Raw genomic sequence first — 54988 nt, 5'->3', positions numbered from 1 at the left:
CGGGACAGTGGCGTGCATTGCCCGCAGGTCCCCGCAGCAGGCGGCCGCTGCCACATTAGCTGGCGTTATCTAGTTCCAGTGCCACCGCACAGATCGGCAGGCATAAGCTGATACCAGAACGTCTCTTCCATCACCGGGGAGGTCATCATGGACACTGAAACCGCAGATGTGATCGGTCATGATGTCACCACCATCACCTGCGTGTGCGGCAACACCGTCAGCAAGGACGGGTTGATTCAGGCCAACTCACAAGGCGTCCCCGTCTACATCGGAGACAACACCCCGGTCCCCGCCGAGCTGGCGGAATGGCCTGCGGATGAGGATCTTTACACCCTGTGTCCCTCATGCGGCCGCGTGTACCGTGACTCGGTCGTCGAAGAGACAGGAACGGCGCCAGTTGCTTTCCGGGTCGACGTCACCGCTGGCCCAATTGCCGAGGCCATCCGAGTCCACTGGAACCTCAGCGCCCAGGAATGAACCTGTTGAGCGGACGACGGCGGGGCCTCCCGCCGTCGTCCGATCCGGCCTTTCAGGGTCACGTCGGAGGGCGGCGCAAGCCAAAAAAGTCGGCACATCTTCCGAACCCTTCATTGGACGGGGAGGCGCCGCATGATAGGCGCATGACTGAAATCGCATCAGCCGACGAATCCGCTGTTGCCAAGGCTCAGCGCGAGCTCGAAGCAGCCGGCGTCCGCACCGTGATCGGCACGGTGGTGAATGCGTTGGGCATCACGCTGGCCAAGAGCGTTCCGTTAGCCGGCTCAAACCCTTCCAGCAATCCGGGATGGGCGCTGCCCCCGTCTGGCATGCCTTCACGATCGACGGCGGGACAGCGTTCACGGACAGCATCACCACCGTTGGCGACATGCGCCTCAAGATCGATATCGCTGGACTCCGCGTCCTGCCGGGTGGGCGGGCGTGGGCGCCGGGCAGCCTTTTCGAACAGGCCGGAGCCGCGTCTCCGGCCTGTTCCCGCGGACTTCTGGCGGTACGCAAAATTGTGTAACCTCAGGATTTGAAGACTTCCTTCGCTACCGTGATGGCTGACATGGCTTTGGGCCAGCCGGCGTAGAAGGCCAGGTGGATGATGGCCTCCTTGAGTTCTGTCTCGGTCAGGCCGTTGGCCTTGGCCCGGACGAGGTGCCCGCGGAGCTGTTCCGTGCTGCCGCTGGTGATCAGACTGGCGACCGTGACCAGGCTGCGGTCCCGCGGGGAGAGCTCGCTCCGTTCCCAGATATCGCCGAAGAGCACGTTGTCGGTGAGGTCCACGAGCTTGGGTGCGAAGTCGCCGATAAGTTGCTGGGCACGGGTCTGGTTTGAATCGCTAATGATGGAGTCCTTTTCGTGGAGGTGTGTGAAGCAGGTTGGGACTGGAGGAGGGGAGATCACGCTGCCGGGCGTGACCGGCTCTAGAGGAGCCCGGTGCAGCGCAGCCAAGCCTGAACACGGCAGACAACGGGCCCGGGGACGGGGACAACGGGGTCCGTCGGAGCGACGGCTAGGGTCACCCGGACGGAACGCGGGTCAGTTGTACCGGCGTCCACCCAGCCAGCTGACCATGGCGGGGTCGCGGTGGTCGAAGAAGAGGCTCGCGCCGGTATCCAGTGTGGCGATCTTGCCCATCTGCCCGTCGGAGAGCTCGAAGTTGAAGACATCGAGGTTCTGGGCCATCCGCTCCGGCCGGACTGACTTGGGGATGACGACAACCTCGCGCTGGATGAGCCAGCGGAGCACGACCTGGGCCACAGATTTGCCGTGATGCTCGGCGATGGCGCCGAGGACCGGATCGCTGAAAAGATTGTTCTTTCCCTCGGCGAATGGCCCCCAGGACTCGATCTGAACGCCGCGTTCGCGCATCAGCTCCTGATCGGCGGCACGCTGGTGGAAGGGGTGGGTCTCGATCTGGTTGACGGCCGGGACGATCTCGTTGTGGTCGATGAGGTCGACCAGCCGGTCGGGGTGGAAGTTGGACACACCGATCGTACGGGCCAGGCCTTCTTTGTGGAGGTCCTGCATTGCCCGCCACTCGCTGTAATAGTCCCCGAGCGGTTGGTGGATCAGGTACAGGTCGAGGTGGTCCAGGCCCAGCCGGCGGAGGGAGTTTTCGAAGGCGCGCCTGGTGTCGTTTTGAACGCTGCCGGTAGGGGCGTGCTGGATCCAGAGCTTGGTGGTGACGAAGAGCTCCTCGCGGGCGATGCCGCTCGCCTTGATCGCCGCGCCGACGGCCTCTTCGTTGCCGTAGGAGGCCGCAGTGTCGAGGTGGCGGTAGCCGGCAGCGAGGGCGGCTTCGACGGCGGCCGGGGTTACGCCGTCGGGGATCTGGAAGACGCCGAAGCCGAGGATCGGCATCTGGACGCCGTTGTTGAGGGTGACGGTATTCATGGGTTTCCTTCAGGTGTCTGCGGTTATCGGCGGGCTTGGGCGTGGGCGGTTTCGTAGTCGATGTCGCTGACCGGCTCGAGCCAGGTGGCGCTCTGCCCGTGGTCGTGCTCGATCAGGGCCAGGTGGCACATCACGTTGTCCCGGGCAGCGCCGTGCCAGTGTTCCTCGCCCGGCGGGGTGTGGACCGTGTCCCCCGGGCGCATGAGGATGACGGCGCCGTCGCGGCTGGCGACAAACCCGATCCCATCGGTGCAGTGCAGGGTCTGGCCGAGCGGGTGCGAGTGCCAGTTGGTGCGGGCCCCGGGGGTGAAGCGCACCATCGCGGCCGCGAGCCTAGAGGGAGCCTCGCCGTTGTGAAGCGCATTGAGGTAGACGTCTCCGGTGAACCTCTCCATTGGCGCCTTCGCCGTGGCAGCGGGCGGTATGAGTTGCAAGCTGGCCTCCTTAGAGCGGGCATCATTCGATGTTGGTGTGTCGGATTCTGTGGTTCTGGCACGGCCGTTAGGGCCGTGGGGCAACGAGTGGATTCATTCAAGAAAACCAGCCATTTCCTGCGCGCGGGAGTGCCTGCCGTGCGGTGTACTGGCAGTTCCTGTTAGGCCGGGCCCGGCCGCCGTAGCGTAGAGGCCATGGAGAACAGCAAAGACGTCCGCGAGTTCCTTATGAGCCGGCGGGCGCGCATAACTCCTGCCCAGGCCGGGCTGCCCGCCTATGGCGGGACGAGGAGGGTGGCCGGCCTCAAGCGCGAGGAGGTGGCCATGCTGACCGGCGTCAGCACCGAATACTATGCCCGGCTCGAACGGGGAAACCTGCGGGGAGTCTCCGAGAGCGTCCTCGAATCCCTCGCCGCGGCGCTCCAGCTCGATGAGGCTGAACGGGCCCACCTGCTCGACCTGGCCAGGGCCGCCGCGCCGTCGGGGGATTCGGAAAAGCGCCGGGTGCGGGCTGAAGTGCGGCCCAGCGTGGGGCGGATACTGGCCGGGATGACAGGCACGCCCGCCTATGTCCGCAATTCACGCATGGACATCGTGGCCGCCAACAGCCTCTGCTTCGCCCTCTACGGGGGCATCCTCAGCCCCGACACCCTGCCGTGAACCTTGCACGGTTCATGTTCGTCGACCCACGATCCCAGGACTTCTTTGTCGAATGGAACACCCTCGCAGATGACCTCGCCGCCGCGCTCCGCACCGAAGCAGGCCGCAATCCGCGCGACAGGGCCTTGAACAGCCTGATTGGTGATCTCGCCACCGGAAGCACGGAATTCTCGACACGCTGGGCACGGCACAACGTCCGCTTCCACCGCTCAGCCCGCAAGACACTGCACAACCCGCTCGTCGGCGACATCGAACTCACAGGCGATTCACTCGAAATCCCCGGAGAGGGCCTGACCCTCATCGCTTACACGGCCGAACCCGGATCCCACGCCCAGGAACAGCTCGACTTCCTCACCAGCTGGAGTACAACCGGAAAGCGCCCGGCCGAACCGGCTCCAGCCAACTCGCACACAGCAACAGCCCCGCCACCCGAAGGCGAGTCGCGGGACCGACTATGAGCGCCAAATAACGCGCCACACAACTATGCAGTTCACAGGATTCAGCTGCCAAGCCGCAATCGCAGTTCGTTGAGCGTCAGCCAGATTCACACCAAACGGGCGACGGCGGGACTCCCCGCCGTCGCCCGCCGGCGTTTGGTGCCGCTCCACTACAGTGCAGACCAGCCGCCGGCAGCTCAGGCACCTCCGAGCGTTGCGAGGAGGTTTTTCAGGGCAGTCTGTTCAGTCGCCGGCTTGGGGGTGGGCGCGCGGACAGCGGACAGGACGGGATCGATCTGCTTGTCGATGTAGGTCCACGCGGCGCAGTCGGCAGCGTTCAGCGCAGATTGGTTGTCATCCCAGGCGGTCTCGAGATCGGTAACCCGGGCCGCGGCTGCGGTCTGGTCGCCCTTCTTGACGAAGGCGAGGGTGTCGGAAGTGATGGTTCGGAACTCGGCCATGTTCGGGGCAGGGAAGTTTGCTTGCGCCGCCGCTTGGGCCTCAGGCTGGGTCGGCGCGGCGGAACCGGCCTGACAGGTCGCTGCAGGGCCTTCGTCGGCGAGGGCGCTCTTGTGCGGGAGGCTGCTGGTGTAGGCGAGGAGCATGACCGTGGCGACCGCGACACCTGCCAGGATTCCCAACGCGGTCCGACGACGTCCGGGGGTCACTGGAGGCGCTGCCGTGCCCGATGCGCGTTCGACTGTGTCGGTTTTGCTGATTGAGAGATATACGACCGTGGCGAGGATGGCCAAGAGGAAGATGATGCTCGTGGTGAGCGTGCCCAAGCCCAGGCCGCCCTCGGGGGCTGTGAGACTGAGCCAGTCGCCGATATTCGCGCCCAGGGGACGGGTGAGGATGTAGGCAATCCAGAAGGCGAGTACCGGGTTGGCGCCGAAACGCCAGAGGGGGGTGACGATGCCGATGAGGATGAGGGGCAGCAGAATTGAGGCGCCAGGTCCCCATCCGGTGAGATCGAGGGTCCAGTCGCCCAGGGCCGTGCCGAGGGCGAAGGTCACGAGAACAGCGAGCCAGTAGAAGGCTTCGCGGGGCCTGATGGTGATGCTGTGGATGGAGAGGGTCCGTTCTTTGACGAACCAGATGGTGAAGACCACAGCAAGCATCGCGGAGAACACGCCGGCGCTGATCCAGAGCGGTACGCCTGCCTGGTCTGTGAGCAGGTCGGTGTACAGCGTTCCGGTAATACTCAGCAGAACCACCGTGAGCCAGTACGCGCCCGTGCGGTAGCCTCGGAGCCTCATCTGCACGGCAAGTACGACGGCGGTCACGCCGGTGAAGATGACAGCTGTTTCAACGAGACCTACTCCGAGGGCTACGTTGATGAAGTCGGCGAAGCTCTCGCCGACCGTGGTGCAGAGGACTTTGATGATCCAGAACCAGATCGTGATCTCGGGAACCTTGCTCAGCAGCTTGGTTGGGGGCGGCGACGTCATCTCTCGGGTGCTCATGAACTGCACCCTTCCATTCGATGCTCCGGTGAAACTGCGAAAAAAGGTGTCCTGTCTGAGAATTCTCACAGACACGTCGATGGACACCGTGGCGCCAACGCGATGCCCGTTTCGGCGAGAATAGCTCCATGGCTGAACCTTGTGACCGTCCCGTACGAGTGCTGATCGTCGAAGACGACACTGAACTTGGGCCTCTCGTCGCCCGCGGCCTCGGCGTCGAAGGTTACGAAGCGCGCTGGATCGAAGACGGCCTGGCAGCCCTGATCGCGGCACAGGAAACGGACTACGGCGTCGCAATACTCGATGTGATGCTGCCGGGGATGTCCGGATTCGAACTCTGCCGCCGATTGCGCGAGGCGTCTCCCGCCCTCATCATCCTGATGCTCACGGCCCGGGACGACGTCAGCGACCGCGTGAGAGGGCTGGACGCCGGTGCCGATGACTACCTCATCAAACCCTTCGCGTTCAACGAGCTCGCAGCCCGCCTGCGGGCACTCCGTCGCCGGGAGAGTCTGGCGCTCAGTCCCCGGATCGAAGTAGGTGGGCTGATCATCGACAGCCACAACCACCTCGTGCGAGCCGGCGGGAAGGTGGTTCCGCTGAGCCCCAAGGAATTCGCGCTGTTGCGATTTTTGGCCCAACACGCCGACCAGACGGTGCCACGGGAGAGGATCTTGCTGGAGATCTGGGGAACGCTTCAGCACGCAGATTCGAATATCGTCGATCAGTACATCAGCTACCTCCGCCGCAAACTCGATCCCCTCACGACCGGGGTGAGCCTGCGCACCGAACGAGGAATCGGTTTCCAGCTTGCGCGGGACCTGTGAAGGCGCTTTCCAGGCTCTCCATCCGTGCCCGGATCACGATGGGCACGCTGCTGCTGGCCGCCCTGTTCTTCGGTACCGTTGGCCTCGTCGTGCGGCAGCAGGTCGAGGGCATTATGCAAAACGCTGCTTTCGAAGTACTCCAAAGCGACGCCACCCAGTTCGAGACGGCCATTGAGCAGGAGCCGAACGAACCTCGTGACAATCCCGGCGAAGGTCAACTCGTCGCAGTCATCGATCCTGCCGGAACCAGCCAGATTTCGACGCTGCCGGCCGCAATCACCTCGAATATGGCTCTTATCAACCGAGCCAGCACGGGCCCGCAGCAGCTCGTCGCGGGTGAGGCCACCTACTTGGTCGCGGTCGAAACCGTCGAGACCGGCGCCGGAAACTGGACCATCATCTCAGCCCGCAACCAGCAGGAATCTGATCTCGTCCTCACCAACCTCACAACGGGGGTGAGCTTCGGCCTCGGCGCCCTTACGCTTCTGTTCGGCGCTGCCTCGTGGCTTCTGACAGGAGCTGCGCTCCGCCCGGTCACGCGACTGCGCCGGAGCGCGGAAGCGATCGTCGCGGCGGGCGCCGAAGACTTGCTGCCCGTGGGGCCAGCACGGGATGAGATCACCGGCCTCGCTACGACCCTAAACCGTCTCATCGAGACCCTCCGGGCTTCGGCCTCCCGGGAACGGCAGCTGGTCTCGGACGCCAGCCACGAACTACGCACACCACTGGCCGTTCTGCAGGCGCACCTTGAGCTGCTCCGGGACGGCGACCGCAGAAGCATTGACTCCGATATCCTCGGCGCCCAGCGGGCAACCACCCGGCTCTCCGAACTTGTTGAATGCCTGCTGGAACTCTCCCGCCTGGATGCCGGATGCCCGGCAACGCCGGCCACCGTCTTTGGCGCCCTCGTCCATGAGGCCGGGGAAGCCATCGACCGGGCGCGGCTCCGCGCCACGGGCGAGGACGTCGAGATCGAACTGATCACACCCGACCACACAGACCGCGCCGTACCGACGCCGATGCCGGCTCTCCTCTATGGGCGGGTGCTCGATAACCTGCTCTCGAACGCCCTCAGCGCTGTCGGCGGGAAAGGAAAGATCACCGCCATCATCACGCAGGAACCCTCCCACATCATCACCGTCATCACCGACACCGGCCCTGGCATCGACCCGGTCTTCCTTCCCCACGCCTTCGACCGCTTCTCGCGGGAAGAGAACGTGCGCGGCACAGCGAACGGCTCGGGATTGGGTTTGGCAATCGTCGCGGCCGCCGCGGAATCGGTCAACGGCACCGTCACACTCGAGAATGCAGCGACTTCCGGCCTTATCGTGAGACTCTCGATCCCCGTCCCCCAAGAACGCCCCGCGCAGTAGGTTCACACCAAGCGGACGACGGCGGGGACTTCCCGCCGGCGTCCGTCTGCGTTGGGCCCCGCTCCCTAAAGTGCGGACCAGCCGGCGTCGGAGGCCAGGATGGCGCCGTTGACGTTGGTGCCGTCGTCGCTGAGCAGGAAAGTGATGGACGCGGCGAGCTGTGCCGCGGTGGCGGGCGTGAGGACGGTGGCCTGCATCAGCGGCGAGGAAGCCCTGGCCCCCCTCACCGAAGCGGTGAAACTCCGCCGGGAGCTGGCCGAAACCAACCCAGCAGCCTGGAACCCCACCCTCGCCATGGCCCTGAACAACCTCTCCAACCGCCTCGCCGAAGCCGGACACAAAGACCAAGCCCTGGCCCCCATCACCGAAGCGACTGACCTCTACCGAGAGCTGGCCGCAACCAACCCAGCAGCCTGGAACCCCAACCTCGCCATGGCCCTGAAAAACCTCTCCACCAATCTCACTGAGGTCGGACGCCACAAGGAGGCCCTGGCCGTCCAAGATGAAATGCCAGGTTGAATCATTCCTCCGCATGTGAATGAGGCGCAACGTGGTCTGTCCCACTAACGGTCGATATTGAAGAACTGCTAAGGACTCGTCCAGCCCCCAGAACGCAAAAGTTCCAGTACCGGTCTCCGTGTCTCAATCGCGGTCTCGTCCGTAAACGCCGATAACAGCGCACATGTGAACCGCCGGGTGATGACCCGTCCTGTCGCACCATGGATCGTCTAGTCGTGCGTCCGGTCTAGCGGCCAAGCGGATCCGCGTCGCTAAACCTCCGCCACCGGAGCCGCGAACTGGGCCGCATACAGCGCGGCATACGCGCCGCCCGCGGCCAGCAGCTGAGCATGGTTTCCCTGCTCCACGATCTGCCCGGCCTCCATCACCAGGATGAGGTCGGCGTCGCGGATGGTGGAGAGGCGGTGCGCGATCACGAAGCTCGTCCGGTCACTCCGCAGAGCACTCATCGCTTTCTGCACGAGCACCTCGGTGCGGGTGTCCACCGAACTGGTGGCCTCGTCCAGGATCAGGACGGACGGACGGGCCAGGAAGGCGCGGGCAATCGTCAGCAGCTGTTTCTCGCCGGCCGACACATTGGAGCCCTCGTCGTCGAGCACCGTGTCGTAGCCCTCCGGCAGGGAGCGGACGAAACGGTCCACGTACGTCGCCCTGGCGGCCTCGAGGATCTCCGTCTCCGTGGCGGAAGGCCGGCCGTACGCGATGTTGTCCCGGATGGACCCGCCGAACAGCCACGTATCCTGCAGCACCATGCCCATCCGCGAGCGCAGCTCGTTGCGGGTCATCGCGGTGACGTCCACGCTATCGAGCGTGATCCGCCCGGCGTCGATCTCGTAGAAGCGCATCATCAGGTTCACCAGCGTGGTCTTGCCCGCCCCGGTGGGTCCAACGATCGCCACGGTCTGCCCCGGCTCCGCGACGAGACTCAGGGAAGCGATCAGCGGCTTGTCCGGTGAATAGGAAAACGAGACGTTCTCGAACACCAGCCGCCCCCGGCCGCCCGAAGGCGCCACGGAAGGAACAGGATCCGCGCTCTGCTCCTCGGTGTCCAGCAGCTCGAACACCCGCTCCGCCGACGCCACCCCGGACTGCAGCAGGTTGGCCATCGAGCCCAGCTGGGCCAGCGGCTGGGTGAACTGCCGCGAGTACTGGATGAACGCCTGCACGTCGCCAAGCTGCATCGCCCCGGAGGCCACCTGCAGCCCGCCCACAACGGCGATCCCCACATAGACGAGGTTCCCGATGAACGTCATGGCCGGCATGATCAGCCCGGAAATGAACTGCGCGCCGAAACTGGCCTGATACAGCTCGGCGTTCTTCTGCCGGAACCGCTCCTCCACCTCGCGCTGCCGGCCGAACACCTTCACCAGTGCGTGCCCGGTGTAGGTCTCCTCGATCTGCCCGTTGAGCTCGCCGGTGTGCTTCCACTGCGCCACGAACAGCTTCTGCGAGCGCTTGGCGATCATGGCCGTGGTCACCAGCGTCAGCGGAATGGTCACCAGCGCAATCAGCGCCAGCGTGGGCGAGAGGATGACCATCATCAGCAGCACCCCCGCCACGGTCAGCACCGAGGTGACCGCCTGGCTGATCGACTGCTGCAGGCTCTGTGAGATGTTGTCGACGTCGTTCGTCACCCGGCTGAGCAGCTCGCCTCGCTGGATCGAATCGAAGTAGCGCAGCGGCAGCCTATTGATCTTCGCCTCGATCCGCTCGCGCAGCCGAAACACCGTGCGCTGCACGACGCCGTTGAGCAGGTACGCCTGCATCCAGCCGAACGCAGAGGCCAGCACATACAGCGCCAGCGCCCACAGCAGCACATTGGCCAGGGCGGTCAAGTCGATCCCGGTGCCGGGCGTCAGCGCCATGGCGCTGAGCATGTCCGCCTTCTGGTTCTCCCCCGCGGCGCGCAGCTGCGCGATCAGCTGGGACTGGCTCACCCCGGCCGGCAGCTGCTTGGACACGACGCCGGCGAAGATCAGGTTGGTGCCCTCGCCCAGCAGCCGCGGCCCGATCACCGAGAACGCCACACTCACGACGGCGAGCGCCAGGACCAGCACCAGCCACAGCCGCTCGGGGCGCAGCTGGCCCAGCAGCCGCCTGGCCGAGGGGCCGAAGGTCATCGCCTTCTCCGCCGGGATGTTCATCCCTGCGAAGGGTCCCCCGCGGCCGGGCCCGCCGGCAGGGCGCGGAATGCGTTCGACGGCGGGCGCCGCGCCGGGTGCCCCGCCGGGCCCGGAGCCGCCGGGCCCGGAAGCAGCCGGCGCCGGCGTTGCCTTGTCCGTGGTGCTCATGCGGCCTCCTCCGCCGCGAGCTGCGAGTTCACAATCTCCTGGTACGTCGGCGAGGTCTCCAAAAGCTCAAGGTGCGTGCCCTGTCCGACAATCCGGCCGTCGTCGAGCACCAGGATCTGCTCGGCGTCGATGATGCTGGAGACCCGCTGGGCGATGATCACCAGGGTGGCGCCGGCGGTGTGCTGCTTGAGGGCCTGGCGGAGCCGGGCGTCCGTGGCGGTGTCCAGCGAGGAGAACGAGTCGTCGAAAATGTAGAGCTCGGGCTGTTTCACCAGCGCCCGGGCAATCGCGATCCGCTGCCGCTGCCCGCCGGAGACGTTGGTGCCGCCCTGCGAAATCGCCGCATCCAGCCCGCCCTCCATCTCCTCCACGAAGTCCTCCGCCTGCGCAATCCGCAGCGCCCGCCAGATTTCCTCCTCGGTGGCGTCCGGTTTGCCGTAGAGCAGGTTGCTGCGGACGGTGCCGGAGAACAGGTACGGCTTCTGCGGGACCAGGCCGATGTGCCCCCAGAGCAGGTCCGGGTGCAGCTCCCGGACGTCGACGCCGTCGATCCGCACCGAGCCGGCCGTCGCATCGAAGAGCCGCGGCATGAGGTTCACCAGGGTGGTCTTGCCGGAGCCGGTGGCGCCGATGATCGCCGTCGTCTGCCCCGCGCGGGCGGTGAAGCTGATCCCGCTCAGCACCGGAGCCTCGGCACCCGGGTAGGCGAAGCCGACGCCGCGCATCTGAAGCTCGCCGCGGCCGGTGCTGCCGGAAAAGCTGACCGGGTGCTCCGGCGGCCGGACGCTGGATTCGGTCCCGAGCACCTCGCCGATCCGGTCCGCGGAGACCGCCGCGCGCGGGATCATGATCGCCATGAAGGTGGCCATCATGACGGACATCAGGATCTGCATGAGGTAGCTGAGGAACGCGATCAGGGTGCCCACCTGCATGGAGCCGTCCTCGATCCGGAAGGAGCCGAACCAGATCACGGCCACGCTGGAGACGTTGAGCACCAGCATCACGGTGGGGAACGCGAGCGCCATCAGCCGCCCGGCGCGCAGGGCCGTGTCCGTGACGTCCTCGTTGGCCTTTCCGAAGCGGGCGGTCTCGATGTCCTCCCGCACGAAGGCGCGGATCACGCGGATGCCGGTGAGCTGCTCGCGGAGCACCCGGTTGACGGTGTCGATCCGGGTCTGCATCAGCCGGAACAGCGGGACCATCCGGGTGATGATCAGCCCGATCCCGACCAGCAGCACGGGCACGCTCACCGCGATCAGCCAGGACAGCTGCACGTCCTGCCGGATGGCCATGATCACCCCGCCGATGCTGAGCATGGGCGCCGCGACCATCATCGTAGCGGACATCAGCACCAGCTGCTGGACCTGCTGGACGTCGTTTGTGGAGCGGGTGATCAGGCTCGGGGCGCCGAAGCGGGTGACCTCCTGCTCGGAGAACTCGGCCACCCGGCTGAAGATCGAGCCGCGCAGATCCCGGCCCAGGCCCATCGCGGCCTTCGCCCCGAAGTACACGGCGGCGATGCTGCAGGCGATCTGCAGCAGCGTGATCAGCAGCATCACGCCGCCGGTGCCCAGGATGTAGTCCGTGTTGCCCTTCGCGACGCCCTCATCGATGATGTCCGCGTTCAGGGTGGGCAGGTACAGCGAGGCGATGGACTGCGCCAGCTGGAAGACGACGACGGCGAGCAGCAGCCGCCGCTGCGGCCGCAGGTATTCAACGAGCAGTTTCCAGAGCATCCGTACTCCCAGCCACGTGTCACACGAAGTGATTCGAACGCCAGTTTACGTCCGCTTGGGGGCCGCGGCTGGGAGCGGTTGCTGGGAGTTTGCCCATAGCTAATGTTCGGTTTTGACCCTTGACGTTCTCAATTGGTCGATTATGCTCGAACTACAGCCAGCAAAGGATGACGTGGACAGCACCAAGACCACCAACACCGCCGCCATGGACTACATCACCGCGCGCCTCGGCTCCGAGGGGTCCCCGATGCTGGCGTTCGGCGGGGACTACAACCCGGAACAGTGGCCCGAGGAAACCTGGGCTGAAGATGTCCGGCTGATGCGCGAGGCCGGCGTCAACCTGGTCAGCGTCGGGATCTTCAGCTGGTCGCTGCTGGAACCGTCCGAGGGCGCCTATGAATTCGGCTGGCTGGACCGGGTCCTGGACCTGCTGCACGCCAACGGCATCCGGGTGGACCTGGCCAACGCCACGGCCTCGCCGCCGCCGTGGTTCAGCCACAAGTACCCGCAGTCCCTTCCGGTGACAGCCGACGGCGTGCGGCACAGCTACGGTTCCCGGCAGGCCTTTGCCGCCTCCAGCCCCGAGTACCGGCGCGCCGCCGCGGCCTTGACCGAGCGGATCGCCGCCCGGTACGCGGACCATCCCGCCGTCGTGATGTGGCATGTCCACAACGAGTACGGCTGCCACAACCAGCCGGACTACTCGGACGGCGCCGCCGCGGGCTTCCGGTCCTGGCTGGAACGGCGCTACGGAACCCTCGATGGCCTGAACGCCGCCTGGGGCACGGCATTCTGGTCCCAGCGGTACTCGGCGTGGGAGGAGATCCTGCCGCCGCGGACCTCCGGAACCTGGGTCAACCCCACCCAGCAGCTGGATTTCGCCCGGTATTCCTCTGATGAACTGCTGGAGTGCTACAAGGCCGAGGCAGCGATCATCCGCTCGCATTCCCGGCATCCGGTCACCACCAACTTCATGGGCTTCAACATGGGCCTGCACCGGCCGGTGGACTACTGGCGCTGGGCGGAACAGATGGACGTGGTCTCCAACGACCACTATCTGATCGCCAAAGACCCACGGAACTTCCAGGAACTGGCGGCAACGGCAGACCTCACCCGCGGCTGGGCGCAAGGCAAACCGTGGCTGCTCATGGAACACTCCACCTCCGCCGTCAATTGGCAACCCCGCAACATCGCCAAGGCGCCCGGCGAAATGCTGCGCAACTCGCTCCAGCATGTCGCCCGCGGCGCGGACGGCGCACTCTTCTTCCAATGGAGGGCATCCCGGGCCGGCGCGGAGAAGTTCCACTCCGGGATGCTCCCCCATGCCGGCACTGACACCAAGGCGTGGCGGGAGGTCGTCCGGCTGGGGCAAGCGCTGCGCAGCCTGGCCGAGGTCACCGGTTCGGTAGTGACCGGCGCGTCCGGCAGCGTCGACGTCGCCATCATCCACGACACCGACGCCCGCTGGGCGTCGGAACTGGATTCGCACCCGAGCGTGGATGCCTCCAACATCGCGGAAACCCGGCGCTGGCACGATGCCTTCTACCGTGCCGGAATCCCGACGGACTTCCGCCAAAGCACCGATGACCTCTCCGGCTACCGGCTCGTGGTGGCCCCCATGCAGTACCTCGTGACGGACGCCGGAGCAGCCAATCTGGACGGTTATGTGAGGTCCGGCGGCCACCTGGTGGTCACGTATTTTTCCGGTATCGTCGACGAGAACGACCACATCAGGCCCGGCAGCTACCCCGGGGCGTTCAGTGAACTGCTGGGCGTACAGATGGAAGAGTTCTTCCCCCTGCGCGCCGGCGAATCCGTGCCGCTGAGCAGTTTCGGCACGGGTTCCTGCTGGAGCGAGCTGGGCAGGGCAAACACCGCCGAGGTGCTCGCCGCAGTGACCGGGGGGCCGGCCGCCGGCTCCCCCGCCGTGACCCGGAATCACGCCGGAAATGGCCGGGCCTATTACGTCGCCACGACGCTGGCGCCGGAGGGCCTCAGCGAACTTCTGGCCGTCATGTGCGCCGACGCGGCGGTGCTCCCCCTTGTCCCGGACCTCCCGGCCGGCGTCGAAGTTGCCCGGCGCAGCAAGGACGGCACGGACTGGACGTTCTGCATCAACCATGGGACGGACCACGTGCGGTTGCCGCTGGCGGGTGTAGAAGTCATCAGCGGTAAGGAGCTCGACGGCGGTCTCCTCCTGGAAGCCGGCGCCGTCGCCGTCGTCCGTTCCCGCACCACTCATTCAGCACGCCAGTAATTCAGCACGCCAGTAATTCAAGACGCCAGTAAGGACAAGACATGCTTGCCGCAGCCCGCCACTCAGCCATCGTCGCGGAGGTCCAGCGCGAGCGGATCGTCCGCGTTGCGGACCTCGCCCGGCTGCTGGGCGTGTCCCTCATGACCGTCCGGCGGGACATCGAGGCCCTGGACGCGGCCGGCGCCGTGGAAAAAATCCACGGCGGGGCCAAGCTCCCCGGCGGCGCCAGCACCCACGAGCCCGGCTTCGAACTCAAGGCCACCCAGCTGCAGGAGGAAAAAACCGCCATCGCGCACGAGGCCGCCACCCAGGTACGCGAGGGCATGGCCGTGGGGCTCAGCGCCGGCACCACCACCTGGGCCCTCGCCCAACTGCTGGCCGCCGGACCCCGGATCACCGTGGTCACCAACTCGGTACGGATCGCCGACGTCTTCCACCAGAGCCCCTCCCCCTCCACCGTGATCCTCACCGGCGGCGAACGCACCCCCTCCGACGCCCTGGTCGGGCCGCTCGCCACGGCCGCCCTCAAACAACTGCACCTGGATGTGCTGTTCCTCGGCGTCCACGGCATCGACGCCGACGCCGGATTCACCACCCCGAACCTGCTCGAAGCCGAAACGGACCGCGCCTTCGTCGCGGCAGCCCGCCGGGTAGTGGTCCTCGCAGACCACACCAAGTGGGGCATCCTGGGCATCAGCACCATCGCCGGCCTGGAAGAGGCCGACGAACTCATCAGCGACGACCAACTCCCCGGCGAAGCCCGCCGCATCCTCAGCGAACGCGTCGGCCGGCTGCGGCTGGCCACCACCGGTACCGCCGAGGCGGCCGGCCCCGCCCGCACAGACGCCACCAGCGCCGCTGCCGGCTGAGCGGCCCAGCACCATCCGAACCCGACGCCACCGCAAAATGCTTACGGCAAGGGGTAGCGCCAGCACCGATGCAGGGGCAGGATAGGGCTACCGGGTCCCACGCAAATGACGGACTCCGGAAAAACTCGCGCACGGACACTTGCGGTGTCCGCTCAACGCCCGGAGTCCGGGCGCGTCGAGGCGGCTGGGGCCTCCCGATTACCTCCCAGCTCACGTGCAGGAGACGCCGCAGTTTTGGAGTAGGCCTGAAGTCCCGGAATAGTGCCAGGTGGAGCTGCTACCTGACGGCGGCGACCGGCGCCTGCCCGCCCTGGCGCACGTGGCACCGCTGGGCGAGGTGGTGGTGCACCGGGCCCACAAGCGTGCCGTGGTCAGGGCCGGCGACCGCTATTTCAAGATCTTCCGGCCCAGGCAGTCCGACGAGGCCGCTGGCCGGCACGCGATGATGAACGCGCTCCTGGGTGCCGGGGATTTCCTTACCCCGGACGTAGTTTCCTACACCACGGGCTGCCTCATCCTCACCGGCCTCCCGGGCCGCTCGCTGTTCGTGCTGGGAAACGACCCCGCGGCCAGCGACACCGCGTTCGAAGTGGCCTGGCAGAAATGGTCCCGGGGCTGGGTCCGGCAACAATCCCTGGCGGGGGCCCCCGCGTACCGTCGGACCCTCGAGGCGCTCCCGCCCCGCACGGCCGCCGTCGAACTGGAGAACCTGCAGCGGATCGTGGACTTGTGGCTGTTGCATGCCAAGGACGTTCCGGCAGCCCAGGCCCAGTGCACCGCCGTCCGCGCGGCCGCCGGGCAGATCGGCCAGCAGTTACTCGGGAGCGAACCGGATCCCCTGGCGTGGTCCCACGGCGACCTCCACGACAAGCAGATCTTCACCGGGGAATCCGAGGCTCCCCTGGGGCTGCTGGATTTCGACGAGGCCGGCCGGGCCGAGGCCGCCGCCGACCTCGCAAACCTTGCCGCGCACCTGCAGCTGCGCCTCTTCCAGCGGCGCCTGACCGCCCAGCGTTACCAAACGGCCCGCCGCCAGGTTCTGGAGGCTGCCGGGGAACTGCGGGTCACACCAGCGCGCTTCGACGCTTACGCCAACGCGACCCGCCTGCGGCTGGGATGCCTCTATTCCTTCCGGCCCCAGTGGGCCACCGTGGCCGAGGAGTTCCTCAGCCACCCCGCGGAATATGCAGAGCCTCTATCCGCCGCCGGATTGCGCGCCCGGGCTTAGCGGCCGAAATCCTGGCGGGCCCGCGAAATCCGCCAACCGGGAACACCGTCCCGGCCGGAGGCGTTGGCCCCTTTAGTGGCACCCACGTTGGGACGCTCCTGCACGTACTGACCGCACGTACCGACTGCACCGTACCGAGAGGACTGCTGACATGGCTCACATCAAGGTTGGAACAGAGAACAGCACCGACGTCGAGCTCTACTACGAGGACCACGGGGCCGGGCAGGCGGTGGTTTTGATCCACGGCTACCCGCTGGACGGCTCCTCCTGGGAGAAGCAGACCACGGCGCTGCTGGGCGCGGGCTACCGCGTCATCACCTATGACCGGCGCGGCTTCGGAAAGTCCAGCAAACCCACCGAGGGCTACGACTTCGACACGTTCGCCGCGGATCTGAACACACTCCTGACCACGCTGGACCTGAACGGCGCCGTGCTGGTGGGCTTCTCGATGGGCACGGGCGAGGTGGGCCGCTACCTCGGCACCTACGGTTCCGAAAGGGTGGCAAAGGCCGTGTTCCTCGGCTCGCTGGAGCCGTACCTGCTGCAGGCCGAGGACAACCCCGACGGCGTCCCCCAGTCCGTCTTCGACAGCCTCACGGAAGCGGTGACCACGGACCGCTATGCCTTCTTCACCGAGTTCTTCAAAAACTTCTACAACAGCGAGACATTCCTCGGCACGCCGCGGCTCAGCGAGGAGGTCATGCGCGCCGGCTGGAACCTCGCGACGTCCGGCGGCGCCACCGCGTCGGTAGCAGCCCAGCCCACCTGGCTGACCGACTTCCGCCAGGACATCCCCAGGATCGACGTCCCGGCGCTGATTGTCCACGGCACGGCGGACAACATCCTGCCGATCGACAACACAGGCCGGCGCTTCGCCGAGGCCCTGCCGAGCGCCGAATACACAGAGATCGACGGCGCCCCGCACGGCATGCTGTGGACGCATGCGGCCGAGGTCAACGAGGTGCTGCTGCGGTTCCTCGCGAAGTAGGCGCTGCCAGCCCAGCAGGGCCGGCTCGCGGCGGGCCGGCCCCCACAAGGGGCACTTTGACACGAAACGCCGGGCCGACGTCGTCCATTTCGACGCCGGACCGCGGCAAAGTGCCCCCGGACCGCCTGGCCCGCAGGGCATGGATCACGAGGGCGTAGGCTTTGCCGTCCTTGGCGGGGATGCCGACTCGGCCATAACGGGTCATCTCGCTTGAATACAAGGAATCGATGGCAACGGCGCTCACCTGGCACACCCGCCTCGCCCCCAACAAGGGGCACTTTGACACGAAACGCCGGGCCGACGTCGGACTGCCGGACCCCTGATGGCTCCAAAGCCGCCCCGGACCGTCCGGCGAACCCGCACCGGCACGGCCGGAATACAGCAATTGCCGCCGGTGTTATGCACCTCAGACCCTATTTCTATCGCCCGAAGGATTCCCATGAGCCCGAACCTGACCGTCAAGCTCCAGCCCGGCACCCCGGCCCCCGCTTTCACCCTGCCGGACGCCGCCGGCAAGCCGGTGTCCCTCGCCGATTACCGCGGCAAAAATGTCATTGTGTACTTCTACCCGAAGGCCGCAACCCCCGGCTGCACCACCGAGGCGTGCGATTTCCGCGACAGCCTCTCGTCGCTGCAAGGCTCCGGCTACGAGGTCCTCGGGATCTCCCCCGATGGCCCCGAGGCCCTGGCGCACTTCACCGGCGACTTCGCCCTCACCTTCCCGCTCCTGGCGGACGAGGACCATGCCGTGGCGCTGGCCTACGGCGCCTGGGGAGAGAAGCTGGTCAACGGCGAGATCACCGAGGGCCTGGTGCGCTCCACGGTGGTGCTCGATCCCGAGGGCAAGGTGAAGCTGGCCCAGTACCAGCTCAAGGCCCAGGGCCACGTGGCGGCGCTCAGGGAAGAACTTGGCGTCTGATCCCTCGCCATTGACCGGGGAGGCTCGGCAGGCTCGGTCCAAAAACCCCGCGGCGTCCGCCCGGCGTCCGCCAGGCGCGTACCCCGGCTAAACCCTCGTTCCCGCCACAATCGTGGCGGTGGACCGGAGCCTGATGGTACCGCCGTGCTCGTAGCGGCCCAGCATCTGGAAGACGTCCGAGCGGATCAGTTCCCGGGCTTCCGCGTCCGCCTTGGCCAGGCCCAGCACCACGGGGGCGGCGATGTCCGTCATGAACTCCCAATAGATCTCCGGCGACTCCGGCACGAGGTCCGTGCTGACCTTCCGCTCCGTCACGTCGGCAAGCCCGGCGTCCCTGAAGAACCTGCCCATGTAGCCCTGGGCGGCGCAGCGGAAAAGCCCGGGCGCACCGGCTGGCGGCACCGGCAGTTCGGTGTGCCGGGCAATCGTCCCCAGAATGAGGCTCGCCCAGGGGTTTTCCGCGGCGCGGGCCCAGACTGCCGCGGTGATCCGGGCGCCCGGCGCGGCCGACCGCACCATCTCCCGCAGGGCGGCGGTCATGTCCGGAAAGAACATGAAGCCGAAGCGGCAGAAAATCGCGTCGAAGGTGCCGTCCTCGAACGGCAGGGCGCCGACGTCGCTGACCCTGGTGCGCACATTGGCCAGGCCCCTCGCGGCGGCTTTCTCCGCCGCCACCCGGAGCATTCCTTCCGAAAGATCGGTCAGGGTGACGCTGCCCTGCGGAACCAGCGCTGCCGCCGTCAGCCCGGGCTCGCCCGTGCCGGAGGCGACGTCGAGCACCGCGGAGTCGGGGCGGAGCCTGGCCTCCTCAATGAGGGCGTCGCCGAAGGGGCCCTGCCAGCCGAGCACTTCAACGTCCCATTTCTTCCAGCCCGCCGAGAACCTATCCCAGATGCTCCGTTGCTGGTCGCGGATCTGCTCGGCTGAGGTTGACATGGCGGTTCCTAAGCTTTGTCCGTACCTAGCTCTCCCCCACCCCTTAGTGTGCTCCCGTCGCCGGGCCGGATCAATGCGTTGTCCGCCGGCACCGGGGCAGCGAGCAGGGCAGTAGGCTTTATGCCATGTCTTCCCCAGAAACTCCTGCGCCCGGCCGGCGCGAAGTCACCGTCCGGCGGGCGCCGAAGTACGTGCCGTTCCTGATCCTGGGCGGGCTGCTCGGCGTCGCCGTTGCCGCCATCCTCGCCTACGGTCTCCCGGGTAATGCGAGCTACGACGCCAGCGCGGTTTTCGGTTTCTTCCTGGTCCTGTTCGCCGCCGGCGGCGCCGTCCTGGGCGCCGTCGCCGCCCTGCTCCTGGACCGCCTCAGCGTCCGCCGGGCAGAGCGCGCCATCGTCGAGGCGGTCCCGGACAGCGTCCCGGACTCCGGACCCGAAAATGACGGCCAGTCCGACGGCGGCACCGGCAGCCAGAACCGCCCCTGAGCCCTGCGCAGGTCATAAAGCAGCGGCCGGAAAAGTCTTAGCGCACAACGTGAGATAATCGACCAGTGGCACGCGGCGATGGAAAACTTTCTCATGATCTTCTCCCCGGCGAAAAAGGCCCTCAGGACGCATGCGGCGTCTTTGGGGTCTGGGCTCCCGGCGAAGAGGTTGCAAAACTCACCTATTACGGGCTGTATGCACTGCAGCACCGCGGTCAGGAGTCGGCTGGTATAGCAACCAGCGACGGCAAGCGGATTAACGTCTACAAGGACATGGGCCTCGTTTCCCAGGTCTTCGACGAGACCACGCTGAACACCCTGACCGGGCACCTGGCCGTCGGCCACTGCCGTTATTCCACTACCGGCGCCAGCCACTGGGCCAATGCCCAGCCCACCCTGGGCGCGACGGCGACAGGCACCGTGGCCCTGGCCCACAACGGCAACCTCACCAACACCGCCGAACTCAAAGCCATGATCGTAGACCGCAATGGCGGCCAGCTCAGCGGCGAGATGAAGCAGGGCAACACCTCGGACACGGCCCTGGTCACGGCGCTCCTGGAGGGTGAAGAGGGCAAGTCCCTCGAACAGACTGCCATGGAGCTGCTGCCCGAGATCAAGGGCGGCTTCTGCTTCGTCTTCATGGATGAAGGCACCCTGTACGCCGCCCGCGACACCTACGGCATCCGTCCGCTCTGCCTGGGCCGGCTGGAGCGCGGCTGGGTTGTCGCCTCCGAACAGTCCGCCCTGGCCACCGTCGGCGCCAGCTTCATCCGCGAGATCGAACCGGGCGAATTCATCGCGATCGACGAGGCCGGCGTCCGTTCCCAGCGTTTCGCGGAGGCGACGCCGGCCGGCTGCGTTTTCGAATACGTCTACCTCGCCCGCCCGGACGCCTCCATCGCGGGCCGCTCGGTTTACGAGTCCCGCGTGGAAATGGGCCGCCAGCTGGCCCGCGAAAACACCCAGGAAGCGGACATCGTCATCCCGGTGCCGGAATCCGGTACCCCGGCGGCCGTGGGCTACGCCGAGGAATCCGGCATCCCCTTCGCGCACGGCTTCGTTAAGAACTCCTATGTGGGCCGCACCTTCATCCAGCCCTCGCAGACCCTGCGCCAGCTCGGCATCCGGCTCAAGCTCAACGCGCTGGAATCCGTGATCCGCGGCAAGCGCGTCGTGGTGGTGGACGACTCGATCGTCCGGGGCAACACCCAGCGGGCCATCGTCCGGATGCTGCGCGAAGCCGGCGCCAAGTCCGTCCACATCAAGATTTCCTCGCCGCCGGTCAAGTGGCCGTGCTTCTACGGCATCGACTTCGCTTCCCGCGCGGAGCTCATCGCGAACGGCGCCACCGTCGAAGAGATCACCCAGGCCATCGGCGCCGATTCGCTGGCCTACATCTCCGAAGACGGCATGATCGGTGCCACCCAGCAGCCGCGCGAACGCCTGTGCACCGCCTGCTTCACCGGCAAGTACCCGATCGAGCTTCCCGGCGCGGACAAGCTGGGCAAGAACCTGCTGGAACGCACGGACCTCGGCGGCCTGCCCGCCGCCGGAGATGCCGCCCTCGGCGCCGCAGCGTCGGAATCCGCCGCCGAAGCCGACGCCGCCATCTCACCGGATGAGGACCCGGCCGAAAAGGCCGGCGCCACCGGTTGCGATCCAGGACCGGACGCCGAATTCGAAGAGCTGCTCACCGATGCTGATCGCGTCAACCCCGCTGACCGTTCAATTGCTGCCGACAAGAAAGAGCCCGTATGACTTCCGCCTCCCCGGCCGCTGACATGAACGCCGCCCAGAACGCCGCAGGCATCACCTACGCCTCTGCCGGCGTCGACGTCGAAGCGGGCGACCGCGCCGTCGAACTCATGAAGGACGCCGTGAAGGCGACCCACAACTCCTCCGTGATCGGCGGGGTCGGCGGCTTCGCTGGCCTCTACGACGTCTCGAGGCTGCTCACCTACAAGCGCCCGCTGCTGGCCACGTCCACCGACGGCGTCGGCACCAAGGTGGCCATCGCGCAGGCCATGGACATCCACGACACCATCGGCTTCGACCTCGTGGGCATGGTGGTGGACGACATCGTGGTGGTGGGCGCCGAGCCGCTCTACATGACCGACTACATCGCCTGCGGCAAGGTGGTCCCGGAGCGCATCGCGGACATCGTCCGCGGCATCGCGGCCGCCTGCTCCGTCGCCGGCACCGCCCTGGTGGGCGGCGAAACCGCCGAACACCCCGGCCTCCTGGGTGAAAGCGAGTACGACGTCGCCGGCGCCGCCACCGGAGTTGTCGAGGCCGACTCCCTGCTGGGCCCGGACCGCGTCCGCGCCGGCGATGTGGTGATCGGCATGGCCTCCTCCGGCCTGCACTCCAACGGCTATTCCCTGGTCCGCCGCGTGATCAACCACGCCGGCTGGGCCCTGGACCGCCAGGTCTCCGAACTGGGCCGCACCCTGGGCGAGGAACTCCTCGAGCCCACCCGTGTCTACGCGGCCGACTGCCTGGACCTGGCCCGCACCTTCCCGGTGAACGGCTCCGCCGCGGGCGGCAAAGCCGTGCACGGCTTCAGCCACGTCACCGGCGGCGGCCTCGCGGCCAACCTGGCCCGTGTCCTGCCGCAGGGCCTGCTGGCCACCGTGGACCGCGCCACCTGGGAACTGCCGGCCATCTTCAAGCTGGTCGCCGAGCTGGGCAACGTCCCGCTGGCCGACCTCGAGCGCACCCTGAACCTGGGCGTCGGCATGGTCGCGATCGTCTCGGCCGAGGCCGCCGACGCCGCCGTGGACCGCCTCAACGACCGCGGCCTGCCGGCCTGGATCATGGGCACCGTTGAAGAGAATTCGGACTCGATCCTCAAGACCGGCCCGGACTACGTGCAGGGCGCCAAGGGCGTCGACGGCGGCGCGGTCCGCCTCGTAAACGCCTACGCCTGAGGGGTCCTTAAACGCCCGTCGGGTGCTCCGCAACTGCCGTTTAGAGGGTTCATAACGGCAGTTGCGGGGCACCCGACGTTTAAGGCCTAGAGCACAGCGGACAGAAACGCCCGCGTCCGATCGTGCTGCGGATGGTTGATGACCGCTTCAGCAGGACCTTCTTCAAGAATCCGGCCGCCGTGCATAAACACCACACGGTCAGCCACGTCCCGGGCGAAGCCCATTTCATGGGTCACAACGATCATGGTCATTCCTGTCCGGGCAAGATCCTTCATAACGCGCAGGACTTCTCCTACGAGCTCCGGGTCCAAGGCGGACGTGGGTTCGTCAAAGAGCATCAGTTTTGGTTCCATGCAGAGGGCACGGGCGATCGCCACACGCTGCTGCTGCCCGCCGGAGAGATGGCGGGGGTAGGCCTGCGCCTTCTCAGAAAGCCCCACCTTTTCCAGGAGTTCGAGTGCCCGACGTCGGACCTCTTCCTTGGGCTGCTTGAGTACCCGGCGCGGGGCCTCCATCAGGTTTTCCAGAACTGTCATGTGCGGGAAAAGGTTAAAGTGCTGGAAAACCATGCCGATGTCTGTCCGGTCCGCACAGATCTCGTTGTGCGACTGCTCATGCAGCCTGCGACCCTTGAGCCGGTAGCCGACCACGCGGTCCTCCACCCGGAGCAGGCCGCCGTCGATCTTTTCCAGATGGTTCACGCACCGCAGGAACGTGCTCTTCCCCGATCCTGATGCGCCGATGATGCAGACCACCTCGCCGCGCCGTATTTCAAGATCGATCCCCTTGAGGACCTCGTTGTTGCCAAAGCTCTTGCGGACATCCTCGGCCCGCACCAGCGGCTGTGGCTCTGCTACCTCGGTGGTCATGATTGGCTGCCCCTTCCTGAGGCTTGCGGGGAGTGGGTCCTGAAGAAGCGCCGGAGTCGCTCGGCCGCAGACGGCGGCACGGACGTGGATGTACCGCGGGAGAATCGCCGCTCCAGATAGCCCTGGCCCACGCTGAAGACGGTGGTGACGATGATGTACCAGAGACTGGCCACGAGGAGCAGCGGCACCACCTGGAGGTTCTTTGAGTAGATGATCTGCGCCGAATACAGCAGCTCTGGGACCGCGATGACGCTGACCAGCGACGTCATCTTCAGCATTCCGATGAACTCGTTGCCTGTGGGCGGGATGATCACCCGCATGGCCTGAGGCAGGATCACACGGAATAGGGTCTGCAGGCGGGACATGCCCAGGGCCCCCGCCGCCTCGCTTTGCCCCAGGTCGATGGACTGGATGCCGGCCCGGACGATCTCCGACATATAGGCCGCCTCATTGAGCCCCAGGCCCAGGATTGCCGCAGCCAGCGGCGTGATGAGCTGGTTGGCATCCAGGCTGACGCCCGGAATGCCGAAAGTGATTTCCGGGTACAGCGCTGACAGATTGAACCAGAACAACAGCTGGACCAGGACCGGAGTGCCGCGGAAGAATGTCACGTACACGCGGGCCGAGGCCTTGACCACTGGATTTGCCGAGAGCTGCATGACGGCCAGGAGGACCCCCAGGGCAACGCCGACCACCATGCAGACGACGGTCAGCGTGAGCGTAATGCCAATGCCGTTGACGATCGTGGTGTCGCGGAAGTACAGGGCCACCTTGTCCCAGCCAAAGCGCGGGTTGGTCACCGCTGAGACAAGCACCAGAACCACGACGGCGGAGACCGCCACCGCGGCGACCCAGCGCCACGGGTGACGGGCCGGCACGACGGTGTACTCTCCCCTGGTGCTGACGGTGCGTGAAAGGCTGACGGTCCCACTCATTGGGAGGCACCCGCGTCGACCTGGGCCGGGCTGACGGTCACGGAATCAGGGATGCCGTACTTGGCATTGATTGACGTGTAGGTGCTTCCGGCCACGAGTGCCTTGACCGCCGTCACGACGGCCTTGGTCAGCGGTGAGTCCTTCGGCATGGCGATGCCGACAGACGTGGGATCGTAGCCTGCGCCGGGGGCGAGCTCGAAGGAGCCTCCGGATAGTTTGCTGGCGTAGGCCATGCCGATGTCTCCGGACAAGACGCCGTCCACCCGGCCGGAGGTGAGGGAGAGATTTGCCTCGTGTTGCGAGGGGAAGAGCTGGATGTCGATCGGGGCCTGCCCCGCGTCCGTGCACTGCTTCGAGAACGCCGGCAGGGTTTCGATGCCCTGGGACGTTCCCTTCTCTCCGCCGACGCTGGTCCCGCACAGCTTCATGGCATCAAGGGCGAGATTCTTCGGGTTCCCCTGCTTGACTGCCAGGCCCGAGCCGCTGCTCATGTAGGTGGCGAAGTCGGAATTCTTCTTCCGTTCAGCGGTGACATTGAATCCGGAGATGCCGACGTCATACTTGTGCGACCCCACGCCGGGGAGGATGGTGTCAAAGGTGGCCGGGACCATCCTGGCTTCCAGTCCAAGGGTCTCGCCGAGCGCCTTGGCGAAGTCCGCGTCCCATCCCGTCACGGTTTTGTTGTCCTCGGCGTAGAACTCGTAGGGCGGGAACGTGGGGTCTGTTCCCACCAGCAGGGTTCCCTTGGACCTGATATCCGCGGGCAGCAGATCCGCTGCCGCCTGGTTGAGCGGCGCGGCGGCTATTGCACCGCCCTGCGCCGGCTTGGCAGCGGTGCTTCCGGCTTCAAGGGAGGCGTTCGTGCAGCCGCTGAGCCCGACAATGGCGGCGAGCAGCAAGGTGCCCGTGGTCAGGTAATTAGGATGTGACATAGTTGCCTTCCGGGTGATTGGTTCCGTGGTCAACGGCGATGTTGACCAGGGTGGTGCCGACGTTGACGGGGGCAGGATGCCGAACGATTGCAACCACCCCGTCAATGGGTGCGAAGAATTCCTTGGGTGGGCGGTCGAGCTCCTCCACTGAATGAACCCTGGCGACGATGTCCCCCGCGGTGACACATTGCCCCAGCTCAACGGTGGGCTCGAAGAGTCCGGCCATGGTGGAATTGACCGGGGAACGCGATGTGAGTTCCACCCACCGGACCGCTGACCGCTCAGGAGACGGTCCGCCCGTGAGAAGTCCCCAGTGGCCAAGCAGCGACCGGAGTCCCTTGCGGGCGCGGTCCAGGATCCAAAGGGAAACCGTTCCCCTGCCGCCCAGTTCGGTGGAGATCATGGGAACGCCGGCCCGGTCTGCGGCCCCGCTGATGGAACCGGATTTCAACATGGGCTTCACCACCACGGAGTACGGCACATTGAAGGCGGCAACGGCTGCTGTCTTTTCGGCCCACAGTTCCTGCGTGGGTCCGGGGTAGACGAAGGCCGACGGCACGTATTCCGAGGCGATTCCTCCTGAATGTATGTCCATGACGAAATCCGCAAGGGGGATGAGGTCCTCGGCGACGATGGAAGCAATTTGCTCCGCCGGGCCGCCGCCCGCGTTGCCGGGAAGTGCCCTGTTGAGGTTGACTCCGTCCACGCTGGCAACGCGGCGTCCTTCCCTGACCGCGGCGATATTCAGCGCCGGCAAGACGATCAGGCGCCCTGTGAGCTCGTCCGGGTCGATTGAACGAATGAGTTCCTGCAGGAGGATCTGGCCTTCGTACTCGTCGCCGTGGGTTCCGGCGATCAGGAGCACGGTTGGCCCGGTCCCGCCGCTGAGGACGGCGATGGGGGATGGAATGACGGCGGCGTCGTGCGCGTTGTCCGAGTGTTCAATCTCCAGGTAGCTGAGTTGCTTGCCTGCAGCCAGGAAATCAACACCGGGGATTCGGGGAATGCGCAGGCTCATGGGCTGACTTTCGGCTAGGCTGAAGAAGTTGGATTCACTGTATACAGTGAATACTGTGATGTAAAGCACGTAGAATTGAATGATTCTTGGGAGCAACGAGGGGGATGAGGCGAATGGCTGCGCAAGTTGCCAAGACGATGCGGCCGTTGAGCGAGCAGGTCTATGAGCGGATCAGTGATGAAATCGTCAACGGCGTGGTCGAGCCAGGCGCTCCCCTTGTCCAGGAACAGCTTGCGGACGAATATGGAGTTTCCCGCACCCCTGTCCGCGACGCACTGACCCGGCTGGTGCACGAAGGGCTGGCGACCTTGGTCCCCGGCGCAGGATACTTCGCGACGACGTTGACGCCGTCAAACGTGGCCGAGGTCTACGAAGTCCGCAAAGCCCTGGAGGTCATGGCCATCCGGCAATGCGGGGCCAACTACACGCCCCTGGAGCTGGCCCGGCTGGAGCTGCTGATCGCCGAGGGATCCGCCAGCGCCGACGCGGAAGCGCTGTTCGCCGCAACCAGGGCGTTCCACCTGAGCCTTGCAGCCCCTTGCCCGAATAAGTTCCTGCTGAAGACCCTCGAATCCGTGTGGGACAACCCCGTCCAGCGTCTGATCAGCCGCTCATATCCCTTGGACGGCGCCAAGCTGGCCCGCGTTGCCGATGCACACAGCAAGATTCTGGCCGCCGCCAGGGCCGGTGACCCGGACATCCTGATTCCGCTGCTCGACCTCTGCCACGAGAAGGACTGAGCAGGACACCAGCGGCACAGCTGCCGGCCGATCAGCCGGCGCCAGCCTCCACCACGCTGAAGACCCCGCCCTGCGGATCCTTCAGCGTCGCCACGGTGCCGGCCTCCTCAATGGCCTCCGGCTCGACGAGGACGGCGGCGCCCGCGGCCACCGCCGCTTCCACGGCCTCCGCGACGCTGGAGACGCCGAAGTACACCTGCCACCCGGCTTTGCGGGACGCGTAATCATCAGCCGCAAGCGGGGCAATTCCAGCCACCTCCGTGCCGTTGACCATGAGCGTGGTGTACGTGCCGCCGTCGCCCTGCGGGTATTCGGTCACCTCGTGCCCGAACAGCTGCTGGAGGAACCCGACGGCGGGCTGCGGCTCCGGTGTCAGGAGCTCCGCCCAGGCCAAAGCGCCGGCCTCGTTCTGCCGGGCGGAACCGAAATGGGTGCCTGCCTGCCACACGCCGGTGGTCCCCCCGCCCGGAGCCTCGAGGAAGACCATGACGCCGGTGTCAGCCACCGCCTCCGGCCCGAACTGCACCGAGCCGCCCGCATTCGGGGCCTCCTCCGCAATGGCCCTGGCGTCATCCGCCGCGAAGTAGATGTTCCACTGTCCGGGGGCTCCGGCTGCTTCCTGCTGGGGGTTCTGCGGCGCGATGACCGTCACGAGGTCGTCAGCCAGGAAGGCCTTGGAGTAGCTCCGCCCGTCCGGGGTGGGCAGGTCCTCGTACCGCCAGCCAAACACGGCGGAATAGAAGGACTTGGCGGCCTCCACGTCCGGTGTCTGCAGGTCCGCCCAGGAGACCTCGCCCGCGGCGTAGCCCGTCCGGACGGTCAAGGCGACCCGGCGCCTTCGCCGGCCATGATGCTGAACGCCGCGCCGTTCGGGTCGGCCAGCACCGCGAGCCGGCCCACACCCGGGACGTCGAAGGCGGGCGCATGGACCTGCGCGCCGAGCTCCTGCGCCCGCGCCACGGCAAGATCCACATCCTCGACGTTGAAGTACGTCATCCAGAAGGGCGGCACCCCTTCCATGGGCTGCTTCATGGCCCCCGCCACGGTTTTTCCGTCCACCAGGAGCGTGGTGTACTCGCCAAGATCACCCGCGGGGCCCGTTTCCGAGGAGCAGCCGGTGACAGCCTCGTAGAACGGGACTGCCCGGGAGACGTCGTCCGTTTGCAGCTCACTCCAGATCATGGCACCGGGTTCGTCGGCCAGCCCTGAACCGATATGGGAGCCGGCCTCCCAGAAGCCCACCTGGGCGCCCGTGGGATCCGAGGCGAAGAACATGCGCCCGCTGCCGTTCGGGACCTCGTCCACCGGAAACAGCAGTGTTCCGCCCGCGGCGTTGGCCCTGGCCGCGGCTTCATCGGCATCATCCACGGCGATGTAGCTGGCCCAATAGGACGGTAGGCCGGAGGCGGCCATGTCCGGCATTTGCTGCATCATCCCGGCCACGTAGCGGCCCTGCAGCCTGGCCATGTAGTACGTCAGGTCCGGCCCCACCGGCATGGCGTCAAGCTCCCATCCGAACAGGTCCGAGTAAAACGTCTTTGCCGCCTCGATGTCCGTCGCAGAAAGGTCAACCCAACACGGCGTCCCTTGCTTGTAGCTTTCAACCTGTGCCATAAAAGAATCAATCCCTTCAACCCGTCAAAGAGCCCGCGATGGATCCGCTCAGGATCCGCGGATGAACCTGTCCACGATCAACCTAGTACGGGGCCCCGACACTGACAACAGGGCCCGGCCTGGCGGAGCATTACCGCGTCGTCGCCTTTGATCGCCGGGGCCACGGCTATACCGCGGACACGGATGCGGCGTTCCACTACGAGGACATGGCAACCGAGACGGTCCGGGTGCTCGAGCAAGTCGTCGGCGGCCCGGCCCGCCTCGTGGGCTGGAGTGATGGGGGAATCATTGCACTCCTCGTCGCTCTCAGGCGTCCCGACCTCGTGCACAAGCTTGTTGTCATCGGCGCCAACTACCACTACGACGGCGTTATGCCCGTGGAGCTGGACCCGCAGTCGCCGGCCCTGCAGGAACTGGGCAACGCCTACATCGAACGGTCCCCCGACGGAGCCGGGCACCTGGAAGTCGCCTTCAGCAAGAGTCTCGCGATGTTCAGTCCGGAGCCGACGCTTACCACCGCCGATATCGCCCAGATAACCCAGCCTGCGCTCGTTGTGGTCGGTGATGACGACTTAGTCACGCTTCCCCACACCGTCTCGCTGTACGAGGCCCTGCGCGAAGGCCAGCTCGCCGTCGTTCCCGGAGCCTCCCACGCGCTTCCGCTTGAACAGCCGGACGCACCCGTTGGCCTCATCCTCGGCTTCCTGGCCGCGGCCGAGCCGCCCCGGACGATCTTTCCCATCCGTCGCGCACGGCCTGCCGGCTCCTAGCCAGCTGATACGTTTGCACCCTGCGGGCCACACCGGCAACAGAAAGGCCCGTCGGCCACACCGGAAACCGGCGTGTCCAACGGGCCTAAAACTGAGGTCAGCACCTGGATGCTGGAAAAGAAGAGCCGCTTGGCGTACTAAAAAGACGTACGACGGCGGCACGCCACTGATTGCCTGGCGGCAGGTTCGGTAGGCGTCGACTAACCTATGCGACGGGTGTCTACCTCGTCGTCGTCGTCCACATCGTCCGCGTACTTATCCACGTAAGCCGAATAATCCGGTTCAATCGGCTCACTCGAGAAATGACTCGGCGCACGACCCTCAGAGCTCTTGAGCTCACGCTGAAGCGCAGAGTAGTCCGTGTTCGGGGAATAGTACTTAATATCCCGAGCCTGCTTGGTAGCTTTTGCCTTTTGACGGCCGCGCCCCATGGCGTGACCCCCTTTTGTACTCGGACCGGAGGTGGTCACCATTGGCGTTAGTGAGGCCCCGGAATGTTTGGTCAATTTGTCGTACACCTAGATTACATGCTTTCGGCCCCAACTGCTCGCCAGCGCCGCTGCTGTGGACAGTGCGGCGCCGGCGACAGCCCCGGCCGGTAACCGGAGGCACGCCGCCCGGCCCGCTTCTTAGATAGAGTTTCGGAGTGGACTTCCAGAAAACAACCACACCGCGGGGCGTCCCACCGCGGCAAAGACGCACGAAAGTGGGGAATTCCCAGTGACCGAAGAGAACACAAGGCACGGCGACGCCGGCACGCCTGAGGTTCCCCGCGCCGGCGTGCCCGGCGAGCGGTCCGCCCCCGCCGTTCCGCCGCGCCCCTCCGCACCGCCGACGTCCGCGATGCCGCTTGTCACGCCAGCGGACCTGCCAGCTGTCCCACCCGCTGTCACACCAGCCGTCCCGCCAGCGGACCCGCCGGCGGACCTGCCTTCCGCGGCGCCCTCCACCCCTCCGCGGCCATTGCGTCCTTCGGTACTGCCGGTGTCCCGCGAGCACAGCCGCAAGGCTGGCCCGCGCTGGTCGGACGCGGGCGCCGTGCTCGCCCGGAGGGCTGCCCTCCTGGACGGCTGGGTCAGGCGGCAGGGCATGCCGAAGATCGTAGCTGCCGGGGCCGGGGCCGTCGTGCTGGGGCTCCTGGTCTGGCTGCTCTCCGCGACGTTCATCGGCGCGAAGCCCTCCGCGGCGGAAGGCCCGCCCGCTCCGGCTGCAGCCGCTTCCTCGCCTGCTCCTGCCAGCCGCGGGACGCTTCCGCTGGAAGGCGTCAGCCCCTTGGACTTCCAGCTCGGCGACTGCTTCAAGAATTTTGACCCGGATGCGCCGCAGTCCACCGTGGTGCCCTGCGACACCGGGCACTCGGCCCAGCTCATCGCCGTCCACCACTACGAGGGCTCCGACGCCTATCCCCGCCTGAACGAGCTGAAGGACAAAGGCCGCGAGACGTGCCGCAATGCGCGGCTGGCGGATGCTGCCACCAACTACGAATTGTTGCAGCGTAACGCCTACCCGAGTTCCAGCAGCTGGGAAAAGGGCGACCGCCGGGTGGACTGCTACGTCGTCGCCAAGACCGGGAACGTCATCATGGAGTCCCTGCGTCCCTGACCGGGGCTCCAGGGGAGCCCGGGCCGGATCCGAACGCCCGGCAGGGGGACCTTGCGCCAAAGCGGTCCTGCCGCCTACTCCTTCCGGCGGACCGAGAGCCCGCTGCCGGCGGGAGGGCCGCCGTCGGGCCCGCTGAGGGCCTCAAGCCCCTCAACGGTGAGTTCCTCGACGTCGGCAGCGGTGTCCACCAGCACGGTGTCGCCGTCGGCGATCTCCCCCACCAGGATGGCCTTGGCGAGGCGATCGCCGATTTCCTTCTGCACGAGCCGGCGCAGCGGCCGGGCCCCATAGACGGGGTCGAAGCCGGACATGGCCAGCCAGGCCCGCGCGCCGTCCGTCACCTCGAGGCTCAACCGGCGGCCGTGGAGGCGGCGGGACAGCTCGGCCACCTGCAGTTCCACAATCCGGGCCAGTTCATCCACGGTCAGGGCATCGAACAGCACAATCTCGTCGAGCCTGTTCAGGAACTCGGGCTTGAAGGAGGCGTTGACGGTGGCCAGGACAGCTGCCCGCTTCGCCGCCGCGTCCATGGTCTGGTCGATCAGGAAATGGCTGCCCAGATTGGACGTGAGCACCAGGATCACGTTGCGGAAGTCCACGGTGCGGCCCTGTCCGTCCGTCAGCCGGCCGTCGTCGAGCACCTGCAGGAGGATATCGAAGACCTCCGGGTGGGTCTTCTCCACCTCGTCCAGCAGCAGCACGGAGTAGGGCCGGCGCCGGACGGCCTCGGTCAGCTGGCCGCCTTCCTCGTAGCCCACATACCCGGGAGGGGCGCCGACGAGCCGGGCCACGGTGTGCTTCTCCGAGTATTCGGACATGTCCAGGCGCACCAAGGCGCGTTCGTCGTCGAACAGGAAGTCGGCAAGGGCCTTGGCCAGCTCGGTCTTGCCCACGCCCGTGGGGCCCAGGAAGAGGAAGGATCCGGTGGGCCGGTTGGGGTCGCTGACGCCGGCACGCGCACGGCGGACAGCATCGGATACGGCGGCCACGGCTTTCGACTGGCCGATCAGGCGCTTCCCCAGGATCTCCTCCATGTGCAGAAGCTTCTGGCTTTCGCCCTGCAGCATCCGGCCGGCCGGGATCCCGGTCCAGGCCGAAATGACCTCGGCGATGTCCTCTGCCGTGACCTCGTCGGCCACCATGAGTTCCTGCTTGGGGGCGCCGCCGGCCACGCGGGCCGACTCCGCTTCCGCGGCGGCATTGAGCTCACGCTCCAGCGCGGGCAGTTCGCCGTACAGGATCCGGGAGGCCGCCTCGAGGTCGCCTTCGCGCTGGTATTTGTCCGCGGCAGAGCGGAGTTCATCCAGCCTGGCCTTCAGTTCGCCCACCCGGTTCAGGCCGGCCTTCTCGGCTTCCCAGCGGGCGTTGAGGGCGGCCAGTTGTTCCTTCTTGTCCGCCATGTCCGCCCGGAGTGCCGCGAGCCGTTCCACTGAGGCGGCGTCTTTTTCGTTGGCGAGGGCCAGCTCCTCCATGGTCAGCCGGTCCACGGCGCGGCGCAGCTGGTCGATCTCCTCCGGCGCCGAGTCGATCTCCATGCGCAGCCGGGACGCGGCCTCGTCCACCAGGTCAATGGCCTTGTCCGGCAGCTGGCGCCCGGAGATGTAGCGGTTGGACAGTGTCGCGGCTGCCACGAGCGCCGAGTCCGCAATGGCCACCTTGTGGTGCGCCTCGTACCGTTCCTTGAGCCCGCGCAGGATGCCGATGGTGTCCTCGACGCTGGGCTCACCGACGTAGACCTGCTGGAATCGTCGTTCCAGGGCTGGATCCTTCTCGATGTGCTCGCGGTATTCGTCCAGGGTCGTTGCGCCGATCAGCCGCAGCTCACCGCGGGCCAGCATGGGCTTGAGCATGTTGCCGGCGTCCATGGAGCTCTCCCCCGTCGCGCCCGCGCCCACCACCGTGTGGAGCTCGTCGATGAAGGTGACGATCCGGCCCTCCGAGTTCTTAATTTCCTCCAGGACAGCCTTAAGCCGCTCCTCGAACTCGCCGCGGTATTTGGCGCCCGCGACCATGGAGGCGAGGTCCAGGGCGACGAGGGTCTTGCCGCGGAGGCTTTCGGGCACGTCGCCGGCCACGATCCGCTGGGCGAGTCCCTCGACCACCGCCGTCTTGCCCACGCCGGGCTCACCGATGATGACGGGATTGTTCTTGGTGCGGCGGCTCAGCACCTGCATGACCCGCCTGATCTCCGTATCGCGCCCGATCACGGGGTCCAGTTTCCCCGCACGGGCCATGGCGGTCAGGTCCGATCCGAACTTCTCCAGCGCCTTGAAGGTGTTCTCCGGGTCCGGGTTGTCCGCCTTGCGGTTACCGCGGACGCCGGGCAGGGCGGCGAGCAGCGCCTCATGGGAGGCACCGGCGTCGCGCAGGAGCTTTCCGACGCCGTCGCTCCCGGCCGAAAGCCCCAGCAGCAGGTGCTCGGTGGACACGAAGGTGTCCCCGAGCTGCTCGGCCTCGTTCTGGGCGTTCTTGATGGCCTGCATGGCGCTCCGGGAGAGCTGGGCCTGCTGCACGGAACTGCCCGACGTGGAGGGGAGCGCCTTGATGGCGGTGCTCGCCTGGACGCTGACGGCCTCCGGGTCGGTGCCCGTGGCGCGGAGAAGCGCGACGGCGACACCCTCCCGCTGGTCCATGAGCGCCTTGAGCAGGTGCGCAGGTTCGAGCTGCGGGTTCCCTGCCGTCGAGGCGTTCATGGCTGCTGCCGAAAGAGCCTCCTGGCTCTTGGTGGTGAATTTGGCGTCCAAAGGGAGCTCCTGCCGGAATGGTGCTGTTATCAAAGTTGAGTCTAACCCGCTCAACTCTGTCCTGACACCCCTGGATCCATGTTTACCCACGGCGGACCCACTGTCCAGTGCCGTCCAGTGCCGTCCAGTGCCGTCCTGGTGCGGACCCCGGGCCGGCGGGTCGGGCCGGCGGTTCCGGGCCGGCCGGGCTGGTGCGGACCCCGGGACATGCCCCCCGCTAGGCCTGGCCAATGGGCATAGTCCCGCTATGCCCATTGTCCGGGGCCTGGAATGGACATGTCCCTACGGATCGGATCGGAAGAATGGACATGTCGTCCTAGGGTCCGAGGACGGCCAATGGACATATCCCCCGCCGCGCCCCGCCAGCGGATAAAATTACTTAACGTTGCTTAACACTCGGGCGCTTACCTAATGTAACTGAGGTCACAGGGACAACAACGAGAGCGAAGGAGGACGGAGATGCGCAAGGACGCCACCACGGTTGCCGCTGATCGCCCCGCTACGCCGGTATCCGCCGCTTCCGTCGCCCGGGCCGCAGGGGTTTCCTCAGCGGCGGTGTCCTACGTACTCAACGGCAAGGGCGGCGTTTCGCCGGAAACCCGACGCCACATCATCCATGTGGCGAACGAGCTGGGCTTCAGGCCCCGTAAGTCCTCGCAGTCAACCGACCTGCAGCGGACCCGCGTGGTCGGCCTGATCCTGCCGAATATCATCAATCCGATGTTTCCGCGCTGGGCCCAGGGCATCATTTCCGCCGCCGCCGAATCCGGCTACGAAGTGTTTGTCGCCACCACGCAGGACGATCCCGACGTCCTCGCCCAGGTCACCGCGACGCTCGCCCACCGCAATGTGGACGGGATCATCCTGGCCGCATCACTCCGGGATGACGCCACGGCCCTGCGTACCCTGCGGGCGGCCCGGATCCCGTATGTTTGCCTCTCGCGCCGCGCCGACTTCCTCGACTCGGACTTTGTCGGAATCGACGACGACGCCGCGGCAACGACACTGATGCAGCACCTGCTGAGCCACGGTTTCACGGAGATCGCCACCGTGATCGGCCCCCGATTCTCCACCGCATCCCTGGCCCGCGAACAGGCCTTCGTCCGCACTGCCGCCGCGGCCGGCATCACCATCAGCGGCGACCGAAAAATCAGCACCCGGGTCAACAACGAGGGCGGCCGGCTGGCGGCCGAACGGCTGTTCTCCAGCGGCAGGCCCCCGCAGGCCGTGGTGTGCGGCAGTGACGAACTGGCCATCGGCGTGATGGAGTATGCCCTCTCCCGGGGGCTCCGGATCCCGGAGGACGTGGCCGTCGCCGGCTGCGACGGACTGCCGCACAGCCGCTCCGGGCTGATCAACCTCACCAGCATCGTCCAGCCGCAGCAGGAAATGGCCCACGAGGCCTTCACCATGCTGCTCAAACGCATCGAAGCCCCGTCCAGCACCTACAACACCAAGATCTGCCGGCACCGCCTGCATATCGGGCGGACCTGCGGCTGCACGCCGCCCGCCGGCTAGCCACACTCCATCACCTTCTTCCGGGCAGCCCGCCCGGCCCCAATGAGGCTGCCCGGCCACCCGGCTGCCCACTGTTCCTGGCCACCAACCCTGACCCCAAATTCAAGGACGAAGACCCATGTCAGTTGTATCCGCACCAACGAAGATGCGCACACCGCAGGAAATTAACGGCGTGATTCTCCGCCGAGTCATGCCGCTCCTGATCGGCGCCTACATCATGGCTTTCCTGGACCGCACCAACATCGGCATGGCCAAGGACCGGTTGGAGATCGATCTCGGCCTCTCCGCCACCGCCTTCGGCATCGGTGCCGGGCTGTTCTTCCTGACCTACGCCCTGTCCGAGATCCCGTCCAACCTGATCATGCACAAGGTCGGCGCGCGCTTCTGGATCATGCGGATCATGATCACCTGGGGCATCATCTCCGCCTGCATGGCGTTCGTGCAGGGCGAGTGGTCCTTCTACATCATGCGGATGCTGCTCGGCGTGGCCGAGGCCGGGCTCTTCCCCGGCGTCATGTACTTCCTGACGCAATGGTTTGTGGTCAAGGACCGCGCCAAGGCCAACGGCATGTTCCTGCTGGGCGTCTCCATCGCCAACATTGTCGGCGCACCGCTCGGCGGCCTGCTGCTGACCCTCGACGGCTTCGCGGGCCTGCACGGCTGGCAGTGGATGTTCATCATCGAAGGCCTGCCGGCCTGCGTCCTCGCCTACGTCGTCTGGAAGAAGCTTCCGGACCGGCCCACCAAGGCCACGTTCCTCACCGCCGAAGAAGCCACCGACCTCGAGGCCCGCATCGCTGCCGAGGAGAAGGCCGGCGCGGAAGCTTCCGGCAACCACCGCCTCCGCGATGTCCTGAAGGACAGGCAGATCCTCCTCGTGGTGGGCATCTACTTCACCCACCAGATCGCGGTCTACGCGCTGTCCTACTTCCTGCCCTCCATCATCGGCACCTACGGCAAGCTCAATCCGCTGCAGATCGGCCTGCTCACGGCCATCCCGTGGATCTTCTCCGCTGCCGGTGCCCTCCTGGTCCCGCGTTTCGCCACCGACGGCCGGCGCTCCCGGATGCTCGTTACGGGAACGATGATCGGCATTATCGCCGGCTTCACCCTCGGCGCCGTCGGCGGCCCCGTGCTCGGCATGATCGGTTTCTGCCTCGCCGCCTTCAACTTCTTCGCCCTGCAGCCGATCCTCTTCACCTACCCGGCCACCCGGCTCACCGGTGCCGCCCTCGCCGGCGGCATCGCCTTCGTCAACACCATCGGCCTCTGCGGCGGCTTCCTCGGCCCGTACGTCATGGGTCTGATGCAGGACGCCACGGGCTCCAAACTCTCCGGGCTCTGGTTCATCGTCGGCATGTGCACCCTCGGCGCGATCCTGTCCCTGTTGCTCAAGCGGGGCACGGAGACGCCCCAAGGCATCCCGGCCGCGCACTGACGCAGCCGGTCCGCCGCTTTCCCTCAGCTACCCCAACCCAAGGACTAGTCATGGATTTCACCTCAAAAAGGGTCCTCGTCACCGCCGGTGCCAACGGCATCGGCCTGGCGATCGCCAACAAGTTCCAGGAACTCGGCGCCACTGTCTTCGTGGCAGACATTGACCCCGACGCCGTCGAGAAGGCCCGCGTCCACGGCCTCGCCGCGGCCGTCAACGACGTCTCCGACGAGGAGCAGGTCCGCTGGCTCATGGCCACCGTCAAGGAAGAACTGGGAGGCCTGGACATCCTCGTCAACAATGCCGGCATCGCCGGGCCCACCGGTCCGCTCGAGACGCTGGACACGGCGGCCTGGAAGGCGACCTTCGACGTCAACATCCACGGCCAGTTCTTCTGCATCAAGCACGCCCTCTCAATGCTGCGGGAGGGCCGGGACGCGTCCATCGTGAACCTCTCCTCGGCCGCCGGGCGGCTGGGAATGGCCGGGCGCAGCGCCTATTCGGCATCGAAGTGGGCCGTCGTCGGGCTGACCAAGACGCTCGCGATCGAACTCGGTCCGGACCGAATCCGCGTCAACGCCATCTGCCCCGGTGCCGTCAACGGGCCCCGGATCGACGCGGTCATCGCGGCCAAGGCGGAAATGCTCGGCCTGCCGGCGGACCAGGTCTCCGGGCTCTATCTCAACCAGTCCTCGCTGGGACGGCTGATCGAGGCCGAGGACATCGCCAACATGGCGGCCTTCGCCGCCAGCGATCTGGCCCGCAACGTCAACGGCCAGGCGCTGGCCGTCGACGGCAACACCGAAAAACTCTACTGATCCAGCCCACCTAAGACCTGGCCTACCCAAGGAGACCTTCCCATGGCTGCTGCACGCAAAGTCATCATCACCAGCGCCGTCACCGGCGCCATCCACACCCCGTCCATGTCCCGGTACCTGCCGGTCTCCCCGGACGAGATCGCCGACGCCGCCCTCGGCGCCGCCGAGGCCGGAGCCGCGATTGTGCACATGCACGCCCGCGATCCCAGGGACGGCCGGCCCTCCCAGGACCCGGAGCACTTCGCCCCGATCCTGGACAAGCTCAAGCGCAACACCGACGCCGTCATCAACATCACCACCGGCGGCTCGCCCCACATGACGGTGGAGGAGCGCATGCAGCCGGCGGCGCTGTTCAAGCCGGAGCTCGCCTCGCTCAACATGGGGTCGATGAACTTCGGGCTCTACCCGATGCTCGAGCGCTTCACCGAGTTCGGCCACGACTGGGAGCGGGAGGGGCTCGAGAAGAGCCGCGACCTGGTTTTCAAGAACACCTTCCAGGACATCGAGACCATCCTCGGCATCGGCAATGAGAACGGTACGCGCTTCGAGTTCGAGTGCTACGACATCTCGCACCTGAACAACCTGGCCCACTTCCACGCCCGCGGCCTCGCCAAGGGACCGCTGTTTGTCCAGTCGGTCTTCGGCCTGCTCGGCGGGATCGGCGCACACCCGGAGGACCTCATGCACATGCGCCGCACGGCGGACCGGCTGCTGGGCGGGGACTACGAATGGTCCATCCTGGGCGCCGGCAAGAACCAGATGCCGCTGGCCACGATCGGCGCGGCCATGGGCTCCCACGTCCGGGTGGGCCTGGAGGATTCCCTCTGGATCGGCCCCGGCCAGCTGGCCACCTCCAACGCCGAACAGGTCACCCGGATCCGCACCATCCTGGAAGCCCTCAACTTCGAGATCGCCACCCCGGATGAGGCGCGTCAGATGCTGCAGCTCAAGGGCCGGGACAAGGTAGGTTTCTGAACGCATGACCATCCTCGTGGCCCCGGACAGCTTCAAGGGGACCTATACCGCGGCCGAAGTCTCGGCGCACATTGCCGCCGGGATCCGCTCGGCCGGCGGCACCGCCGTCGAACTGCCCGTGGCCGACGGCGGCGAGGGAACCTTCGAGGTGCTGGTCCGGGGCCTGGACGCCCGGCCGCGGAGGATCAGCACCGTGGGGCCGTGGGGCGACGCCGTCGATGCTGTGATCGGCCTGACCGACGACGGCACCGCCGTCGTCGAGCTGGCCTTTGCCATCGGGCTTAACCTGCCTTCCGCCGGGGACCGGGATCCGGTGGCCGCCAGCACCTACGGCACCGGAGTTCTGATGGCGGAGGCCGCCCGGCTCGGCGCCCGCCGGCTGCTGGTCGCGGCCGGCGGATCCGCCACGACCGACGGCGGGGCCGGCCCCATCGCCGCGATGGAGGAGCGCGGCGGCCTCAGCGGTGCGGAAGTTGTGATCCTCAGCGACGTCACCACCCGCTTTGCCGACGCCGCCCGGGTGTTCGGTCCGCAAAAGGGCGCCGGCGCGGCCACGGTTGTGGCACTCACCCGCCGGCTCGAGCTGCTTGCCGGGCGCTTTGCCGTCAAATACGGCCGTGACCCCCGCCCGGTGGACCGGACCGGCGCGGCCGGCGGGTTCTCCGGCGGGATGTGGGCCCGCTACGGAGCGAGGCTGGTGTCCGGCGCCGACTATGTGCTGGACCTGCTGGATTTCGATGCGCAGCTCACTGCCTGCACGGCCGTGGTGGTCGGCGAGGGCCGGCTGGATTCCCAGACCGGTCAAGGGAAGATCATCGCCGCCGTCCTCGCCCGCTGCGGCACCAAGCCGGTGTACGCCGTCGTCGGCTCCGTGGACGCAGACCTGGGCGGCTACGCCGAGCACTTTGCCGGCATCATCGTCGCCGGTGAGGCGTCGGCGATGGCCGCTGCGGGTGCGCGGCTGGTGCGGGCCACCGGACATGCCCCCGCTAGCTCTGGCCACAGGACATAACCCCAGCATGCCCAATTCCTGAGCCAAGGACTGGAATGTCCCCACATGGGCCCCGACCAGACCAGCCCAGTGGACATGTCCCTCGCGGGGGACCTTCGCCCTCAAGAAAGCGATCCGGCGGTCGGCTCCCCCAAGGAGCCGATCACCGGATCGGGGATCTTCCGCCTGTGTAGCTTGTCACATGTTTGACAAATTTGTCACGCAACACGTGGGCGGTCGTCGGGAAGCGTGGGTAATCTGGGAACCATGGACCAACCGACGGCGCCGCACGAGACTCCAGCACGAAGTGTTTTCCTCGACAAGGAACACCCCGCGGCCTGGCGTGCGCTCAACGGGCTGGGACTGAAAGCCAAAGAAGCCGCCGAGGAGGCAGGCCTGGACCGGACGCTGATTGAACTGTTGAACGTCCGCATCTCCCAGATCAACGGCTGCGCGTACTGCCTGGACCTGCACGTCGGCGATGCGGTGAAGAACGGCGAAACGGCCCAGCGCCTGGCCGTGCTTGCCGCCTGGCGTGACACCGCGCTGTTCACGCAGAAGGAACGCGCAGCGCTGACGCTCGCCGAGGCCGTTACGAACATCTCCGATGCCCATGCCCGGGAACGCGAAGGTTCCGCCGCCAGGAAGCACCTCACGGCCCAGGAATTCTCCGCCGTGAGCTGGCTCGTCATCACCATGAACGCGTTCAACCGGGTCTCCATCGTCAGCCAGCACCCGGTCCGCAGCGCCCGCGAGTAACCCGCTATGCCGGATAGATGGCCACCGCGGCGGCCTTGACCACAAAGTAGACGTCCAGGCCGGGCGCCAGGCCCAGGTCCGCGGAGGCCGCAGGCGTCACATCGGCGGACAGTTCCCCGGCCCGGACCCTGATCTGATCCCCGTGCGGCTCCAGATCCGTGATGGTCACAGGGTAGGAGTTCCGCGGGCTGCCGTGCGCCTCGTTCAGAAAAACTGACACGGCCGACGGCGGGAAGGCTGCCACTCCCGCCTGCCCTGCGGCGAGCGGGGCATCGTGCTGGCCGGCGAACTCCAGGCCCTCTATGGAACGAATCCCCGTTGAGGTCACGGTTCCGGACACCAGGTTGAGTCCCGCGAGTCCCGCGGCGAAGCTGCTGCGCGGCCGCCGGAGGACATCACGGGTGGGGCCTTCCTCGGTGATCCGGCCGCCCTCCATCACCACCACGCGATCCGCCAGCATGTACGCGTCCAGCACGTCGTGGGTGACGATGATGGCCCGCCGGCCCGCGAGGACCTGTTTGAGCAGCCGGCGCAGCAGCGGTGCCGCGTGGATGTCCAGGGCGGCCATCGGTTCGTCCAGCAGCAGCACCTCAGGGCTGGCCGCGAGCGCACGGGCCACCGCCACGCGCTGGGCCTGCCCTCCGGAGAGCTCCGCGGGGCGTCGTGCCGCGAGGTCAGCAGCGTCGACCTCGGCGAGCCAGTGCCGGGCGGCCTCCCGCGCTTCGGCCTTGGGAACGCCCGCGCTCCGCGGCCCGAAGGCCACGTTCTCGAGCGCGCTCAGGTGCGGGAAAAGCAGGGCCTCCTGTGCCAGCAGGGCCGTCCCGCGGTGGTGCGGAGCGGTCCAACGTCCCCGGCCGTTCGGCTGTAGGTCGAACAGGACCTTGCCGTCCATCTCGGCCCGGCCGATATCCGGGCGGAGCAGACCCGCAATCACCGAGAGCAGGGTGGATTTACCGGCCCCGTTCGGTCCGAGCACGGCAACTGTCTCCTCCGGCCCCAGGCTCAAGGACACTTCGAAGCGGCGGGCGGCGACGGCGGCGTCGAGAGTGAACGTCATACGGACACCCGCTCCCCTGCGCCGGCGCTGCGGACCGCTGCAGTCCTGGAACCCGGGCTGCCGGACCCTCCAGGTGCCGGCCGCCGGTAGGACAGCCCGACGACGATCACCGCCACCGCAACGAGCAGCAGGGAGAGCGCGACGGCGGCGTCGGCGTCGGTCTCCCGCTGCAGGTAGATCTCCAGCGGCAGGGTCCGGGTGACCCCCTGGAGGCTGCCGGCGAAGGTGAGGGTGGCGCCGAACTCGCCAAGGCTCCGCGCGAACGACAGCACCGCGCCCGAGGCGAGCCCGGGGAGGACCAGCGGTACCGTGACGCGGCGCAGCACCGTGGTGGGGCGCGCGCCGAGCGTTGCGGCGACAGCCTCGTACCGGCTGCCGGCGGAGCGCAGGGCGCCCTCCAGGCTGACCACGAGGAACGGCAGGGCCACGAAGGTCTGGGCCAGCACCACCGCCGTCGTGGAGAACGCGATCTGGATTCCCGCCACCTCGAGGCTCTTGCCCAGCAGGCCCTGCCGGCCGAAGGTGTAGAGCAATGCGATGCCGCCCACCACCGGAGGCAGGACCAGCGGCAGCAGGACGAAGGAGCGCAGCAGCGATTGTCCGCGGAAGTGGCCGCGGGCCAGAACGAGCGCCAGCGGCACACCGAGCAGCACGCACAGCACGGTGCTCGCGGCCGCGGTGCGGAGGCTGAGCCCCAGGGCGGTGAGGGACGCCTCCGAGGTGACCAGCGGGATGAACTGGGGCCAGTTGACCTTGGCCACCATGGCCGCGAGCGGCAGCAGCACGAACAGCGCCCCGACGACGGCAACGGCCACCACCCAGCGTGGAATCCCGCTGTAGGCGCTGACGGTCCGGTGGTTCACCGTGCCCTACGGGGCGCCGAAGCCGGCGTCGCCCAGGACCTTCTTGCCCTCGGGACCGGCGACCTCCGCAATGAACGCCGCCGCCAGGTCCTTGTTCCTGCTGGTCCGTACCGCGGCGATGGGGTAGATGTTCACGGCCTTGGCCGCCTCGGCGAAGGGGACTTCCTTCACCTTGTCCCCGGCAGCCTTGACGTCCGTGACGTAGACCAGCCCGGCGTCGGCCTCTCCGGAAATGACTTTGCCCAGGACATCGGTCACGGACGATTCCTCACTTACCGGCTTCAGGGTGATGCCGGTTTCCTTCTCGACCGTCTTCGTGGCCGCGCCGCAGGGCACCTGGCTCGCGCAGATGACAACCTTCACTCCCGGCTTGGCGAGATCCGCAAAGGAGCCGACTGACGCCGGGTTGGCCGGCGGTACGGCAATGGTCAGCACGTTGGTGGCGAAATTCCTGGGCGATCCTTCCACCAGCGAAGCGTCGGAGAGCTTGGCCATGTTCTTGGTATCGGCGGAGGCAAACACATCCGCCGGCGCGCCCTGGCTGATCTGGGTGACGAGGTCCGAGGACCCGGCGAAGCTGAACGCTATCTTGGTTCCCGGATTCTTGGCCTCGAAATCACCGGCAAGCTTGGTGAAGGTGGCCTTAAGCGAAGCCGCGGCGAAGACCGTGATGGTCCCCGAGGGTTTGGGGCCCTCCGACGCGCCGGTAGCGGCGGAAGATGAGCCGCCCGTCGCGGCGGGCGTACCGGTGGCGCACCCGGTGAGGCCGGCGGCCAGGACGACGCCTACGACAAGAAATGTCGGGATGCCCTTGCGCGGAATTCTCATATGACGCTCTTGCCTTTCGAAGTTTCAATGATCACCGTGGTGGCCTTGACGACGGCGGTCGCGACCGATCCGAGCTCCAGCCCCAGCTCCCGCACAGCCTCGCTGCTCATCAGGGACACCACCCGGAAGGGCCCGCACTGCAGCTCCACCTGGGCCATCACGGTGTCCGCAGTGATGGCGGTGACCAGCCCGACGAAGCGGTTCCGGGCCGAGCTGCCCACCTTGGCCGGGTCATCCGGAAGCTGGGCCTGTTCCCGGGCAAGCCGGGCGAGCTCCAGCCCGTCCACGGCCAGCCGGCCGGCGTCGTCCTTCAAGGGCGTCAGGCTTCCGTTCTCGGTCCAGCGGCGCACGGTGTCGTCGCTGACGCCCAGGAACCGGGCCGCCTCGGAAACGCGAATATTAGGCATGACCCAACTATAACCCGCAAATGCGAATTCATAGGATGCAATTGTCCGCAGATTCGAGAGGATGCATCGCGTCTTCTGGGCTTTCCCGGTGACCCGCTCCGCCGTGCCGTGAGACGGTTGCCAGGTAGCCACTTGACCATCCGACACGGGAGAAACAAAAGCATGGGCAGTCCGGAACAGACAACCCCCTGGACCGACAGCCTCGGCCGCGCCAGCATCAGGACCGCACAGGTCCTGCTGCTGCTGGTCCTGGCTGCGGTGGCAGCGTACGCACTGATCCAGGTGCAGCTCGTCGTGATTTCGGCGGTGCTGGCGCTGATCCTTGCCGCCGCGATCGCACCCTTCGTGCACTGGCTGCGCCGCAAGGGGTGGCCAGGCACTGTCGCAACCACATTCTCCTTCCTTATCCTCGTGCTGGCTTTCGGCGGCCTCATCACCGGCATCGTTTTCGCCGTCATGGGCCAGGCAGGCGAGCTTGCCAGCAAGGCCACCGAGGGCTTCGACAAAGTCCACGCGTTCGTGCGCAACGGGCCCATCCCGGTCGACGACCAGCAGATCCAGCAGGCGAGGGACGCCGTCGTCGACTTCGCCACGAGCAGCACCGTGGGCGCCGGCGCCATCACCGGGCTGAGCGCCACCGGCAACTTCGTCACCGGCGCCGCGCTCATGGCCGTCATCCTGTTCTTCTTCCTCAAGGACGGCGAGCGCATCTGGGCCTTTGTGCTGCGCGCGTTCAAGGGCGAGCGTCTCGTCAAGGCACGTCGGGTGGGGCAGAAGAGCCTCACCGTGCTCGGCGGCTACGTACGCGGCACCGCCATCGTGGCTTTGGTGGACTCATTCTTCATCGGCCTGGCACTGCTCGTCATGGGCGTACCCCTCGCCCTCCCGCTGGCCGCGATCGTCTTCATCGGCGCGTTCATCCCGCTGATCGGCGCCACCCTGGCCGGCGTCCTCGCAGCCCTCGTGGCACTCGTCGCAAACGGTCCGGTCGCTGCACTCATCGTCGTCATAGTGGTGATCGCCGTCAATCAGCTCGAGGGGAACTTCCTGCAGCCCGTCGTCATGGCCAGGCGCTCAACGTGCACGCCCTCGTCATCCTGCTGGCGCTCACCGCCGGAACCATCCTGGCCGGGATCATAGGGGCCATCCTGTCCGTGCCCCTGGTGGCGGTGGGCTGGGCGGCGATCAAGGCCTGGAATTCCGGCGGTGCCGAGCACGTCACGCCCGAGGCGATCGAGCAGGCAGAGCACGAGACGCGGCTGAATGAAAAAGGCCAGGGCCTTCGCAGCCGCCCGCACTAGACTTCCCCCATGGCCGTCTACCTGGATCCGCCGCTCTGGCCTGCCCATGGAACCCACTTCTCGCACCTGATCTCGGACACCTCGCTGGAGGAACTGCACGCCTTCGCGGCGGCGGCCGGCATCCCGGAACGGGCGTTCGACGGCGACCACTACGACGTCGCCGAGGCCCGGTACGGCGCCCTCGTGGCGGCCGGGGCCGTCCCGGTGGAGGGACGAATCCTGGTCCGCAAGCTGATCGCCAACGGCCTGCGGATCCCTGCCCGCCGGCGCAGCGGCTCCCTGAAACTCCCGCTGCTCCACCGCTGGAACGAGGTCCTCCCGGACCACGATGCGCTCTTCCTTGACCTCCTGGACCGCTGGGGTGAGGAGCACCGCCGGTACCACGGCCGCACCCACCTCCTGGCCGTCCTGGAGGCGCTTGACCTGCTGACGGAGCCCGCCGATCCGCCCCGCACCGTGTTACTGGCCGCCTGGTTCCACGACGCCGTCTACCGCGGCATCGCCGGCCAGGACGAGGAGGAGTCCGCCCGGCTGGCCGAGGACCGGCTACGGCAGGCGGGGCTGCCTGACGGCGAGGCTGAGGAGGTGGCCCGCCTGGTGAGGATGACGGCGGGCCACCGCCCGGACCCCGGGGACGACGCCGCCGCCCTGCTCAGCGACGCGGACCTTTCCGTTCTCGGCGGGGAACCGGCAGCCTACGCCCGCTATCTGGCCGCCATCCGGCAGGATTTTGCGCACATCGGCGACGACGACTTCGCCGCCGGTCGCGCCGCCGTCGTCCGCCAGCTCCTGCAACTCGATCCGCTCTTCCACACGAGCCGCGCCCGCGAGCTGTGGCTGGAGGCGGCGCACCGGAACCTGCAGGGCGAACTCGGGTGAGCCGGGCACCGGACGAGCGCCGGCAGCGCTGGTGCGGCGCTTGGCTCAGCAGGTCATGATTTGAGGTCGATAGGGGCCCGGTCTACCTGGCCATCGCCAAGCTGGGTATCTTGGCGTATGTTGGCGTTACGGGGGACTCTATTCGTAGATCCCATGTCGGGTGGGGCTCAAGAATTTACTCTCAGCATGGGGGAGTTAGGAAGTGGGGACTAGATGTCTCACGCAATTCCCTCGGGGGCCAGTCGACGTCTCTACAACGAGGACCTCGCACCGGCCGAACATCGTACGTGGGGTTTTTACTCCCTGTTCGCGATGTGGATGTCCGACATTCACTCACTTGGCGGTTACACCTTCGCCGCTGGCCTCTTCGCGTTGGGCCTGGGCGCCTGGCAGGTGTTCCTCGCACTGGTGGTGGGGATCATCCTCGTCTTTTTCCTGATGAACCTCTCCGGCTACGCCGGCCAGAAGACAGGCGTTCCCTACCCGGTGCTCGCGCGGGTCTCGTTTGGAACGTTCGGCGCCAACCTGCCGGCCCTGATCCGTGCCCTCGTGGCAATCGCCTGGTACGGCATCCAGACGTGGCTCGCCTCCCGCGCCGTCGTCATCATCGCCCTGAGGATCTGGCCCGAGCTCAAAGGCCTGACGGAGAACAACTTCCTGGGCGAATCCACCCTAGGCTGGCTGGCCTTCCTGCTGATGTGGTCGCTCCAGCTTCTGCTGCTTCGAAACGGCATGGAGACGATCCGGAGGTTCCAGGACTGGGCCGGCCCGGCCGTCTGGGTGGTGATGGCCCTGCTGGTCGTCTACATCCTGATCAACGCGGGCTGGAACATTTCCTTCGACTTGCCCGGGGGAAAGGCGGAATGGGGCGTCACCCATGCCTTCTTTGCCGCCATAGCGCTGACGGTGACGTACTTCTCCACCCTGATGCTCAACTTCTGCGACTTCTCCCGCTTCGCACCATCTCGCAAAGCGGTGCGCACGGCGAACGTGTGGGGGCTGCCGGTGAACTTCATTGCCTTCTCCGTGGTCTCCGTCGTCGTCACCGCCGGAACATTCAAGGTCTACGGGGAGCACATCTACGACCCGGTCGAGATCGTCGGGCGGATCGATAGCATCTGGGCGCTTCTGCTCGGGGCGGTCACTTTCGCTGTCGCAACGCTGGGCATCAATGTCGTGGCGAACTTCGTCTCGCCGGCCTACGACCTCGCGAACGTCTGGCCCTCGAAGATCGACTTCAAACGCGGTGGCCTGATCGCCGCAATGATCGCGCTCGTCATCACGCCCTGGAACCTGTTCAACAGTCCCGTCGTGATCAACCTTTTCCTCGGAGGGCTCGGAGCACTGCTCGGGCCGCTCTTCGGGATCATCATGACCGACTACTACGTGCTCCGCAAGCAGCGCGTGCTGGTTCGAGACCTGTTCAGGGAACAGGGGTACTACACGTATACGCGCGGCTGGAATCCCAAGGCCGTCATCTCGTTCCTCGTCTCGGCCGTCCCTGCTGTGGTCTTCGCGCTCGGTCCACTATTTGCCGCCCTCTCTGCCTTCTCGTGGTTCATCGGAGCAATCCTGGCGGCCGCGGTGCATTACTTCATCTCGCGCAATGACACGACTCTGGCCGAATCGATCGCGGCCGCGGCCGCGGAAGAAGCTGAGCCGGGTGCGGCGTGGACGCAGGTTCCGGCGTAAGGCGAAGGCCTGACGGTGAGGAGCATTGCTCATGGGTGGGTCTCGTGGCGACGGAATAGTGCCCGGATGGCGGCCCTGGGCTTCGACCTTGGCGTGCCTTAGCCTCAGATGCCGCCGCGGCGGAGGAGGTTGCCGGTGGGGGTGTGGCCGTTGATCAGGGTGCCGCGGAGGTAGGTTTTGCGGACCACGCCGGAGAGGGCCTTGCCGTCGTAGGGCGTGATGGGGTTTTTGTGCTTGAGTTTGGTGACGTCCACGACGTAGGCCTCGTCGGGGGCGAAGACGGAGAAGTCGGCGTCGTAGCCGAGCGCCAGCTGGCCCTTGTTGGTCAGCCGGGCGAGTTCTGCGGGTTTGGCGGCCATCCAGGACAGGACCTGTTCCAGGGTGATGCCGCGGTGCCGGGCCTCGGTCCAGATCAGGGACAGGCCCAGCTGCAGCGAGGAGACCCCGCCCCAGGCGACGGCGAAGTCGCCGTTGTCCAGGTCCTTCAGGTCCAGGGTGGACGGGGAATGGTCCGAGACGATGCAGTCGATGGTGCCCTCCTGCAGGCCCTTCCAGAGCAGTTCCCGGTTCCCGGCCTCGCGGATCGGCGGGCAGCACTTGTACGCGGTGGCGCCGTCGGGGATCTCCTCGGCCATCAGGGTGAGGTAGTGCGGGCAGGTCTCGACCGTGAGGCGGACGCCGTCGCGCTTTGCGCTGGCGATCATGGGCAGCGCGTCCGAGGAGGACAGGTGCAGGATGTGCGCGCGGGCCCCGGTCCAGCGGGCCCGCTCGATCACCTCGGCGATCGCCTTGTTCTCGGCCCCGCGGGGGCGGGAGGCCAGGAACGTGGAATAGTGGTCGCCGCCCGGATGCGGCGCGCGGTCGATCGCGTGCGAATCCTCGGCATGGACGATCATGAGCGAATCGAAGGACTTCAGCGCGGCCATGTCCTCCTCCATCTCGTCCGCCTCCAGGTGCGGGAACTCGTCCACGCCGGAGTGCAGCAGGAAACACTTGAACCCGAACACGCCCTCGTCATGCAGGGGCCGCAGGTCCGCCTTGTTTCCCGGGACCGCGCCGCCCCAGAAGCCGACGTCCACGAACGCCTGGTCCGCGGCGACTTCCCGCTTGAGTTTGAGGTTTGCCACCGTGGTGGTGGGCGGGATGGAATTCAGCGGCATGTCGATGATGGTGGTCACCCCGCCGGCCGCGGCGGCCCGGGTCGCGGACGCGAACCCCTCCCACTCGGTGCGGCCGGGCTCGTTGACGTGCACATGGGTGTCCACCAGCCCGGGGATCAGGGTCTCGTCATCGGCCAGCTCGATGGTCTCGGCGCCGGTGAGGCCGTTGCCCAGCGGCTCGATCGCCACGATCTTCCCGCCCCGGACCCCGACCTCCCGGGCCACGATCCCGGCAGTAGTGAGGATGTGCCGGCCCCGGATGACCAGGTCATAGTCTGGTTTGGACGATTCACTCATTGATTTTTCCTCTGCACTTCTGGTTGTTGGGTTGTCTGGGTCCACGGGAAAATCCCCTGCGGAAGATTTTTCTATCGAGCGCCGGTTTGGGCTTCAGCGCCGCCGGTCGTCGGAGCTGAAGAAAACGGCCATCCCGTGACTACCTTGGGGCGGGGCGGGGCGAAGGTGCGGATTTTCGATGTGCTCAGCCCCAGGCGGACGAGCGACTCGGCGATCGTCACGGCGGCTGCGACGCCGTCGACGACGGGGACGCCCAGACGTGTGCGGATTTGCTCGTCGAGTCCGGACATACCGCCGCACCCCAGGACGATAACCTCGGCCTTATCGTGCTCGACGGCGCGTTGGGCCTGGTCCAGGATTGCCTCGACGGCACGCCCGGGGAACTCCTCGAGTTCCAGGACACCGAGGCCACTGGCCCGGACCGACGCGCAGCGGGCATCCAGTCCGGCGAGTTTCAGCCGGTCCTCAATGAGCGGAACCGTGCGGTCCAAGGTGGTGACTACCGAATACTTGTGACCGAGGAACATGGCGGTGCTCGCTGCCGCTTCGGTGATGTCGATGACCGGCACGTCAAGGAGTTCCTGGAGTCCTTCTCTGCCATGCTCGCCATAGCCGGCCTGAATGACGGCATCGAACGGCTCAGGATAGGCGAGGACAACGTCCATGACGGCAATGGCCGCCAGATAGCTTTCGAAGTTACCCTCGCACGAATCCGCACCGAATCGCGGCGTGAGACCTATGATCTCCGTCCCGGCAGCGGCCGCCGCGCGGGCCTGGGCAGCGATTGATTCTGTCATGGAAACCGTGGTGTTGACGTTGGCGACGAGGATGCGCATGATGCCTTTCGGGTTCTGTGGTGCGGGGGTCGGGGGTGACGGCCGGTCCGCCTTGCCGCGGCGGACCGGCCTGGATGCTATGCGGGTCAGTGCAGGCTGGGGACGGCGATGGGCTCCCCGGAGACGTCATGGAATTCCCGTTTGCGGTCAGCGACGATGAAATACGCGAGGGCTCCGATTCCGGCGCCGATGAACCAGGAGAAGGCTGCGACCGGCTGCAGAGCCGGGATGAACGCAATGAGAAGTGAAATGAGTGCGGCCGGGATGAAAGCTGCCACCGCCCTCATATTGACGCCCTTGCTGTAGAAGTAGGACCCCTTGCTGACTTCGGTATAAAGCTCAGGGACGTTGATCCGGGTGCGCCGGATGAGCCAGTAGTCGGCCATGATGACACCGAACAGCGGGCCCAGCAGCGCGCCCAGGCCCCCGAGGAAGTAGACGATGACTGCCGGGTTGTTGTAAAGGTTCCAGGGCAGGATCACCAGGCCGATGATCGCGCTGAGCAGGCTGGCACTGCGGAAGTTGAGTCGTTTTGGCATGAGGTTGGTGAGTGCGTAGATCGGCGCGACGAAGTTCGCCATCAGGTTCACCGCGATGGTCAGAACCAGGAGAGCCAGCGCTGCCGCCACCAGGAGGAAGGTGTTCGGGATCGACTGGACGATATCCGACGGGCTGCCGATCACGACGCCGTTGATTTTGAACTGGGCCCCGGTGATAACGACGACGATCAGGCCAAAGAAGAGCATGTTGACCGGGATTCCCCAGAAATTGCCCTTGATGATGGATTTGCGGGTCGTCGAGGATCGGGTGAAGTCGCAGAAGTTCAGGACAAACGTGGCGTAGATGGAGACCCACAGCGCGCCACCGGCGAAGATCTCCCGCCACATCTCGCCCCCGGTCAGGGCATCCTTGGTCGAGAGCGCAATGGAACCGCCGGCCTGCAGGAACATCCACGCGGCCAGCGCGGCCATAGTGACCAGGATGATCGGCCCGGCGAAAGCCTCGTACTTGCGGATCATGTCCATCCCATACCGGACGATGATGACCTGGACAATCCACAGGGACAGGAACGAGACCCAGCCAAGGGTCGAAAGCCCGAGAATGGAATCCTTGTCCAGATCCGCGAGGCCGGGCGCCAGGGCAATTAGCAAGACGCGGAGCACCAGGGATGCCAGATAGGTCTGGATTCCGAACCAGGCGATCGCGACGCCGCCACGGATGAGGGCCGGGATCTGCGCGCCATGAATTCCGAACGCGATGCGGCTCATGACGGGGAACGGGACGCCAGTCTTATGGCCCATGAAACCCGACAGCGTCAGCAAAAGGAACAGCAGGACCGCGCCGACTCCCAAGGCGAGCAGGATTTGCCATGCACCGAGGCCAAGCGCGAACATGCCGATGGCGAACCCGTAGTTACCCAAGCTGTGCACATCGTTGGCCCAGAGCGTGAAGATGCTGTAGGCCGTCCATCGGCGTCCCTTCATCAGGGTGGGCGCGAGGTCCTGATTATAAAGCCGCGTACTCGTCGGTGAGAGGCCCAGGTCCTCTGCGGTGGGGGGCTCATCGAAGCTAGGCTGGGGACGTTCGTGATGCCCGTCAATGGTTGGCGCTATGGCCGGCGATGCTGACATGGAGTGACCTCTCGGGGGAATCATAAGTAAGGGGCCTGCGGAAGCGCGGGCGGGTCGAGGATGCGGCTGCTGACCGTTTCCTCCATCCCTGGCGGCCAGGGAACGCACGCCGCGGGCCGGAGCAGCCCGACGGCGTGATGGGACGACGCAACGATGGTGACGGCGGTGTTCTCGTCAGATCAGGTCCTCGGTTGTGGCGATCTGCCCCGAGGAACAACTGGTTTCGCCGCGGGGACCGGTGGTGACGAACCCGCACGGCGGCTCGGGACCCTCAGAGTGGGTCGAACATTTCCGAGAACGAGAAGGGTTTGCAGCAAGATCCTGACCAATCATTTGTCTCGGGCCACTCTTCTTTGAGGGACACATCAAATGTAAGCCGGATCACAGCATTCCACAAGGGGGGAATCTATTTCCACAGTGTGGAATTGTCTGTCAGCTACGTGGGCGTAGCAGATGGCAGCGACCCCCGGATGGCTGCAGGCGCAGTTTTTCGACGCCGGCAGCGGGTACGCGGCCGATGTGGTGTCGGAGCGTTGCGCTGGGCATCCGACTGTCGTATTTGCCATGGCAGGCCGGCAGCTGGGCATGCCATGCCGGGAACTGATCGACACCGGCTGCCCGGCGACCTGAAGACTCGACGCGAGGACCGCCGTCGCACTCCTGGACAACGCCGTGCGCCGCCGGGCGTAGCCCGCAGCCCTCAACAGCAAAGAAGGCCAGAACAAATGAAAATCTCCCCGATCCGCTACGGGCGCGACATCGAGCGCTCCAACCGCTTCTACGCCCTGCTCGGGCTGGCGGAGAAGGCCGGAGCCCCCAGCGGCACCTGGGCCGAACTGCACGCCGACGGCGGCCAGCTGGGGCTCCATATCGCCAGGGTCGCCGGGCAGCCACCTCGACGCCGGCTCGGTCTCGCTGCAGTTCACCAGCGACGAGAAGCTGGAACCGGTTGCCGGGCTACTGGTCGGTGCGGGCTTTGAGCCTTCCGTCATCATTGACGAAACCTTCGGCCGGTACTTCACCGTTTCAGACCCTGACGGCTACCTCCTCCAGATCAACGAGGCAGACGAAGAACTGCGGGCATGCGCTACGAGACGCGTGAGTCCGCGGCGCTGAAGCCGTAGCCGCGAATTGGCAATAGGCGCCGTGCCCGGCTATCAGCTCCTCGGCCGGAGATGCTCGGCCAGACGGTCGAACGACTCGCGCCAGCCGACGCCGTTGCTGTCACGGTTGTCCAGGGTGTCGAACGGGCCTTGCCTGAAGGTCATCCGGGTGCCGCCCTCGATCTCCTCCAGTTCGAACGTCACCTCGGTTTCGAAGCCGCGGGTGCCGTCCTGTTTGTCCCAGGCATGGGTGAACACAAAGAGGTTCGGCGGCTCGATGTCGGTGTGGACGCCGCTCCACCAATACTCCTGCCCCGTGCTGTCCTGGATCATGCAGGCCCGGTAGAGGCCGCCGATTTCCAGATCCGTGTCGATACTCTCGCGCGGGGTGTGGAAGCCGCGGGGCCCCCACCAAGCAGGAGCCTGGTCCGGATCCGTCAAGGCCGACCACACCCTGCCGAGCGGAACCTGGAATTCGCGGGTGACCACCAGCATCAGGTCGTCCGGCAGTGCTGCCGGCCCAGTTCCTTCATGGTCAGGGACTGCCGCTTCAGCGGTGACATGTTCAGACATTGCGGGTCTTCTCCTTCTCCGCCGAGCGATAGGCCTACCGGTAGGCCTTGCTGTAAGCCGCCACGAACGGCCGGTCGCTCGGGACTATCTGCTTGCCCAACGGCATGAGTGACACCGGGATGAGCTTGAGGTTGGCGATGGCCAGCGGGATCCCGATGATGGTGATGGCCATGGCGAAGGCCGTGACCACATGCCCGATCGCGATCCAGATGCCCGCCACGAGCAGCCAGATCACGTTGCCGAGCAGCGAGAATACGCCGGTGCCGCCAGGCCGGTCCACCACGGTGCGGCCGAAGGGCCAAAGTGCGTAGGAGGCAATCCGGAAAGAGGCGAGCCCCCAAGGAATGGTGACGACGAGCAGGCAGCAGACGATCCCGGCCACGAAATAGCCGATCGCCAGCCAGAGCCCGCCGAATAGCAGCCAGATGATGTTGAGCAATGTCTTCATGGCTCCATTCTCTCCCGCCCGGCGCAGATCAGGCCTAGAGGTTGGCCCGGAAAAATCCCTGAATTGGCTCGCCGGGACACCGGCCGGGGCCCGGGCGCTTTGCGATCACCGGGATCCGCACAATACTTGAACAATGCCTGCACTCCTGAAGCTTGCCCTGATCGTCGCCGTCGTCCTGCTGGGCGTGGGCCTGGCTGTGAAAGCCGTGCAGTTCCTGCTCTACGTGGGTCTGCTGATCCTGGTGGCCGCCGGCATTGCGTTCTTCCTGCGCCGCGTGCGCAGCACACGTTGATGCCGCGGGCCCGGCCTGTCGGATGACCACGGCCGGGGGCGCTTTCGGCCCGATTCTGGAAGTCATGACGTGGGTGGGGTTCGTCCTGGGCCTGCCGTTGCTCGCCTGGGGCTGGATCGCCATACGGAGACGCTGCCGGTGGACCCAAACCACAGCTCAGGTGTTCAGCGCCGGAGGCTTCAAGGGGTACCGCTGGACGGACCACCAGAACGCCGATCACCGCTCCCTGCTTCCCGACGCCGAATCGCCCGGGCTGGCGGACGGGACCGACGTCGTGCTTTTTTACGATGCATGTCACCCCTCGCGGTGGGGGCTGGCACCGCCCAAACCGGACAACCCGGCATGGACCCTCGGATGGGTCCTCACCTGGGTCGGTGCCATTTCCACTGCCCTGGGTTTTGTGTTGCTCTTCCTCTGAGACCAGCTAGGGCTGCTTCACCATGGCGGCCTCGACAGTGATCTTGACCTTGTCGCTGACCAGCAGTCCGCCCGCTTCGAGGGCGGCATTCCAGGTCAACCCGAATGCCTTGCGGCTGATTTCCGCCTCGGCGCTGAACCCTGCCCGGGTAGCACCGAACGGATCCACCGCGACGCCGGTGAACTCGACCTCCAGGTCCACCGGTTTGGTGGAATCGCGGATCGTGAGGTCGCCGGTCAGGACGTAGTCCTCGCCGTCGCCCTTGATGGCGGTGGCCCGGAACGTCATCTCCGGGTACTTTTCGACGTCGAAGAAGTCGGGTCCGCGGACGTGGGCGTCACGGTTGGCGTCGCCGGAGTCGAAGCTGGCGGTCTTGATGCTGGCGTGCAGGCTGGCATCCGCCAGGGACTCCCTGACCCGGGCTTCTGCTGAGGACTCGTTGAAGCGTCCGCGGACCTTGCTGATGCCGGCATGGCGGACGCTGAATCCGATCTCGCTGTGGGACATGTCCAGCGTCCAGAGGCCGGGGGTCAAACCTTCGGGCAGAGTCACAACGGTCTCCTTCGAGAGGGTGGCGGGCCGGACCCGCCGGGTCATCGGGGTACTCCCCCAAGGAGAATGCTAACGAGGTAGCCCTCCCCCGGCTAGAGAGCGCGTTGACTCATAGAAAACCTCCGCGTAGCTGGATACGTTGCCTCAGTTGAATACCTCCGCGTAGCGGCGTGGTTTCCGGGCGGGGCGGCGTAT

At 66.5% G+C, this 54988-nt stretch carries 57 protein-coding genes and 1 pseudogene; 32 read left to right on the top strand and 26 right to left on the bottom strand.

Annotation, left to right across the window (positions count from 1 at the left end):
- Nucleotides 1–147 precede the first annotated feature (147 nt).
- Together ABIB26_RS08845 and ABIB26_RS08840 are read left to right on the top strand one after the other, a co-directional pair.
- Nucleotides 148–477: a hypothetical protein gene (locus ABIB26_RS08845; RefSeq protein WP_354241518.1), complete on the top strand. Its 330-nt coding sequence runs from the start codon at nucleotides 148–150 to the stop codon at nucleotides 475–477.
- A gap of 307 nt (nucleotides 478–784) precedes the next feature.
- The gene (locus ABIB26_RS08840; protein WP_354241516.1) at nucleotides 785–1006 is read left to right on the top strand and encodes a hypothetical protein; all 222 of its coding nucleotides are present in this window, start codon (nucleotides 785–787) and stop codon (nucleotides 1004–1006) included.
- Between the two features lie 2 nt (nucleotides 1007–1008).
- On the opposite strand, the gene ABIB26_RS08835 is transcribed toward ABIB26_RS08840, so the two are convergent.
- From ABIB26_RS08835 to ABIB26_RS08825, 3 genes are all read right to left on the bottom strand, one after another.
- The gene (locus tag ABIB26_RS08835) at nucleotides 1009–1329 is read right to left on the bottom strand and encodes a carboxymuconolactone decarboxylase family protein (RefSeq protein WP_354241937.1); all 321 of its coding nucleotides are present in this window, start codon (nucleotides 1327–1329) and stop codon (nucleotides 1009–1011) included.
- A gap of 195 nt (nucleotides 1330–1524) precedes the next feature.
- Complete coding sequence (locus tag ABIB26_RS08830) at nucleotides 1525–2382, bottom strand: aldo/keto reductase (RefSeq protein ID WP_354241514.1); 858 nt, start codon at nucleotides 2380–2382, stop codon at nucleotides 1525–1527.
- 23 nt (nucleotides 2383–2405) lie between these two features.
- The gene (locus ABIB26_RS08825) at nucleotides 2406–2816 is read right to left on the bottom strand and encodes a (R)-mandelonitrile lyase (RefSeq protein ID WP_354241512.1); all 411 of its coding nucleotides are present in this window, start codon (nucleotides 2814–2816) and stop codon (nucleotides 2406–2408) included.
- A 195-nt stretch (nucleotides 2817–3011) separates the two neighbouring features.
- On the opposite strand from ABIB26_RS08825, the gene ABIB26_RS23755 reads away from it, so the two are divergent.
- Together ABIB26_RS23755 and ABIB26_RS23750 are read left to right on the top strand one after the other, a co-directional pair.
- A complete protein-coding gene (locus ABIB26_RS23755; RefSeq protein ID WP_502913642.1) occupies nucleotides 3012–3476 on the top strand; it encodes a helix-turn-helix domain-containing protein in 465 nt (154 codons plus the stop codon).
- A complete protein-coding gene (locus tag ABIB26_RS23750; RefSeq protein WP_502913641.1) occupies nucleotides 3473–3934 on the top strand; it encodes an MmyB family transcriptional regulator in 462 nt (153 codons plus the stop codon). The genes ABIB26_RS23755 and ABIB26_RS23750 overlap by 4 nt, the downstream gene beginning before the upstream one ends.
- 176 nt (nucleotides 3935–4110) lie before the next feature.
- Here the strand turns inward: ABIB26_RS23750 and ABIB26_RS08815 are convergent, their stop codons facing one another.
- Nucleotides 4111–5379 (bottom strand): COG4705 family protein, encoded by a 1269-nt coding sequence (locus ABIB26_RS08815; protein WP_354241510.1) that lies wholly within the window; start codon nucleotides 5377–5379, stop codon nucleotides 4111–4113.
- 128 nt (nucleotides 5380–5507) lie between these two features.
- On the opposite strand from ABIB26_RS08815, the gene ABIB26_RS08810 reads away from it, so the two are divergent.
- Nucleotides 5508–6206: a response regulator transcription factor gene (locus ABIB26_RS08810; RefSeq protein WP_354241508.1), complete on the top strand. Its 699-nt coding sequence runs from the start codon at nucleotides 5508–5510 to the stop codon at nucleotides 6204–6206.
- Entirely contained in the window at nucleotides 6203–7579 is a 1377-nt protein-coding gene (locus tag ABIB26_RS08805; protein WP_354241506.1) for a sensor histidine kinase, read from the top strand. Before ABIB26_RS08810 ends, ABIB26_RS08805 begins: the two co-directional genes overlap by 4 nt.
- A 65-nt stretch (nucleotides 7580–7644) precedes the next feature.
- Here ABIB26_RS08805 and ABIB26_RS08800 read toward each other — a convergent pair.
- Nucleotides 7645–7758: pseudogene (locus tag ABIB26_RS08800) on the bottom strand (short-chain dehydrogenase); the annotation flags it as partial.
- Between the two features lie 7 nt (nucleotides 7759–7765).
- Between ABIB26_RS08800 and ABIB26_RS08795 the strand changes: the two are divergent.
- Nucleotides 7766–8098 (top strand): tetratricopeptide repeat protein, encoded by a 333-nt coding sequence (locus ABIB26_RS08795; RefSeq protein WP_354241950.1) that lies wholly within the window; start codon nucleotides 7766–7768, stop codon nucleotides 8096–8098.
- A 251-nt stretch (nucleotides 8099–8349) separates the two neighbouring features.
- On the opposite strand, the gene ABIB26_RS08790 is transcribed toward ABIB26_RS08795, so the two are convergent.
- Complete coding sequence (locus ABIB26_RS08790; protein WP_354241504.1) at nucleotides 8350–10389, bottom strand: ABC transporter ATP-binding protein; 2040 nt, start codon at nucleotides 10387–10389, stop codon at nucleotides 8350–8352.
- Nucleotides 10386–12125 (bottom strand): ABC transporter ATP-binding protein, encoded by a 1740-nt coding sequence (locus tag ABIB26_RS08785; RefSeq protein WP_354241502.1) that lies wholly within the window; start codon nucleotides 12123–12125, stop codon nucleotides 10386–10388. The genes ABIB26_RS08790 and ABIB26_RS08785 overlap by 4 nt, the downstream gene beginning before the upstream one ends.
- A gap of 172 nt (nucleotides 12126–12297) precedes the next feature.
- On the opposite strand from ABIB26_RS08785, the gene ABIB26_RS08780 reads away from it, so the two are divergent.
- From ABIB26_RS08780 to bcp, 5 genes are all read left to right on the top strand, one after another.
- A complete protein-coding gene (locus ABIB26_RS08780; protein WP_354241500.1) occupies nucleotides 12298–14382 on the top strand; it encodes a beta-galactosidase in 2085 nt (694 codons plus the stop codon).
- 41 nt (nucleotides 14383–14423) lie between these two features.
- Nucleotides 14424–15251: a DeoR/GlpR family DNA-binding transcription regulator gene (locus ABIB26_RS08775; RefSeq protein ID WP_354241498.1), complete on the top strand. Its 828-nt coding sequence runs from the start codon at nucleotides 14424–14426 to the stop codon at nucleotides 15249–15251.
- Between the two features lie 268 nt (nucleotides 15252–15519).
- Entirely contained in the window at nucleotides 15520–16479 is a 960-nt protein-coding gene (locus ABIB26_RS08770) for a phosphotransferase (protein ID WP_354241496.1), read from the top strand.
- A gap of 151 nt (nucleotides 16480–16630) precedes the next feature.
- On the top strand, nucleotides 16631–17467 hold the full coding sequence (locus tag ABIB26_RS08765; protein WP_354241495.1) for an alpha/beta fold hydrolase: 837 nt from the start codon (nucleotides 16631–16633) through the stop codon (nucleotides 17465–17467).
- Between the two features lie 439 nt (nucleotides 17468–17906).
- On the top strand, nucleotides 17907–18386 hold the full coding sequence (bcp, locus tag ABIB26_RS08760; RefSeq protein WP_354241493.1) for a thioredoxin-dependent thiol peroxidase: 480 nt from the start codon (nucleotides 17907–17909) through the stop codon (nucleotides 18384–18386).
- A gap of 87 nt (nucleotides 18387–18473) precedes the next feature.
- On the opposite strand, the gene ABIB26_RS08755 is transcribed toward bcp, so the two are convergent.
- The gene (locus tag ABIB26_RS08755) at nucleotides 18474–19322 is read right to left on the bottom strand and encodes a class I SAM-dependent methyltransferase (RefSeq protein ID WP_354241491.1); all 849 of its coding nucleotides are present in this window, start codon (nucleotides 19320–19322) and stop codon (nucleotides 18474–18476) included.
- Between the two features lie 125 nt (nucleotides 19323–19447).
- Between ABIB26_RS08755 and ABIB26_RS08750 the strand changes: the two genes are divergently transcribed.
- From ABIB26_RS08750 to purM, 3 genes are all read left to right on the top strand, one after another.
- Nucleotides 19448–19807: a hypothetical protein gene (locus tag ABIB26_RS08750; protein WP_354241489.1), complete on the top strand. Its 360-nt coding sequence runs from the start codon at nucleotides 19448–19450 to the stop codon at nucleotides 19805–19807.
- A 65-nt stretch (nucleotides 19808–19872) separates the two neighbouring features.
- Nucleotides 19873–21564, top strand: coding sequence for an amidophosphoribosyltransferase (gene purF, locus ABIB26_RS08745; protein ID WP_354241487.1), 1692 nt, complete (start codon nucleotides 19873–19875; stop codon nucleotides 21562–21564).
- Nucleotides 21561–22736 carry a phosphoribosylformylglycinamidine cyclo-ligase gene (purM, locus tag ABIB26_RS08740; protein WP_354241485.1) on the top strand — a complete coding sequence of 392 codons (1176 nt, stop codon included), beginning with the start codon at nucleotides 21561–21563 and terminating at the stop codon, nucleotides 22734–22736. Before purF ends, purM begins: the two co-directional genes overlap by 4 nt.
- Before the next feature lie 86 nt (nucleotides 22737–22822).
- Here the strand turns inward: purM and ABIB26_RS08735 are convergent, their stop codons facing one another.
- The 4 genes from ABIB26_RS08735 to ABIB26_RS08720 are packed head-to-tail and all read right to left on the bottom strand — an operon-like array spanning nucleotide 22823 to nucleotide 26490.
- Nucleotides 22823–23605, bottom strand: coding sequence for an amino acid ABC transporter ATP-binding protein (locus tag ABIB26_RS08735; protein WP_354241482.1), 783 nt, complete (start codon nucleotides 23603–23605; stop codon nucleotides 22823–22825).
- Nucleotides 23602–24540, bottom strand: coding sequence for an amino acid ABC transporter permease (locus tag ABIB26_RS08730; protein ID WP_354241479.1), 939 nt, complete (start codon nucleotides 24538–24540; stop codon nucleotides 23602–23604). The genes ABIB26_RS08735 and ABIB26_RS08730 overlap by 4 nt, the downstream gene beginning before the upstream one ends.
- The gene (locus tag ABIB26_RS08725) at nucleotides 24537–25472 is read right to left on the bottom strand and encodes an ABC transporter substrate-binding protein (RefSeq protein WP_354241476.1); all 936 of its coding nucleotides are present in this window, start codon (nucleotides 25470–25472) and stop codon (nucleotides 24537–24539) included. Before ABIB26_RS08725 ends, ABIB26_RS08730 begins: the two co-directional genes overlap by 4 nt.
- On the bottom strand, nucleotides 25459–26490 hold the full coding sequence (locus ABIB26_RS08720) for a succinylglutamate desuccinylase/aspartoacylase family protein (RefSeq protein WP_354241474.1): 1032 nt from the start codon (nucleotides 26488–26490) through the stop codon (nucleotides 25459–25461). Before ABIB26_RS08720 ends, ABIB26_RS08725 begins: the two co-directional genes overlap by 14 nt.
- A 113-nt stretch (nucleotides 26491–26603) precedes the next feature.
- Here ABIB26_RS08720 and ABIB26_RS08715 point away from each other — a divergent pair, with 113 nt between their 5' ends.
- On the top strand, nucleotides 26604–27230 hold the full coding sequence (locus tag ABIB26_RS08715; protein ID WP_354241471.1) for a GntR family transcriptional regulator: 627 nt from the start codon (nucleotides 26604–26606) through the stop codon (nucleotides 27228–27230).
- Between the two features lie 31 nt (nucleotides 27231–27261).
- On the opposite strand, the gene ABIB26_RS08710 is transcribed toward ABIB26_RS08715, so the two are convergent.
- Both ABIB26_RS08710 and ABIB26_RS08705 read right to left on the bottom strand, forming a co-directional pair.
- Nucleotides 27262–28053, bottom strand: a complete 792-nt coding sequence (locus ABIB26_RS08710; protein ID WP_354241468.1) for a VOC family protein — start codon at nucleotides 28051–28053, stop codon at nucleotides 27262–27264.
- Nucleotides 28050–28844, bottom strand: coding sequence for a VOC family protein (locus ABIB26_RS08705; RefSeq protein ID WP_354241465.1), 795 nt, complete (start codon nucleotides 28842–28844; stop codon nucleotides 28050–28052). The genes ABIB26_RS08710 and ABIB26_RS08705 overlap by 4 nt, the downstream gene beginning before the upstream one ends.
- A 101-nt stretch (nucleotides 28845–28945) precedes the next feature.
- On the opposite strand from ABIB26_RS08705, the gene ABIB26_RS08700 reads away from it, so the two are divergent.
- The gene (locus ABIB26_RS08700) at nucleotides 28946–29614 is read left to right on the top strand and encodes an alpha/beta fold hydrolase (RefSeq protein ID WP_354241934.1); all 669 of its coding nucleotides are present in this window, start codon (nucleotides 28946–28948) and stop codon (nucleotides 29612–29614) included.
- A gap of 200 nt (nucleotides 29615–29814) precedes the next feature.
- Here ABIB26_RS08700 and ABIB26_RS08695 read toward each other — a convergent pair whose 3' ends face one another.
- Nucleotides 29815–30045, bottom strand: coding sequence for a DUF3073 domain-containing protein (locus tag ABIB26_RS08695; protein ID WP_354241932.1), 231 nt, complete (start codon nucleotides 30043–30045; stop codon nucleotides 29815–29817).
- A 289-nt stretch (nucleotides 30046–30334) separates the two neighbouring features.
- Here ABIB26_RS08695 and ABIB26_RS08690 point away from each other — a divergent pair, with 289 nt between their 5' ends.
- Nucleotides 30335–31216: a septum formation family protein gene (locus ABIB26_RS08690; RefSeq protein ID WP_354241462.1), complete on the top strand. Its 882-nt coding sequence runs from the start codon at nucleotides 30335–30337 to the stop codon at nucleotides 31214–31216.
- A 74-nt stretch (nucleotides 31217–31290) separates the two neighbouring features.
- On the opposite strand, the gene clpB is transcribed toward ABIB26_RS08690, so the two are convergent.
- Nucleotides 31291–33960 carry an ATP-dependent chaperone ClpB gene (gene clpB, locus ABIB26_RS08685; RefSeq protein WP_354241460.1) on the bottom strand — a complete coding sequence of 890 codons (2670 nt, stop codon included), beginning with the start codon at nucleotides 33958–33960 and terminating at the stop codon, nucleotides 31291–31293.
- Nucleotides 33961–34419: 459 nt separating this feature from the next.
- Here clpB and ABIB26_RS08680 point away from each other — a divergent pair, with 459 nt between their 5' ends.
- The 6 genes from ABIB26_RS08680 (at nucleotide 34420) to ABIB26_RS08655 (ending at nucleotide 40456) form a co-directional block, all read left to right on the top strand.
- Nucleotides 34420–35478: a LacI family DNA-binding transcriptional regulator gene (locus ABIB26_RS08680; protein ID WP_354241457.1), complete on the top strand. Its 1059-nt coding sequence runs from the start codon at nucleotides 34420–34422 to the stop codon at nucleotides 35476–35478.
- A 118-nt stretch (nucleotides 35479–35596) separates the two neighbouring features.
- Nucleotides 35597–36916: an MFS transporter gene (locus tag ABIB26_RS08675; protein WP_354241454.1), complete on the top strand. Its 1320-nt coding sequence runs from the start codon at nucleotides 35597–35599 to the stop codon at nucleotides 36914–36916.
- Between the two features lie 50 nt (nucleotides 36917–36966).
- Nucleotides 36967–37731 carry an SDR family oxidoreductase gene (locus ABIB26_RS08670; protein WP_354241452.1) on the top strand — a complete coding sequence of 255 codons (765 nt, stop codon included), beginning with the start codon at nucleotides 36967–36969 and terminating at the stop codon, nucleotides 37729–37731.
- Nucleotides 37732–37773: 42 nt separating this feature from the next.
- Nucleotides 37774–38706, top strand: coding sequence for a 3,5-dioxohexanoate:acetyl-CoA acetone transferase (gene kce / locus ABIB26_RS08665; protein ID WP_354241449.1), 933 nt, complete (start codon nucleotides 37774–37776; stop codon nucleotides 38704–38706).
- A 4-nt stretch (nucleotides 38707–38710) separates the two neighbouring features.
- Entirely contained in the window at nucleotides 38711–39718 is a 1008-nt protein-coding gene (locus tag ABIB26_RS08660) for a glycerate kinase (protein ID WP_354241446.1), read from the top strand.
- Between the two features lie 246 nt (nucleotides 39719–39964).
- Nucleotides 39965–40456: a carboxymuconolactone decarboxylase family protein gene (locus ABIB26_RS08655; RefSeq protein WP_354241444.1), complete on the top strand. Its 492-nt coding sequence runs from the start codon at nucleotides 39965–39967 to the stop codon at nucleotides 40454–40456.
- Between the two features lie 4 nt (nucleotides 40457–40460).
- Here ABIB26_RS08655 and ABIB26_RS08650 read toward each other — a convergent pair whose 3' ends face one another.
- The 4 genes from ABIB26_RS08650 to ABIB26_RS08635 are packed head-to-tail and all read right to left on the bottom strand — an operon-like array spanning nucleotide 40461 to nucleotide 43611.
- Nucleotides 40461–41513 (bottom strand): sulfate/molybdate ABC transporter ATP-binding protein, encoded by a 1053-nt coding sequence (locus tag ABIB26_RS08650; protein ID WP_354241441.1) that lies wholly within the window; start codon nucleotides 41511–41513, stop codon nucleotides 40461–40463.
- A complete protein-coding gene (locus ABIB26_RS08645) occupies nucleotides 41510–42376 on the bottom strand; it encodes an ABC transporter permease (RefSeq protein ID WP_354241438.1) in 867 nt (288 codons plus the stop codon). The genes ABIB26_RS08650 and ABIB26_RS08645 overlap by 4 nt, the downstream gene beginning before the upstream one ends.
- Before the next feature lie 6 nt (nucleotides 42377–42382).
- The gene (modA, locus tag ABIB26_RS08640; protein ID WP_354241435.1) at nucleotides 42383–43204 is read right to left on the bottom strand and encodes a molybdate ABC transporter substrate-binding protein; all 822 of its coding nucleotides are present in this window, start codon (nucleotides 43202–43204) and stop codon (nucleotides 42383–42385) included.
- A complete protein-coding gene (locus ABIB26_RS08635) occupies nucleotides 43201–43611 on the bottom strand; it encodes a TOBE domain-containing protein (protein ID WP_354241432.1) in 411 nt (136 codons plus the stop codon). The genes modA and ABIB26_RS08635 overlap by 4 nt, the downstream gene beginning before the upstream one ends.
- A 162-nt stretch (nucleotides 43612–43773) precedes the next feature.
- On the opposite strand from ABIB26_RS08635, the gene ABIB26_RS08630 reads away from it, so the two are divergent.
- From ABIB26_RS08630 to ABIB26_RS08615, 4 genes are all read left to right on the top strand, one after another.
- A complete protein-coding gene (locus ABIB26_RS08630; RefSeq protein ID WP_354241429.1) occupies nucleotides 43774–44751 on the top strand; it encodes an AI-2E family transporter in 978 nt (325 codons plus the stop codon).
- On the top strand, nucleotides 44691–44912 hold the full coding sequence (locus tag ABIB26_RS08625; RefSeq protein ID WP_354241426.1) for a hypothetical protein: 222 nt from the start codon (nucleotides 44691–44693) through the stop codon (nucleotides 44910–44912). The genes ABIB26_RS08630 and ABIB26_RS08625 overlap by 61 nt, the downstream gene beginning before the upstream one ends.
- Nucleotides 44913–44921: 9 nt before the next feature.
- Nucleotides 44922–45791 carry a DUF4031 domain-containing protein gene (locus ABIB26_RS08620; protein ID WP_354241424.1) on the top strand — a complete coding sequence of 290 codons (870 nt, stop codon included), beginning with the start codon at nucleotides 44922–44924 and terminating at the stop codon, nucleotides 45789–45791.
- A 213-nt stretch (nucleotides 45792–46004) separates the two neighbouring features.
- Nucleotides 46005–47483: an NCS1 family nucleobase:cation symporter-1 gene (locus tag ABIB26_RS08615; protein WP_354241421.1), complete on the top strand. Its 1479-nt coding sequence runs from the start codon at nucleotides 46005–46007 to the stop codon at nucleotides 47481–47483.
- A gap of 104 nt (nucleotides 47484–47587) precedes the next feature.
- Here the strand turns inward: ABIB26_RS08615 and allB are convergent, their stop codons facing one another.
- The 3 genes from allB to ABIB26_RS08600 all read right to left on the bottom strand — a co-directional run bounded on the left by allB (nucleotide 47588) and on the right by ABIB26_RS08600 (nucleotide 51407).
- A complete protein-coding gene (gene allB / locus ABIB26_RS08610) occupies nucleotides 47588–48940 on the bottom strand; it encodes an allantoinase AllB (protein WP_354241418.1) in 1353 nt (450 codons plus the stop codon).
- A 71-nt stretch (nucleotides 48941–49011) separates the two neighbouring features.
- Nucleotides 49012–49776 (bottom strand): aspartate/glutamate racemase family protein, encoded by a 765-nt coding sequence (locus ABIB26_RS08605; protein WP_354241415.1) that lies wholly within the window; start codon nucleotides 49774–49776, stop codon nucleotides 49012–49014.
- A gap of 86 nt (nucleotides 49777–49862) precedes the next feature.
- On the bottom strand, nucleotides 49863–51407 hold the full coding sequence (locus ABIB26_RS08600) for an NCS1 family nucleobase:cation symporter-1 (RefSeq protein ID WP_354241413.1): 1545 nt from the start codon (nucleotides 51405–51407) through the stop codon (nucleotides 49863–49865).
- A gap of 453 nt (nucleotides 51408–51860) precedes the next feature.
- Between ABIB26_RS08600 and ABIB26_RS08595 the strand changes: the two genes are divergently transcribed.
- The gene (locus tag ABIB26_RS08595) at nucleotides 51861–52037 is read left to right on the top strand and encodes a hypothetical protein (RefSeq protein WP_354241411.1); all 177 of its coding nucleotides are present in this window, start codon (nucleotides 51861–51863) and stop codon (nucleotides 52035–52037) included.
- A 95-nt stretch (nucleotides 52038–52132) separates the two neighbouring features.
- The gene (locus tag ABIB26_RS08590; RefSeq protein ID WP_354241409.1) at nucleotides 52133–52387 is read left to right on the top strand and encodes a VOC family protein; all 255 of its coding nucleotides are present in this window, start codon (nucleotides 52133–52135) and stop codon (nucleotides 52385–52387) included.
- A gap of 177 nt (nucleotides 52388–52564) precedes the next feature.
- On the opposite strand, the gene ABIB26_RS08585 is transcribed toward ABIB26_RS08590, so the two are convergent.
- The gene (locus ABIB26_RS08585) at nucleotides 52565–53083 is read right to left on the bottom strand and encodes an SRPBCC family protein (protein ID WP_354241407.1); all 519 of its coding nucleotides are present in this window, start codon (nucleotides 53081–53083) and stop codon (nucleotides 52565–52567) included.
- A 34-nt stretch (nucleotides 53084–53117) separates the two neighbouring features.
- A complete protein-coding gene (locus ABIB26_RS08580) occupies nucleotides 53118–53531 on the bottom strand; it encodes a YccF domain-containing protein (protein ID WP_354241405.1) in 414 nt (137 codons plus the stop codon).
- 133 nt (nucleotides 53532–53664) lie between these two features.
- Here ABIB26_RS08580 and ABIB26_RS08575 point away from each other — a divergent pair, with 133 nt between their 5' ends.
- Complete coding sequence (locus ABIB26_RS08575; protein ID WP_354241403.1) at nucleotides 53665–53823, top strand: hypothetical protein; 159 nt, start codon at nucleotides 53665–53667, stop codon at nucleotides 53821–53823.
- A 22-nt stretch (nucleotides 53824–53845) separates the two neighbouring features.
- Nucleotides 53846–54241 (top strand): hypothetical protein, encoded by a 396-nt coding sequence (locus tag ABIB26_RS08570; RefSeq protein WP_354241401.1) that lies wholly within the window; start codon nucleotides 53846–53848, stop codon nucleotides 54239–54241.
- 6 nt (nucleotides 54242–54247) lie between these two features.
- Here the strand turns inward: ABIB26_RS08570 and ABIB26_RS08565 are convergent, their stop codons facing one another.
- Nucleotides 54248–54793: a YceI family protein gene (locus ABIB26_RS08565; RefSeq protein WP_354241399.1), complete on the bottom strand. Its 546-nt coding sequence runs from the start codon at nucleotides 54791–54793 to the stop codon at nucleotides 54248–54250.
- Between the last annotated feature and the right edge of the window lie 195 nt (nucleotides 54794–54988).

This window comes from Arthrobacter sp. UYEF20, assembly GCF_040546335.1.
Classification (GTDB): Bacteria; Actinomycetota; Actinomycetes; order Actinomycetales; family Micrococcaceae; genus Arthrobacter.
The sequence above is the reverse complement of the archived record's forward strand: the minus strand, read 5'-3'. Positions and strand labels throughout refer to the sequence as shown.

Excerpts from the sequence above, each read along its gene's own strand:
- ABIB26_RS08845 (WP_354241518.1), top strand. The coding sequence starts at position 148 with ATGGACACTGAAACCGCAGATGTGATCGGTCATGATGTCACCACCATC.
- ABIB26_RS08840 (WP_354241516.1), top strand. The coding sequence starts at position 785 with ATGGGCGCTGCCCCCGTCTGGCATGCCTTCACGATCGACGGCGGGACA.
- ABIB26_RS08830 (WP_354241514.1), bottom strand. The coding sequence starts at position 2,382 with ATGAATACCGTCACCCTCAACAACGGCGTCCAGATGCCGATCCTCGGC.
- ABIB26_RS23755 (WP_502913642.1), top strand. The coding sequence starts at position 3,012 with ATGGAGAACAGCAAAGACGTCCGCGAGTTCCTTATGAGCCGGCGGGCG.
- ABIB26_RS08815 (WP_354241510.1), bottom strand. The coding sequence starts at position 5,379 with ATGAGCACCCGAGAGATGACGTCGCCGCCCCCAACCAAGCTGCTGAGC.
- ABIB26_RS08810 (WP_354241508.1), top strand. The coding sequence starts at position 5,508 with ATGGCTGAACCTTGTGACCGTCCCGTACGAGTGCTGATCGTCGAAGAC.
- ABIB26_RS08790 (WP_354241504.1), bottom strand. The coding sequence starts at position 10,389 with ATGAGCACCACGGACAAGGCAACGCCGGCGCCGGCTGCTTCCGGGCCC.
- ABIB26_RS08785 (WP_354241502.1), bottom strand. The coding sequence starts at position 12,125 with ATGCTCTGGAAACTGCTCGTTGAATACCTGCGGCCGCAGCGGCGGCTG.
- ABIB26_RS08775 (WP_354241498.1), top strand. The coding sequence starts at position 14,424 with ATGCTTGCCGCAGCCCGCCACTCAGCCATCGTCGCGGAGGTCCAGCGC.
- ABIB26_RS08765 (WP_354241495.1), top strand. The coding sequence starts at position 16,631 with ATGGCTCACATCAAGGTTGGAACAGAGAACAGCACCGACGTCGAGCTC.
- bcp (WP_354241493.1), top strand. The coding sequence starts at position 17,907 with ATGAGCCCGAACCTGACCGTCAAGCTCCAGCCCGGCACCCCGGCCCCC.
- ABIB26_RS08755 (WP_354241491.1), bottom strand. The coding sequence starts at position 19,322 with ATGTCAACCTCAGCCGAGCAGATCCGCGACCAGCAACGGAGCATCTGG.
- ABIB26_RS08750 (WP_354241489.1), top strand. The coding sequence starts at position 19,448 with ATGTCTTCCCCAGAAACTCCTGCGCCCGGCCGGCGCGAAGTCACCGTC.
- purM (WP_354241485.1), top strand. The coding sequence starts at position 21,561 with ATGACTTCCGCCTCCCCGGCCGCTGACATGAACGCCGCCCAGAACGCC.
- ABIB26_RS08735 (WP_354241482.1), bottom strand. The coding sequence starts at position 23,605 with ATGACCACCGAGGTAGCAGAGCCACAGCCGCTGGTGCGGGCCGAGGAT.
- ABIB26_RS08730 (WP_354241479.1), bottom strand. The coding sequence starts at position 24,540 with ATGAGTGGGACCGTCAGCCTTTCACGCACCGTCAGCACCAGGGGAGAG.
- ABIB26_RS08725 (WP_354241476.1), bottom strand. The coding sequence starts at position 25,472 with ATGTCACATCCTAATTACCTGACCACGGGCACCTTGCTGCTCGCCGCC.
- ABIB26_RS08720 (WP_354241474.1), bottom strand. The coding sequence starts at position 26,490 with ATGAGCCTGCGCATTCCCCGAATCCCCGGTGTTGATTTCCTGGCTGCA.
- ABIB26_RS08715 (WP_354241471.1), top strand. The coding sequence starts at position 26,604 with ATGGCTGCGCAAGTTGCCAAGACGATGCGGCCGTTGAGCGAGCAGGTC.
- ABIB26_RS08705 (WP_354241465.1), bottom strand. The coding sequence starts at position 28,844 with ATGGCACAGGTTGAAAGCTACAAGCAAGGGACGCCGTGTTGGGTTGAC.
- ABIB26_RS08695 (WP_354241932.1), bottom strand. The coding sequence starts at position 30,045 with ATGGGGCGCGGCCGTCAAAAGGCAAAAGCTACCAAGCAGGCTCGGGAT.
- ABIB26_RS08680 (WP_354241457.1), top strand. The coding sequence starts at position 34,420 with ATGCGCAAGGACGCCACCACGGTTGCCGCTGATCGCCCCGCTACGCCG.
- ABIB26_RS08675 (WP_354241454.1), top strand. The coding sequence starts at position 35,597 with ATGTCAGTTGTATCCGCACCAACGAAGATGCGCACACCGCAGGAAATT.
- ABIB26_RS08670 (WP_354241452.1), top strand. The coding sequence starts at position 36,967 with ATGGATTTCACCTCAAAAAGGGTCCTCGTCACCGCCGGTGCCAACGGC.
- kce (WP_354241449.1), top strand. The coding sequence starts at position 37,774 with ATGGCTGCTGCACGCAAAGTCATCATCACCAGCGCCGTCACCGGCGCC.
- ABIB26_RS08660 (WP_354241446.1), top strand. The coding sequence starts at position 38,711 with ATGACCATCCTCGTGGCCCCGGACAGCTTCAAGGGGACCTATACCGCG.
- ABIB26_RS08655 (WP_354241444.1), top strand. The coding sequence starts at position 39,965 with ATGGACCAACCGACGGCGCCGCACGAGACTCCAGCACGAAGTGTTTTC.
- ABIB26_RS08650 (WP_354241441.1), bottom strand. The coding sequence starts at position 41,513 with ATGACGTTCACTCTCGACGCCGCCGTCGCCGCCCGCCGCTTCGAAGTG.
- modA (WP_354241435.1), bottom strand. The coding sequence starts at position 43,204 with ATGAGAATTCCGCGCAAGGGCATCCCGACATTTCTTGTCGTAGGCGTC.
- ABIB26_RS08635 (WP_354241432.1), bottom strand. The coding sequence starts at position 43,611 with ATGCCTAATATTCGCGTTTCCGAGGCGGCCCGGTTCCTGGGCGTCAGC.
- ABIB26_RS08630 (WP_354241429.1), top strand. The coding sequence starts at position 43,774 with ATGGGCAGTCCGGAACAGACAACCCCCTGGACCGACAGCCTCGGCCGC.
- ABIB26_RS08620 (WP_354241424.1), top strand. The coding sequence starts at position 44,922 with ATGGCCGTCTACCTGGATCCGCCGCTCTGGCCTGCCCATGGAACCCAC.
- ABIB26_RS08615 (WP_354241421.1), top strand. The coding sequence starts at position 46,005 with ATGTCTCACGCAATTCCCTCGGGGGCCAGTCGACGTCTCTACAACGAG.
- allB (WP_354241418.1), bottom strand. The coding sequence starts at position 48,940 with ATGAGTGAATCGTCCAAACCAGACTATGACCTGGTCATCCGGGGCCGG.
- ABIB26_RS08605 (WP_354241415.1), bottom strand. The coding sequence starts at position 49,776 with ATGCGCATCCTCGTCGCCAACGTCAACACCACGGTTTCCATGACAGAA.
- ABIB26_RS08600 (WP_354241413.1), bottom strand. The coding sequence starts at position 51,407 with ATGTCAGCATCGCCGGCCATAGCGCCAACCATTGACGGGCATCACGAA.
- ABIB26_RS08595 (WP_354241411.1), top strand. The coding sequence starts at position 51,861 with ATGGCAGCGACCCCCGGATGGCTGCAGGCGCAGTTTTTCGACGCCGGC.
- ABIB26_RS08590 (WP_354241409.1), top strand. The coding sequence starts at position 52,133 with ATGAAAATCTCCCCGATCCGCTACGGGCGCGACATCGAGCGCTCCAAC.
- ABIB26_RS08585 (WP_354241407.1), bottom strand. The coding sequence starts at position 53,083 with ATGTCTGAACATGTCACCGCTGAAGCGGCAGTCCCTGACCATGAAGGA.
- ABIB26_RS08580 (WP_354241405.1), bottom strand. The coding sequence starts at position 53,531 with ATGAAGACATTGCTCAACATCATCTGGCTGCTATTCGGCGGGCTCTGG.
- ABIB26_RS08575 (WP_354241403.1), top strand. The coding sequence starts at position 53,665 with ATGCCTGCACTCCTGAAGCTTGCCCTGATCGTCGCCGTCGTCCTGCTG.
- ABIB26_RS08570 (WP_354241401.1), top strand. The coding sequence starts at position 53,846 with ATGACCACGGCCGGGGGCGCTTTCGGCCCGATTCTGGAAGTCATGACG.